Origin of the sequence: Klebsiella sp. 10982 (assembly GCF_048589245.1) — a bacterium.
GTDB classification, from domain to species: domain Bacteria; phylum Pseudomonadota; class Gammaproteobacteria; order Enterobacterales; family Enterobacteriaceae; genus Klebsiella; species Klebsiella quasivariicola.
In genome coordinates this window covers 1-55,210 of the sequence record NZ_JBMAXV010000035.1, presented here as the reverse complement: position 1 = coordinate 55,210, position 55,210 = coordinate 1, and the positions used below count along the sequence as shown (strand labels likewise).

Annotated in this window: 53 protein-coding genes and 2 pseudogenes; 34 read left to right on the top strand and 21 right to left on the bottom strand. The window is 59.2% G+C overall.

The window, feature by feature from the left end:
- Positions 1 to 28 precede the first annotated feature (28 nt).
- The 5 genes from ACKLKD_RS21580 to ACKLKD_RS21560 all read right to left on the bottom strand — a co-directional run bounded on the left by ACKLKD_RS21580 (position 29) and on the right by ACKLKD_RS21560 (position 6,189).
- Entirely contained in the window at positions 29 to 1,045 is a 1,017-nt protein-coding gene (locus ACKLKD_RS21580; protein WP_080898017.1) for an Ldh family oxidoreductase, read from the bottom strand.
- 11 nt (positions 1,046 to 1,056) lie between these two features.
- Positions 1,057 to 2,658 (bottom strand): APC family permease, encoded by a 1,602-nt coding sequence (locus tag ACKLKD_RS21575; protein ID WP_025713107.1) that lies wholly within the window; start codon positions 2,656 to 2,658, stop codon positions 1,057 to 1,059.
- 15 nt (positions 2,659 to 2,673) lie between these two features.
- Positions 2,674 to 4,278: an aldehyde dehydrogenase (NADP(+)) gene (locus ACKLKD_RS21570; protein WP_080898018.1), complete on the bottom strand. Its 1,605-nt coding sequence runs from the start codon at positions 4,276 to 4,278 to the stop codon at positions 2,674 to 2,676.
- 14 nt (positions 4,279 to 4,292) lie between these two features.
- Entirely contained in the window at positions 4,293 to 5,213 is a 921-nt protein-coding gene (locus ACKLKD_RS21565) for a dihydrodipicolinate synthase family protein (RefSeq protein ID WP_008807565.1), read from the bottom strand.
- A gap of 151 nt (positions 5,214 to 5,364) precedes the next feature.
- The gene (locus tag ACKLKD_RS21560; RefSeq protein ID WP_023288209.1) at positions 5,365 to 6,189 is read right to left on the bottom strand and encodes an AraC family transcriptional regulator; all 825 of its coding nucleotides are present in this window, start codon (positions 6,187 to 6,189) and stop codon (positions 5,365 to 5,367) included.
- A 310-nt stretch (positions 6,190 to 6,499) separates the two neighbouring features.
- Between ACKLKD_RS21560 and ACKLKD_RS21555 the strand changes: the two genes are divergently transcribed.
- Genes ACKLKD_RS21555 through ACKLKD_RS21540 form a run of 4 tightly spaced genes read left to right on the top strand, consistent with a single transcriptional unit; the run spans position 6,500 to position 10,056 of the window.
- Positions 6,500 to 7,447: a 4-hydroxyproline epimerase gene (locus tag ACKLKD_RS21555; RefSeq protein WP_087805821.1), complete on the top strand. Its 948-nt coding sequence runs from the start codon at positions 6,500 to 6,502 to the stop codon at positions 7,445 to 7,447.
- Entirely contained in the window at positions 7,444 to 8,553 is a 1,110-nt protein-coding gene (locus ACKLKD_RS21550; RefSeq protein WP_080898020.1) for an NAD(P)/FAD-dependent oxidoreductase, read from the top strand. Before ACKLKD_RS21555 ends, ACKLKD_RS21550 begins: the two co-directional genes overlap by 4 nt.
- Complete coding sequence (locus tag ACKLKD_RS21545; protein ID WP_045395487.1) at positions 8,550 to 8,813, top strand: (2Fe-2S)-binding protein; 264 nt, start codon at positions 8,550 to 8,552, stop codon at positions 8,811 to 8,813. The genes ACKLKD_RS21550 and ACKLKD_RS21545 overlap by 4 nt, the downstream gene beginning before the upstream one ends.
- Positions 8,794 to 10,056 (top strand): NAD(P)/FAD-dependent oxidoreductase, encoded by a 1,263-nt coding sequence (locus ACKLKD_RS21540; protein WP_087805819.1) that lies wholly within the window; start codon positions 8,794 to 8,796, stop codon positions 10,054 to 10,056. Before ACKLKD_RS21545 ends, ACKLKD_RS21540 begins: the two co-directional genes overlap by 20 nt.
- Before the next feature lie 3 nt (positions 10,057 to 10,059).
- Here the strand turns inward: ACKLKD_RS21540 and hpaR are convergent, their stop codons facing one another.
- Positions 10,060 to 10,500, bottom strand: coding sequence for a homoprotocatechuate degradation operon regulator HpaR (hpaR, locus tag ACKLKD_RS21535; RefSeq protein ID WP_080898022.1), 441 nt, complete (start codon positions 10,498 to 10,500; stop codon positions 10,060 to 10,062).
- Positions 10,501 to 10,564: 64 nt separating this feature from the next.
- On the opposite strand from hpaR, the pseudogene ACKLKD_RS21530 reads away from it, so the two are divergent.
- The 16 genes and pseudogenes from ACKLKD_RS21530 (at position 10,565) to ACKLKD_RS21455 (ending at position 26,001) form a co-directional block, all read left to right on the top strand.
- Positions 10,565 to 10,729, top strand: a pseudogene (locus tag ACKLKD_RS21530) (hypothetical protein).
- A 58-nt stretch (positions 10,730 to 10,787) separates the two neighbouring features.
- Complete coding sequence (locus tag ACKLKD_RS21525) at positions 10,788 to 11,420, top strand: fumarylacetoacetate hydrolase family protein (protein WP_025713114.1); 633 nt, start codon at positions 10,788 to 10,790, stop codon at positions 11,418 to 11,420.
- Complete coding sequence (locus tag ACKLKD_RS21520; RefSeq protein WP_080898023.1) at positions 11,417 to 12,181, top strand: fumarylacetoacetate hydrolase family protein; 765 nt, start codon at positions 11,417 to 11,419, stop codon at positions 12,179 to 12,181. The genes ACKLKD_RS21525 and ACKLKD_RS21520 overlap by 4 nt, the downstream gene beginning before the upstream one ends.
- Complete coding sequence (hpaE, locus tag ACKLKD_RS21515) at positions 12,178 to 13,644, top strand: 5-carboxymethyl-2-hydroxymuconate semialdehyde dehydrogenase (protein ID WP_008807572.1); 1,467 nt, start codon at positions 12,178 to 12,180, stop codon at positions 13,642 to 13,644. The genes ACKLKD_RS21520 and hpaE overlap by 4 nt, the downstream gene beginning before the upstream one ends.
- Position 13,645: 1 nt before the next feature.
- Positions 13,646 to 14,503, top strand: a complete 858-nt coding sequence (gene hpaD, locus ACKLKD_RS21510) for a 3,4-dihydroxyphenylacetate 2,3-dioxygenase (protein WP_002887492.1) — start codon at positions 13,646 to 13,648, stop codon at positions 14,501 to 14,503.
- Between the two features lie 9 nt (positions 14,504 to 14,512).
- On the top strand, positions 14,513 to 14,893 hold the full coding sequence (locus ACKLKD_RS21505; RefSeq protein ID WP_008807573.1) for a 5-carboxymethyl-2-hydroxymuconate Delta-isomerase: 381 nt from the start codon (positions 14,513 to 14,515) through the stop codon (positions 14,891 to 14,893).
- 108 nt (positions 14,894 to 15,001) lie between these two features.
- A complete protein-coding gene (gene hpaH, locus ACKLKD_RS21500) occupies positions 15,002 to 15,805 on the top strand; it encodes a 2-oxo-hept-4-ene-1,7-dioate hydratase (protein WP_023339540.1) in 804 nt (267 codons plus the stop codon).
- Positions 15,806 to 15,815: 10 nt separating this feature from the next.
- Positions 15,816 to 16,607, top strand: coding sequence for a 4-hydroxy-2-oxoheptanedioate aldolase (gene hpaI / locus ACKLKD_RS21495; protein ID WP_087805817.1), 792 nt, complete (start codon positions 15,816 to 15,818; stop codon positions 16,605 to 16,607).
- A gap of 118 nt (positions 16,608 to 16,725) precedes the next feature.
- Entirely contained in the window at positions 16,726 to 18,102 is a 1,377-nt protein-coding gene (gene hpaX / locus ACKLKD_RS21490) for a 4-hydroxyphenylacetate permease (protein WP_025713118.1), read from the top strand.
- Between the two features lie 9 nt (positions 18,103 to 18,111).
- The gene (hpaA, locus tag ACKLKD_RS21485; protein WP_025713119.1) at positions 18,112 to 19,002 is read left to right on the top strand and encodes a 4-hydroxyphenylacetate catabolism regulatory protein HpaA; all 891 of its coding nucleotides are present in this window, start codon (positions 18,112 to 18,114) and stop codon (positions 19,000 to 19,002) included.
- 224 nt (positions 19,003 to 19,226) lie between these two features.
- A complete protein-coding gene (gene hpaB, locus ACKLKD_RS21480) occupies positions 19,227 to 20,789 on the top strand; it encodes a 4-hydroxyphenylacetate 3-monooxygenase, oxygenase component (protein WP_002887473.1) in 1,563 nt (520 codons plus the stop codon).
- Between the two features lie 19 nt (positions 20,790 to 20,808).
- Complete coding sequence (locus tag ACKLKD_RS21475) at positions 20,809 to 21,321, top strand: 4-hydroxyphenylacetate 3-monooxygenase reductase subunit (RefSeq protein ID WP_002887467.1); 513 nt, start codon at positions 20,809 to 20,811, stop codon at positions 21,319 to 21,321.
- A 300-nt stretch (positions 21,322 to 21,621) separates the two neighbouring features.
- Complete coding sequence (locus ACKLKD_RS21470; protein ID WP_025713120.1) at positions 21,622 to 23,772, top strand: carbon starvation CstA family protein; 2,151 nt, start codon at positions 21,622 to 21,624, stop codon at positions 23,770 to 23,772.
- A gap of 109 nt (positions 23,773 to 23,881) precedes the next feature.
- Positions 23,882 to 24,085 (top strand): YbdD/YjiX family protein, encoded by a 204-nt coding sequence (locus ACKLKD_RS21465; RefSeq protein WP_002887451.1) that lies wholly within the window; start codon positions 23,882 to 23,884, stop codon positions 24,083 to 24,085.
- A gap of 11 nt (positions 24,086 to 24,096) precedes the next feature.
- Positions 24,097 to 25,053, top strand: a complete 957-nt coding sequence (gene yjiA / locus ACKLKD_RS21460) for a GTPase (RefSeq protein WP_025713121.1) — start codon at positions 24,097 to 24,099, stop codon at positions 25,051 to 25,053.
- 402 nt (positions 25,054 to 25,455) lie between these two features.
- Positions 25,456 to 26,001 carry a YfaZ family outer membrane protein gene (locus ACKLKD_RS21455; RefSeq protein ID WP_087805815.1) on the top strand — a complete coding sequence of 182 codons (546 nt, stop codon included), beginning with the start codon at positions 25,456 to 25,458 and terminating at the stop codon, positions 25,999 to 26,001.
- A 98-nt stretch (positions 26,002 to 26,099) separates the two neighbouring features.
- Here ACKLKD_RS21455 and ACKLKD_RS21450 read toward each other — a convergent pair whose 3' ends face one another.
- Positions 26,100 to 27,470, bottom strand: a complete 1,371-nt coding sequence (locus ACKLKD_RS21450; protein ID WP_087805813.1) for an NAD-dependent succinate-semialdehyde dehydrogenase — start codon at positions 27,468 to 27,470, stop codon at positions 26,100 to 26,102.
- Positions 27,471 to 27,628: 158 nt separating this feature from the next.
- Positions 27,629 to 28,543, bottom strand: coding sequence for an Rpn family recombination-promoting nuclease/putative transposase (locus tag ACKLKD_RS21445; RefSeq protein WP_080898024.1), 915 nt, complete (start codon positions 28,541 to 28,543; stop codon positions 27,629 to 27,631).
- 215 nt (positions 28,544 to 28,758) lie between these two features.
- On the opposite strand from ACKLKD_RS21445, the gene ACKLKD_RS21440 reads away from it, so the two are divergent.
- The 8 genes from ACKLKD_RS21440 (at position 28,759) to ACKLKD_RS21405 (ending at position 35,412) form a co-directional block, all read left to right on the top strand.
- The gene (locus tag ACKLKD_RS21440) at positions 28,759 to 29,574 is read left to right on the top strand and encodes a helix-turn-helix domain-containing protein (protein WP_080898025.1); all 816 of its coding nucleotides are present in this window, start codon (positions 28,759 to 28,761) and stop codon (positions 29,572 to 29,574) included.
- A gap of 47 nt (positions 29,575 to 29,621) precedes the next feature.
- Positions 29,622 to 30,284, top strand: coding sequence for a LysE family translocator (locus ACKLKD_RS21435; RefSeq protein WP_080898026.1), 663 nt, complete (start codon positions 29,622 to 29,624; stop codon positions 30,282 to 30,284).
- Positions 30,277 to 31,569: a DUF445 domain-containing protein gene (locus ACKLKD_RS21430; protein WP_087805811.1), complete on the top strand. Its 1,293-nt coding sequence runs from the start codon at positions 30,277 to 30,279 to the stop codon at positions 31,567 to 31,569. The genes ACKLKD_RS21435 and ACKLKD_RS21430 overlap by 8 nt, the downstream gene beginning before the upstream one ends.
- A gap of 53 nt (positions 31,570 to 31,622) precedes the next feature.
- Complete coding sequence (gene mdtM, locus ACKLKD_RS21425) at positions 31,623 to 32,870, top strand: multidrug efflux MFS transporter MdtM (RefSeq protein ID WP_087805809.1); 1,248 nt, start codon at positions 31,623 to 31,625, stop codon at positions 32,868 to 32,870.
- 25 nt (positions 32,871 to 32,895) lie between these two features.
- A complete protein-coding gene (locus ACKLKD_RS21420) occupies positions 32,896 to 33,135 on the top strand; it encodes a DUF2164 domain-containing protein (protein WP_008807589.1) in 240 nt (79 codons plus the stop codon).
- Between the two features lie 97 nt (positions 33,136 to 33,232).
- The gene (locus tag ACKLKD_RS21415; RefSeq protein WP_080924947.1) at positions 33,233 to 34,384 is read left to right on the top strand and encodes a double-cubane-cluster-containing anaerobic reductase; all 1,152 of its coding nucleotides are present in this window, start codon (positions 33,233 to 33,235) and stop codon (positions 34,382 to 34,384) included.
- Positions 34,385 to 34,393: 9 nt separating this feature from the next.
- Positions 34,394 to 35,161: a putative 2-hydroxyacyl-CoA dehydratase activator YjiL gene (yjiL, locus tag ACKLKD_RS21410; protein WP_087805807.1), complete on the top strand. Its 768-nt coding sequence runs from the start codon at positions 34,394 to 34,396 to the stop codon at positions 35,159 to 35,161.
- Positions 35,158 to 35,412: a DUF3343 domain-containing protein gene (locus tag ACKLKD_RS21405; protein WP_087805805.1), complete on the top strand. Its 255-nt coding sequence runs from the start codon at positions 35,158 to 35,160 to the stop codon at positions 35,410 to 35,412. Before yjiL ends, ACKLKD_RS21405 begins: the two co-directional genes overlap by 4 nt.
- On the opposite strand, the gene ACKLKD_RS21400 is transcribed toward ACKLKD_RS21405, so the two are convergent.
- From ACKLKD_RS21400 to ACKLKD_RS21385, 4 genes are all read right to left on the bottom strand, one after another.
- Positions 35,409 to 36,473 carry a DUF2955 domain-containing protein gene (locus tag ACKLKD_RS21400; protein ID WP_080898032.1) on the bottom strand — a complete coding sequence of 355 codons (1,065 nt, stop codon included), beginning with the start codon at positions 36,471 to 36,473 and terminating at the stop codon, positions 35,409 to 35,411. The genes ACKLKD_RS21405 and ACKLKD_RS21400 overlap by 4 nt on opposite strands.
- A complete protein-coding gene (locus ACKLKD_RS21395; RefSeq protein ID WP_025713134.1) occupies positions 36,463 to 37,530 on the bottom strand; it encodes an HlyD family secretion protein in 1,068 nt (355 codons plus the stop codon). Before ACKLKD_RS21395 ends, ACKLKD_RS21400 begins: the two co-directional genes overlap by 11 nt.
- 6 nt (positions 37,531 to 37,536) lie before the next feature.
- Positions 37,537 to 38,001, bottom strand: a complete 465-nt coding sequence (locus ACKLKD_RS21390) for a MarR family winged helix-turn-helix transcriptional regulator (protein ID WP_087805803.1) — start codon at positions 37,999 to 38,001, stop codon at positions 37,537 to 37,539.
- A gap of 162 nt (positions 38,002 to 38,163) precedes the next feature.
- A complete protein-coding gene (locus ACKLKD_RS21385) occupies positions 38,164 to 38,328 on the bottom strand; it encodes a DUF1127 domain-containing protein (protein ID WP_087805801.1) in 165 nt (54 codons plus the stop codon).
- Positions 38,329 to 38,505: 177 nt separating this feature from the next.
- Between ACKLKD_RS21385 and ACKLKD_RS21380 the strand changes: the two genes are divergently transcribed.
- Complete coding sequence (locus ACKLKD_RS21380; protein ID WP_025713136.1) at positions 38,506 to 39,918, top strand: PLP-dependent aminotransferase family protein; 1,413 nt, start codon at positions 38,506 to 38,508, stop codon at positions 39,916 to 39,918.
- A gap of 79 nt (positions 39,919 to 39,997) precedes the next feature.
- Here the strand turns inward: ACKLKD_RS21380 and ACKLKD_RS21375 are convergent, their stop codons facing one another.
- The 4 genes from ACKLKD_RS21375 to ACKLKD_RS21360 all read right to left on the bottom strand — a co-directional run bounded on the left by ACKLKD_RS21375 (position 39,998) and on the right by ACKLKD_RS21360 (position 42,068).
- The gene (locus tag ACKLKD_RS21375) at positions 39,998 to 40,300 is read right to left on the bottom strand and encodes a BrnA antitoxin family protein (RefSeq protein ID WP_025713137.1); all 303 of its coding nucleotides are present in this window, start codon (positions 40,298 to 40,300) and stop codon (positions 39,998 to 40,000) included.
- Positions 40,287 to 40,574 (bottom strand): BrnT family toxin, encoded by a 288-nt coding sequence (locus ACKLKD_RS21370; RefSeq protein WP_025713138.1) that lies wholly within the window; start codon positions 40,572 to 40,574, stop codon positions 40,287 to 40,289. Before ACKLKD_RS21370 ends, ACKLKD_RS21375 begins: the two co-directional genes overlap by 14 nt.
- Before the next feature lie 172 nt (positions 40,575 to 40,746).
- Positions 40,747 to 41,166, bottom strand: a complete 420-nt coding sequence (gene fosA, locus ACKLKD_RS21365) for a FosA5 family fosfomycin resistance glutathione transferase (protein ID WP_043522370.1) — start codon at positions 41,164 to 41,166, stop codon at positions 40,747 to 40,749.
- Positions 41,160 to 42,068, bottom strand: coding sequence for a LysR family transcriptional regulator (locus tag ACKLKD_RS21360; RefSeq protein WP_025713140.1), 909 nt, complete (start codon positions 42,066 to 42,068; stop codon positions 41,160 to 41,162). Before ACKLKD_RS21360 ends, fosA begins: the two co-directional genes overlap by 7 nt.
- Positions 42,069 to 42,154: 86 nt before the next feature.
- Here ACKLKD_RS21360 and ACKLKD_RS21355 point away from each other — a divergent pair, with 86 nt between their 5' ends.
- On the top strand, positions 42,155 to 42,937 hold the full coding sequence (locus ACKLKD_RS21355; RefSeq protein WP_087805799.1) for an NAD(P)H-dependent oxidoreductase: 783 nt from the start codon (positions 42,155 to 42,157) through the stop codon (positions 42,935 to 42,937).
- Between the two features lie 36 nt (positions 42,938 to 42,973).
- On the opposite strand, the gene ACKLKD_RS21350 is transcribed toward ACKLKD_RS21355, so the two are convergent.
- From ACKLKD_RS21350 to ACKLKD_RS21335, 4 genes and pseudogenes are all read right to left on the bottom strand, one after another.
- On the bottom strand, positions 42,974 to 43,930 hold the full coding sequence (locus ACKLKD_RS21350) for an ABC transporter permease (protein WP_025713142.1): 957 nt from the start codon (positions 43,928 to 43,930) through the stop codon (positions 42,974 to 42,976).
- The gene (locus ACKLKD_RS21345) at positions 43,927 to 44,898 is read right to left on the bottom strand and encodes an ABC transporter permease (protein WP_025713143.1); all 972 of its coding nucleotides are present in this window, start codon (positions 44,896 to 44,898) and stop codon (positions 43,927 to 43,929) included. The genes ACKLKD_RS21350 and ACKLKD_RS21345 overlap by 4 nt, the downstream gene beginning before the upstream one ends.
- The gene (locus ACKLKD_RS21340; RefSeq protein WP_025713144.1) at positions 44,891 to 46,375 is read right to left on the bottom strand and encodes a sugar ABC transporter ATP-binding protein; all 1,485 of its coding nucleotides are present in this window, start codon (positions 46,373 to 46,375) and stop codon (positions 44,891 to 44,893) included. Before ACKLKD_RS21340 ends, ACKLKD_RS21345 begins: the two co-directional genes overlap by 8 nt.
- A gap of 50 nt (positions 46,376 to 46,425) precedes the next feature.
- Positions 46,426 to 47,409 (bottom strand): annotated as a pseudogene (locus ACKLKD_RS21335) (autoinducer 2 ABC transporter substrate-binding protein).
- Between the two features lie 503 nt (positions 47,410 to 47,912).
- Here ACKLKD_RS21335 and trpS point away from each other — a divergent pair.
- The 4 genes from trpS to ACKLKD_RS21315 all read left to right on the top strand — a co-directional run bounded on the left by trpS (position 47,913) and on the right by ACKLKD_RS21315 (position 54,156).
- Positions 47,913 to 48,920, top strand: a complete 1,008-nt coding sequence (gene trpS / locus ACKLKD_RS21330) for a tryptophan--tRNA ligase (protein ID WP_025713145.1) — start codon at positions 47,913 to 47,915, stop codon at positions 48,918 to 48,920.
- A 306-nt stretch (positions 48,921 to 49,226) separates the two neighbouring features.
- On the top strand, positions 49,227 to 50,291 hold the full coding sequence (locus ACKLKD_RS21325) for an HlyD family secretion protein (RefSeq protein ID WP_025713146.1): 1,065 nt from the start codon (positions 49,227 to 49,229) through the stop codon (positions 50,289 to 50,291).
- Complete coding sequence (rbbA, locus tag ACKLKD_RS21320; protein WP_025713147.1) at positions 50,288 to 53,032, top strand: ribosome-associated ATPase/putative transporter RbbA; 2,745 nt, start codon at positions 50,288 to 50,290, stop codon at positions 53,030 to 53,032. Before ACKLKD_RS21325 ends, rbbA begins: the two co-directional genes overlap by 4 nt.
- Positions 53,032 to 54,156 carry an ABC transporter permease gene (locus ACKLKD_RS21315; RefSeq protein ID WP_025713148.1) on the top strand — a complete coding sequence of 375 codons (1,125 nt, stop codon included), beginning with the start codon at positions 53,032 to 53,034 and terminating at the stop codon, positions 54,154 to 54,156. Before rbbA ends, ACKLKD_RS21315 begins: the two co-directional genes overlap by 1 nt.
- Positions 54,157 to 54,198: 42 nt before the next feature.
- Here ACKLKD_RS21315 and ACKLKD_RS21310 read toward each other — a convergent pair whose 3' ends face one another.
- Positions 54,199 to 54,516 carry a hypothetical protein gene (locus tag ACKLKD_RS21310; protein WP_025713149.1) on the bottom strand — a complete coding sequence of 106 codons (318 nt, stop codon included), beginning with the start codon at positions 54,514 to 54,516 and terminating at the stop codon, positions 54,199 to 54,201.
- Positions 54,517 to 55,210: the final 694 nt, after the last annotated feature.

Below are 55,210 nucleotides of genomic sequence, written 5' to 3'. Positions count from 1 at the left end.
GATGTCCCGGGTAGCGGCGCTTCGCGCCTTACTCGCCCTGGCGCAAGGCGCAAATCTCATCATGCAATGAACGGCTGATGGTGACCCCCTGCCGCTCACTCTGCTGACGGCAGGCGAAACGCCGCTTGCCCGGCAGCCGCGCCCCTTGTTCCTGCATACCCATGAACAGCGTTTCGGCGCGCGCCAGCTGCTCTGGTGCCTGCGCGCCGAGAAAGCGTTGCGGATCCAGCGCCAGGATCAGCTCCCCGCCGTAGGGAAGACCGCCCGCGCCGTTATCCCACGCCAGCGATTCGGCGCTGGTCATATCGCCGATAAGCGGCCCGGCCAGCAGCTCAACCATAGCCGCCAGCGCCGAGCCCTTATGGCCGCCAAAGGTTAACATTGCGCCATTTAGCACCTCCGCGGCATCGGTCGTCGGCTGTCCCTGACTGTCGATTCCCCATCCTTGCGGTAGCGCTTTGCCGGCACGCTGATGCAGCTGGATCTCGCCGCGCGCCGCGGCGCTGGTCGCCATATCAACAATAAACGGCGGTTTGTCCCGTCGCGGCCAGCCAAAAGCGATAGGGTTGGTGCCGAACAGCGGACGCGTGCCGCCCGCTGGGGCGACCCAGGCGTGGCTTGGCGTACAGGCCAGCCCCACCAGCCCTGCCTCGGTCAACGGCTCAATATCGGCAAACAGTGCGGAAAAATGGACGCAGCGGTTAATCGCCAACGCCGCAATGCCGCTGTGCCGCGCCTTCTCCAGCAACAGCGGCAGCGCGCGCTCGTAGGCCAGCAGCGAAAAAGCGCCGCCGGCGTCCGCCCGCGCAATCGCCGGCGCCTGGTCGTGGATTTGCGGCTCGGCATCAGGCGATACCTTGCCTTTACGCAAGGTATCGACAATGCCCAACAGCCGCCACAGGCCGTGGGAAGCGCAGCCGTCGCGCTCCCCGGCGGCCACATTACGTGCAATGGCCGCCGCGTGGTCGGCGCTAAATCCATTGGCGCTGAGTACCTCTAACGCCAGGTCATAAGCTTCAGGTAACGATAGAGTTACCGACTCCATACTGTTCTCCTTTACTCTTCTTCGTCTCCGCTAAAGTTAGCCTGCGGCAGGCAGCTGCGCGCGCCCCAGTAGTAAATCCCCAACGACATCGCCGCCACCAGCACCGTATCCCAGGGGTGACCTATGACATTAAGCCCGCCGAAGCTGCCCAGCCAGGAAAAGAGGATAATCAACGCATAAAAAACGATCAGCCACAGCGACGATTTCACCTGCTGCGCCAGGCTCACGGTATGTTCCGGCACCTTACCTTTGCACATCACATAGACGACAAACATCACGATTTGCAGCCCCAACAGCCACGAGAGCGTATTCCAGCCGGACCAGTAGACAATCAGCGCCGAGATCATAAACGATACCGGGCCGATGATGCCGAAGGCGCGCACGCGGAACGGCCGCGGCAGATCCGGCGCGTTGCGGCGCAGCCCGGCGGCGGTTACCGGGGCGATGGCGTAGCTCAGCACCAGGGCAGCCGACACCACGCTAATCAGCTGTTCCCAGGAGGGGAACGGCAGCGTCCAGAAAATCGACAGTCCAAAAGTCAGCCATAGCGCCGGGCGCGGAATACCGGACGTTTTATCAATATGGGTAAAGGCTTTAAAGAAGGTACCCGCCTTCGCCCAGCCGTAGATCACCCGCGGCGTCGCGTTCATATAGATATTGCCGGTGCCGCTCGGGGAGATGATCGCATCGCTTATCACCATAAAGGCCAGCCAGCCCATGCCGAGGGTAATAGCGATATCGCGATACGGCAGCGAGAACTGTTTGCTCACCTCGGCCCAACCGCCGCTCAGCATCTCGGTAGGGATACTGCCAAGGAACGCCAGCTGCAGCAGCACGTAGATAATCGTCGACAGCACCACTGATAAAATCAACGCAATAGGGATAGTCCGCTGCGGCTTTTGCACTTCGCTGGCTACCGAGATAATCGGCGTCAATCCCAGATAAGCGAAGATAATTCCCCCCGCGCTGATGGCCGCTTCCACCCCGGACATGCCGAATGGCGCAATACCCTGAGCGTGCAGGTTCTCCGGTTTAAAGAAGGCGAATAGCGTCACCACCACCAGCAGCGGCACCAGAAACTTGAGCACGCTGATGAAGTTGTTCGACCGGGCGAAGGTCTTGACGCTGTAGTAGTTCAGCGCAAAGAAGAAACAGAGCAGCAGGAACTGCACCACCCACCCCAGCAGCGTCGGTGAACTGGAACCCGGCTGGGTCAACGCCGGAAACCAGGCCGCGGCATATTGCCGGGCGGCGACGATTTCAATCGAGATCAGGCTGGAGAACGCGATCAGGGTGATGAACCCCAGCAGATAGCCCATCAGCTCGCCGTGGGAAAAGACCGGGTAGCGAATAATGCCGCCGGCGCGCGGCAGCGCCGCCCCCAGCTCGCAGTAGACAATCCCCAGTAGCAATACCGCAAAGCCGCCGATCACCCACGACGCGATCCCGGCCGGACCGGCGATAGAGGCCACGTGGCTGGCGGCGAATAACCATCCGGAGCCGAAAATCGCGCCCAGGCCGATAAACGTGAGATCGGTCAGGGTCAGCTGTTTTTTAAACTTACCCGACTCAACAACGCGGGTTTGACTGTTATGCGTAGTGTGAATGGTCATGGTGATGCCCTTGCGTCAATGAGAGGAAGAAATCGCTTCCCGGGTCCACTGGCCGTTGACCAGGCGCAGCAGGTTCAAAGGGTTCGCATCCTGCAGCGCCGGCGGTAACAGGGCGGCGGGCGCATTCTGCAGACAGACCGGGCGCAGAAAGCGTTCAATCGCCCGGCTGCCAACCGAGGTCCCGCGCGCGTCGGTGGTCGCCGGCCACGGGCCGCCGTGGACCATCGCATCGCACACTTCCACGCCGGTGGGATAACCGTTAAACAGTACCCGTCCGGCTTTTTCGCAAAGCAGCGGTAGCAGGCTCGCCGCCAGCGGGCCATCATCCGCCTCGGCATGCAGCGTCGCGGTGAGCTGCCCCTGCAGCGCTTTCACCACCGCCTGCAGCTGGGCCATGTCGTCCACTTCCACCAGTAGCGATAACGGGCCGAAAACCTCAGTCTGCAGCAGCGTATCCTGCGCCAGTAGATCCTCGGCCTGAGCCTGCCACAGCAGGGTCTGCGCCTGCCCGGCGCCGGCAGCGATGCCGCTCGCCAGCTTCTCGATACGCGGGTGCACCGCCAGCGCCGCCACGCCCTGGCGGTAGTGCTGAAGGGTCGGCGCATTGAGCAACACCTGCGGCGAAGAGCCCGCTACCGTCGCGCACAGCGCCGACTTAAAGCGTTCCAGCCCGGCGCCGCGCAGCGCCAGAATCAACCCCGGACGGGTACAGAACTGGCCGCCGCCGAGGGTGAATGACGCCACCAGCTCGTTCGCCAGCGCCTCGGCCCGCGTCTGCAGCGCCTGCGGCAGAATAATCAATGGGTTAATCGCCGACATTTCAGCAAACAGCGGGATTGGCTGCGGGCGCTGCTGCGCCAGCTGATACAGCGCCTTACCACCGGCCAGCGAACCGGTAAAGCCAACGGCCTGAATCGCCGGATGGCGGACCAATTCGGCGCCAATATCGGTCCCGAAAATCATATTGAATACGCCGCCGGGTAAACCGCACCGCACTACCGCCCGGACGATCGCTTCAGCGGTCAGCTCGGCAGTGGCCATATGGCCCGGATGGGCCTTCACCACTACCGGGCAGCCAGCCGCCAGCGCCGAGGCGGTATCGCCGCCGGCGGTGGAAAAGGCCAACGGAAAGTTGCTGGCGCCAAACACCGCCACCGGCCCTAACGCCTGCTGATACTGGCGCAGGTCCGGGCGCGGCAGCGGCTGACGGTCGGCTAAGGCGGTATCAATACGGGCGGCGAAGGTATCGCCGCGCTGAATCACGCCAGCAAACATTCTCAGCTGGCCGCTGGTGCGCGCCCGTTCACCCTGCAGCCGCGCCAGCGGCAGCGCGGTCTCCTGTCCGGCGAGTGCAAAAAACGCCTCGCCCAGCGTATCCAGTTCATCTGCAATGGCGTTGAGAAAGCGCGCCCGCTGCTGCGGCGTGGTTTGTGAATAGACGGCAAAGGCCTGCTGCGCGGCTTCTGCGGCCTGAGCGGCTTCCTCGCGTGAAGCCGGATAAAAGCGGTGGCCGGTGGCTTCGCCGTCCACCGCCCGTAGGCTCAATAGCGTCGCCTCACCGCTGGCAATGCGGCGTCCGGCAATAAACTGCCGTCCCGCCGTGGTCTGAGATGCATTCATATTGACTCCTGTGCTCAGAGGCCGACATCCGGCAGCGTCGGACGCGTCGCCAGCGCCTGTTCAACGATCGCCACCACCTGCTGGCGCGTTTCGCCTTCCAGCGCCAGACGCGGCGGACGGGTAATGGCGCTACCGCGGCCCAGCAACTCTTCACACAGCTTGATGCACTGCACCAGATCCGGACGCGCATCGAGATGCAGCAGCGGCATGAACCAGCGGTACAGCGCCATCGCCTCTTCGTAACGCTGCTGACGGGCGAGACGGAATAACGTTTCCCCTTCGCGCGGGAAGGCGTTGGACATCCCGGAGATCCAGCCTTCCGCGCCGACGGCGATGCTTTCCACCACCACGTCATCCAGCCCGGCAAACAGCACGAAGCGGTCGCCAACGGTGTTACGCAGGTCGATAAAGCGGCGGGTATCGCCGGAGGAGTCTTTAAAGCAGACGATGTTGTCGCAGTCGGTCAGGGTGGCGAGAATGTCCGGCGTCACGTCGTTTTTGTAAATCGGCGGGTTGTTGTAGACCATAATCGGCAGGTCGGTAGCGCTCGCCACGCTGCGGAAGTGGGCCGCGGTTTCATGCGGTTTTGAGGAGTAGACCAGCGCCGGCATCACCATGATCCCGTCGACGCCGACGCGCTCCGCCTCTTTCGCCATTTTCTGGGCAAAGGCGGTGGTGAACTCGGCCACCCCGGCGATGACCGGAATTTTGCCGCCGGCGGCATCCTTCGCCACCTCGATAATCTGCAGTTTTTCATCGGTGCTCAGCGAGGTGTTTTCACCGACGCTGCCGCACACCACCAGCCCGGAAACGCCATCTTTCACCAGGTTTTTCATCACCGCGTGAGTGGCGTCTAAATCGAGGGAGTAGTCGCTACGAAACTGCGTGCTGACCGCCGGGAATACGCCGCTCCAGTGAATCGCTTTTTTGCTCATGCTCGGTTCCTTGTCGTCATTTTGTTAAGTCGAAGTGAATGAATGGTGAATATTCACTGACAGATTGACGTGTCGCGGAACCGGCGGCTTGTCGGTTTTCCCTCAATACGATGACGAAATTAGCACAGTCGGCAAAAGTGTGAGCCAGCGTTTATCCGAGCAGCGTGAGGCGAAAATCGCGCGGCGTCGAGCCGGTCATCGCCTTGAACTGGCGGCTAAAAGCGCTGTGATCGGTATAGCCGCACTGCAGGGCGATATCGGTAATCGGCGTATCGCCGGCCAGCAGTTCGGTGGCTTTTTCCAGCCGCACTTTGTGGATCATCTGCCGCGGGGTGAGATGAAAGATCCGCTTGCAGTAGCGTTCGATCTGCGCAATCGACATCCCGCTTAAGGCGGTTAACTCTTCCATGGCGATCGGCCGGTGATAGTGGCGGCGGATATGATCGTCGACGATCGCCAGCCGCTGCCATGCCGGATGGCGGGCGTGGGCCTCCTGCAGATCGTGCGAGATCCCGGCCATGCCGATCACCTGGCCGCTGATATCGCGTAGCGCCAGTTTCTGCGTCAGGCACCAGCCGCGCTCGCGGCCGTTGTAGAGATGCATTTCCAGCTGATCGCGCAGGGTCACGCCTTCCCGTAGTACCCGAAGATCCTGCTCGGTGTAACCCTGGCCCAGCGCGGAAGGAAAGACATCGGCGGAGGTTTTGCCCAGCAGCGAGGAGACGCTTTTAAAACCACAGCGGCGGGCCAGCGTCAGGTTCGCCAACAAATAACGCGCCTGGCGATCTTTGATAAAAAAGACCACATTAGGAATGGCATTGAGCAGGGGCGCAATCAGCGCCAGCGCATTCAGCAGCGCCGGCATATTTTCCGGCCGCTGGCGCGCCAGCCCTTCGCAGATCTGGCTCAGCTCATCGACGGCCAGCTCAGGTTGGTTAACCGCGCGCGGCGGCGCCGCATCAGAAACACCGATCATAAGGCCTCCTCATGGTAAGTGACCGAAGGATATTTATTCACTTTCCGTTAACACCACAAGCAGCAAGCGCTGGATTTGCGATCCTGGATCCGCTTTACGCCTTCCCCTAATTTAGCCACTGGCGCAATGGTCACTTTCGGTTTACCACAGCATTAAGCAAATGATTAATAAGAAATAACTATGTGAAATAGAAATATACTGCGCTCAGTACTATGCAGATTTCGTCATTTTCTCTGACGAAAGCGCTCAAGCAGGCCGGGAAAGGTTGCGCCAGCATGATGAAACATGTTGTTAACTTCCGGAGAGTCTGATGACCGCGCCACGCCCCCCTGTTACGCTGAGAGCTATCGATTCACATACCGGCGGCGAACCGACCCGCCTGATCGTTGACGGCTTCCCTGACCTCGGCGACGGCAGCATGGCGGAGCGCCGCGACCGCTTCGCCCGCGACTTCGACCATTGGCGTCAGGCGGCCATTCTTGAACCGCGCGGCAATGACGTACTGGTCGGCGCGCTGCTGTGCAAACCGGTCTCGGCGGCGGCTACCGCTGGGGTGATTTTCTTCAACAACGCCGGTTTTCTGAATATGTGCGGCCACGGCACCATCGGGCTTATCGCCTCGCTGGCCTGGCTTGGGCGTATCAAGCCTGGCGTACATCTGATTGAAACGCCGGTCGGCGACGTAAGCGCCACGTTGCACGACGATGGCAGCGTATCGGTGCAAAACGTCCCGGCCCGTCGCTGGAAAAAACAGATCCGCGTTGAAACCGCGCTGGGTCCCGTCATCGGCGATATTGCCTGGGGCGGTAACTGGTTTTTCCTGATTAACGACCACCCGTTCGCCATTACCCCCGAACAAATTCCACAGCTCACCGACTACGCCTGGGCAGTGCGCGAGGGGCTGGAAGCCGCGGGGATCTGCGGCGACGACGGCGGCGTTATCGACCATATCGAACTCTTCGCCGATGACGATACCGCCGACAGCCGCAGCTTCGTACTCTGCCCGGGAAAGGCCTGGGATCGCTCGCCGTGCGGTACCGGCACCAGCGCCAAGCTGGCCTGTCTGGCGCAGGATGGCAAGCTGCAGCCGGGGGAAATATGGCGTCAGGCCAGCATCATCGGCAGCCAGTTTACCGCCAGCTACCAGCGCACCGCGGAAGGCATCATCCCCACGATCCGCGGCGAAGCCTGGATCTGCGGCGATAACCAATTGATCCTCAACCCTGACGATCCCTTCTGCTGGGGGATCGCGCCGTGAAGCAGTGCGACGTCATCGTGATCGGCGCCGGGATCATCGGCGCCGCCTGCGCGTGGCAGCTGGCGAAGCGGGGGCAAAGCGTGACGCTTATCGATAACGGTCAGCCCGGCGCCACGGCGGCCGGTATGGGTCATCTGGTGTGCATGGATGATGACCCCGCCGAGCTTGCCTTGTCGGCGTGGTCGCTGGAACGCTGGCGCGCTATCACGCCGCGGATGCCCGACAATTGCGCCTGGCGCGGCTGCGGCACGCTGTGGCTGGCGGAAAGCGAAGAAGAGATGACCGTCGCCGACGACAAACAGCGGCGGATGGCCGGCCATCAGGTGCACAGCGAACTCCAGACTCCGCAGCAGATCGCCGGGCGCGAGCCGCTGCTGCGCGGCGGGCTGGCCGGCGGGCTGTGGGTGCCGGGCGATGGCATCGTCTACGCGCCGAACGTCGCCCGCTGGTTGATTACCGATGCCGGAGACCATCTTACCTGCCTGCGCGATAGCGTACAGACGATTGACGAGCCGCAGGTGCTGCTCGCCAGCGGCCAACGGCTACAGGCGCGAGCGATCGTGGTGGCCTGCGGCCTTGAAGCCAATGTGCTGTTAGCGGAAAACTGGCTGCGACCGAAAAAAGGCCAACTGGCGATTACCGATCGCTATCGGCCGCTAGTGCAGCACCAGCTGGTTGAACTGGGCTACGGCGCCAGCGCCCACGGCGGCGGCACCTCAGTGGCGTTTAACCTTCAGCCGCGGCCCACCGGCCAGCTGCTGATTGGCTCTTCGCGTCAGTTTGATAACCGCGAGCGCGAGTTGGATCTGCCCCTGCTGGCGCAGATGCTCGATCGCGCCCGCCATTTCGTGCCGGCGCTGGCGACGTTGAATATCATCCGCTGCTGGAGCGGCCTGCGCGCCGCCTCGCAGGATGGCAACCCGCTGATCGGCCCGCACCCCGCTCGCCGTGGCGTATGGTTAGCGCTGGGCCATGAAGGGCTGGGCGTCACCACCGCGCCGGCCACGGCCGAACTGCTGGCGGCGCAGATCCTCGATGAACGCAGCTCACTGGCGCCCGACGCCTGGCTCCCGGTACGTTTGTGTCAACAGGAGGCGATTGCATGAAGGCCACTCTCAACATCACCGTCGATGGCCAGCCTCTGACGGTGCCGGAAGGGATCAGCGTGGCGGCGGCGCTGGCGTTGACCGGCGACCCCACCACCCGCCAGGCGGTTAACGGCGAGCTCCGCGCGCCGTTTTGCGGCATGGGCGTCTGCCAGGAGTGCCGGATCGCCGTCGATGGCCTACGGGTGCTGGCCTGCCAGACCCTGTGCCGGGCCGGTATGCAAATAGAAAGGAGCCGCGATGAACACGCTGCGCTGTGACATTTTAATCCTCGGCGCCGGCCCCGCCGGCATGGCGGCCGCACTCTCCGCCGCCGCCTGCGATAAACAGGTCATCATCCTCGACGATAACCCCGCCCCTGGCGGACAAATCTGGCGCGCGGGTCCGCAGGCGACGCTGCCCGCCCTGGCCCGGCGCTATCGCGACGCCGTCGCCGCGTCTGCCGCCATCCGGGTAGTGAACGGCGCGCGGCTGATTGCCCGCCCTTCCGCGCACAGCGTGCTGTTTGAAACCGCCGACGGCGGCGGCGTGGTTTACTGGCAGAAACTGATCCTCTGCTGCGGCGCGCGCGAGCTGTCGCTGCCCTTTCCCGGCTGGACCTTACCCGGCGTGACCGGCGCGGGCGGCCTGCAGGCGCAAATCAAACAGGGCCTGACGCTGAAAGGTGAAAAGGTGGTGATTGCCGGCAGCGGTCCGCTACTGCTGGCGGTGGCGGAGACGGTGAACAAGGCCGGAGGCGACGTGACGAATATCATTGAGCAAGCGCCGCTCCCGGCGCTGCTGCGCTTCGCCAGCGGTCTGTGGCGCTGGCCGCAGAAGCTGCGCCAGTTAGCGACGCTGGCCCCGAAAGGCTATCTGAGCGGCGCGCAGGCGATCCGCGCTCACGGTACAACGCGGCTGGAAGCCGTTACGCTTCGCCAGCGCGGCGTCGAGCGGACTATCGCCTGCGATCGGCTGGCTATCGGCTACGGGCTGATACCCAATATCGAGACGGCGCTGCTGTTCGGCTGCGCCACGGCGCAGGAGGCGATACAGGTTAACCGCTGGCAGCAGACCAGCATCGCGGATATCTACGCCGCCGGCGAGTGCACCGGTTTCGGCGGTAGCGAACTGGCGTTGGCGGAGGGCGAAATCGCCGGTTTTGCCGCCGCCGGGGCCAGCCATCAAGCGCAGGCGTTATTTGCCCGTCGCGCCCGCTGGCAGCGTTTCGCCGCAGCAATCAACCGTACCTTCCGGCTGAGGGAGTCCTTGAAAAACGCCGCAACGCCGGAGAGCCTGCTGTGCCGCTGCGAAGATGTGCGCTGCGGCGACGTTGACGCCGCCGGGGGCTGGCCGCAGGCCAAACTCACCCAGCGCTGCGGAATGGGCGCCTGTCAGGGGCGCACCTGCGCCGCCAGCGCCCGCTGGTTGTACGGCTGGCCGCTGCCGCAGCCGAGAGAACCGCTGGCCCCCGCCCGCGCGGAAACGCTTATTGCCCTCGCCCCGCCGAGCGCCGAGCCGTAACCGCTACTCTTCTTCATCACCGCGCGCGGCAGGGACGCCAAGCGCAATAAACTCCTCCAACAGCGTGGTCAGCTGGCGCATCTTTTCCGTGGTGAACTGGGCCTCCAGCAGGCGATAGGTTTCTTCCACCTCCGCCTGAGCGCTTTCGTACAGCGCGGTACCGGCAGGCGTCAGCGAAACGTACAGTTTGCGCTGATCGTTAACCGGCTTTAAGCGCAGCACCAGCCCATCCCGCTCCATGCGGGTCAAAATCCCGGTCAGGCTGGGGCGCAGGATACAGGCGCGAAAGGCCAGATCGTGAAAATCCATCGACGGGTGTTCGGCAAGAATACGTACGATCCGCCACTGCTGCTCGGTGAGATTGTGCCGTTTGACGATCGGCCGAAAGTAGGCCATCGCCGCCTCACGCGCCTGCAACAAGGCAATGGTTAATGAATCATGCATAGTATCCCCTCTACAGCCTCATCCAAAACTTATTAACAACTTAATAATTAGCTTTAATCCTGCCATGTACAACCGGTTTCTGCACCTGAAAAGTACCAGCCTCTTCCTGAAAAACAGTCAACTCATTGATTAAAAACCAATAAGTTATTGATGTGTAAATATTGTGTTAATCAGATCACAAAACATTCACTTCCAGTTGCTAAACCTCGACGCAAAGCATAAAAGATGATCATTAACATATTAATGAAATCCCTTCGAATCCGAAATCAGTACCAGAGGAGTGGTGAATGAAAGGTACCATCTTCGCCGTTGCGCTCAATCATCGCAGCCAGCTCGACGCCTGGCGCGAAGCGTTTCAACAGGCCCCCTACAAGACGCCGCCGAAAACCGCGGTCTGGTTCATCAAACCCCGTAATACCGTGATTGGCGACGGCGAAGCCATTCCCCATCCGCAGGGCGAGACCGTACAAAGCGGCGCGACGGTGGCGCTGATTGTCGGCAAAACCGCGCGTAAAGTGGCGGCAGAAGAGGCGGCGAACTATATCGCCGGCTACGCGCTGGCTAACGACGTTAGCCTGCCGGAAGAGAGTTTTTATCGCCCGGCGATCAAGGCCAAATGCCGCGATGGCTTCTGCCCCATCGGCGCGCTGTCGGCGGTGCGCAACGTCGATAACCTGACCATCATCACCGAAATCAACGGCCGCGAGGCGGATAGCTGGCATACCGGCGATCTGCAGCGTAACGCCGCGCAGCTGCTTAGCGCCTTAAGCGAGTTCGCTACCCTCAATCCCGGCGACGCGATCCTTATCGGCACGCCCCACTCCCGCGTCACGCTGCGCCCCGGCGACCGCGTACGTATTCTCGCCGACGGTTTCCCGGCGCTCGAAAACCCGGTTGTCGCAGAAGGAGAGCTGGCATGAAACAGGCACGCATTGAATGGCAAGGACAGGTACGCGACGTGCTGGTCGATGAACGCGACCAGGTGCGCCTGCCCGATGGCACGGTATTGAAAGAAGGTGAATTCCGCTGGCTGCCGCCCGCCGACGGCACGCTGTTCGCGCTGGGGCTCAACTACGCCGACCACGCCAGCGAGCTGGAGTTTAAACCGCCAACCGAGCCATTGGTGTTCATCAAAGCGCCGAACACCTTTATTGGCCACCAGCAGCAGTCGGTACGCCCGGATAACGTCGAATACATGCACTACGAAGCCGAACTGGTGGTGGTGATCGGGAAAACCGCGCGCCGCGTCAGCGAAGCCGAGGCCATGTACTATGTCGCTGGCTATACCCTGTGCAACGACTACGCGATCCGCGACTATCTGGAAAACTACTACCGCCCGAACCTGCGGGTAAAAAGCCGCGACACCCTGACGCCGATCGGCCCGTGGATCGTCGCCAAAGAGGCGATCCCGGATCCGCATAATCTGGCCCTGCGTACCTGGGTCAACGGCGAACTGCGCCAGCAGGGCACCACCGCCGATCTGATCTTCAGCATCCCGTTCCTCATCGCTTATTTAAGCGAATTTATGACCCTGCAACCGGGCGACATGATCGCCACCGGCACGCCGAAAGGGCTATCCGATGTGGTGCCGGGCGATGAGGTGATCGTTGAAGTCGAGGGCGTGGGCCGCCTGGTCAACCATATCATCAGCCAGCAAGCGTATGAGGAGACACTGTCATGAAAAAGATTAACCATTGGATCAACGGTAAAAACGTTGCCGGCGCAGACTATTTTCATACCACCAACCCGGCCACCGGCGAGGTACTGGCTGAAGTCGCCTCCGGCGGCGAAGCCGAAATCAACCAGGCGGTAGCGGCGGCGAAAGAGGCCTTCCCGAAGTGGGCTAACCTGCCGATGAAAGAGCGCGCGCGCCTGATGCGCCGCCTGGGCGATCTGATCGATCAGAACGTCCCGGAGATCGCGGCGATGGAAACTGCCGATACCGGCCTGCCTATCCACCAGACCAAAAACGTGCTGATCCCGCGCGCCTCACACAATTTCGAATTTTTCGCCGAAGTATGCCAGCAGATGAACGGCAAGACCTATCCGGTCGACGACAAGATGCTCAACTACACCCTCGTGCAGCCGGTTGGCGTCTGCGCGCTGGTGTCGCCGTGGAACGTGCCGTTTATGACCGCCACCTGGAAGGTGGCGCCGTGCCTGGCGCTGGGCAATACCGCGGTGCTGAAAATGTCCGAGCTGTCGCCGCTGACCGCCGATCGTCTGGGCGAACTGGCGCTGGAAGCCGGGATCCCGGCTGGCGTGCTCAACGTGGTGCAGGGCTATGGCGCCACCGCTGGCGACGCGCTGGTACGCCATCATGATGTGCGCGCCGTCTCCTTCACCGGCGGCACCGCCACCGGCCGCAACATTATGAAAAACGCCGGCCTGAAAAAGTACTCCATGGAGCTGGGCGGAAAATCGCCGGTGCTGATTTTTGAAGACGCCGATATTGAGCGGGCGCTCGACGCCGCGCTGTTCACCATTTTCTCGATCAACGGCGAACGCTGCACCGCCGGTTCACGCATTTTCATTCAGCAGAGTATTTATCCGGAGTTCGTCAAGCGCTTCGCCGAGCGCGCCAACCGCCTGCGCGTAGGCGATCCGACCGATCCGAATACCCAGGTCGGCGCGCTGATTAGCAAGCAGCACTGGGAGAAAGTGTCCGGCTACATTCGCCTCGGTATCGAAGAGGGCGCCACCCTGCTGGCCGGCGGCGCGGATAAACCGTCCGACCTGCCGGCGCATCTGAAAGCCGGCAACTTCCTGCGCCCGACGGTACTGGCGGATGTCGACAACCGCATGCGCGTCGCCCAGGAAGAGATTTTTGGCCCGGTCGCCTGCCTGCTGCCGTTCAAAGACGAAGCGGAAGGGCTGCGCCTGGCGAACGATGTGGAATACGGCCTGGCGTCGTATATCTGGACCCAGGACGTCAGCAAAGTGCTGCGTCTGGCGCGCGGTATTGAAGCCGGGATGGTGTTCGTCAACACCCAGAACGTGCGCGACCTGCGTCAGCCGTTCGGCGGCGTGAAGGCCTCCGGCACCGGCCGCGAAGGCGGCGAGTACAGCTTTGAAGTGTTCGCCGAAATGAAAAACGTCTGCATCTCGATGGGCGACCATCCGATCCCGAAATGGGGAGTCTGATATGGGTAAGTTAGCGTTAGCAGCAAAAATCACTCACGTGCCGTCGATGTATCTGTCTGAGCTGCCGGGGAAAAACCACGGCTGCCGCCAGGGCGCGATCGACGGGCATAAAGAAATTGGCAAGCGCTGCCGTGAAATGGGCGTCGATACCATCATCGTGTTCGACACCCACTGGCTGGTCAACAGCGCCTATCACATCAACTGCGCCGACCATTTTCAGGGCGTCTACACCAGTAACGAACTGCCGCATTTTATTCGCGACATGACCTACGACTACGACGGCAACCCGGAGCTGGGCCAGCTTATCGCCGACGAGGCCGTAAAGCTCGGCGTACGCGCCAAAGCACACAATATTCCGAGCCTGAAGCTGGAGTACGGCACCCTGGTGCCGATGCGCTACATGAACAGCGATAAGCACTTCAAGGTGGTGTCCATTTCCGCGTTTTGTACCGTTCACGACTTTGCCGACAGCCGCAGGCTGGGCGAGGCCATCCTCAAAGCCATTGAGAAATATGACGGCACCGTAGCGGTGCTGGCCAGCGGTTCGCTGTCGCACCGCTTTATCGATGACCAGCGCGCCGAAGAGGGCATGAACAGCTACACCCGCGAGTTTGATCATCAGATGGATGAGCGCGTGGTGAAACTGTGGCGGGAGGGCAAATTCAAAGAGTTCTGCACCATGCTGCCGGAGTACGCCGACTACTGCTACGGCGAAGGCAACATGCACGACACGGTGATGCTGCTCGGTCTGCTGGGTTGGGATAAATACGACGGCAAGGTGGAGTTTATCACCGAGCTATTCGCCAGCTCCGGTACCGGCCAGGTTAACGCCGTGTTCCCGCTGCCGGCGCAGGCGTAAGGAGGCCCCATGCCGCATTTTATCGCCGAGTGTACCGACAATATCCGTGAACAGGCCGATCTGCCAGGGCTGTTCGCCAAAGTCAACGAGGCGCTGGCCGCCACCGGCATCTTTCCGATTGGCGGCATTCGTAGCCGCGCCCACTGGCTCGATACCTGGCAGATGGCCGACGGCAAGCAGGATTACGCCTTCGTGCATATGACCCTGAAAATCGGCGCCGGGCGCAGTCTGGAGAGCCGTCAGGACGTGGGAGATATGCTGTTCGCGCTGATCAAAGCCCATTTTGCCGCGCTAATGGAGAGCCGCTATCTGGCGCTGTCGTTCGCCATGGAAGAGCTCGACCCGACGCTGAACTACAAACAGAACAACGTGCACGCGTTATTTAAATAATGTGCAAATTGCCCGGTGGCGCTGCGCTTACCGGGCCTACAACGGCCATGAATTTGTAGGCCGGATAAGCGAAGCGCCATCCGGCAATGCAATGCCATAGGAATCACTATGCTCGATAAACAGACCCGCACCCTGATTGCCCAGCGGCTGAACCAGGCCGAAAAACAGCGTGAACAGATCCGCGCGATCTCGCTGGATTATCCGTCGATCACCATTGAGGACGCCTACGCCGTCCAGCGCGAGTGGGTCGAAATGAAGATCGCCGAAGGCCGCGCGCTCAAAGGCCACAAGATCGGCCTGACCTCTAAAGCGATGCAGGCCAGCTCGCAGATCAGCGAGCCGGACTACGGCGCGCTGCTCGACGATATGTTCTTCCACGACGGCAGCGATATTCCCACCGACCGCTTTATCGTGCCGCGCATCGAAGTCGAGCTGGCCTTCGTGCTGGCCAAACCGCTGCGCGGCCCGAACTGTACGCTGTTTGATGTCTACAACGCCACCGACTACGTTATCCCGGCGCTGGAGCTCATCGATGCGCGTTGCCACAACATCGACCCGGAAACCCAGCGTCCGCGCAAAGTGTTCGACACTATCTCCGACAACGCCGCCAACGCCGGGGTGATCCTCGGCGGCCGGCCGATTAAACCGGACGAGCTCGACCTGCGCTGGATCTCCGCCCTGCTGTATCGCAACGGCGTGATTGAAGAGACCGGCGTCGCCGCGGGCGTACTCAATCATCCGGCCAACGGCGTGGCGTGGCTGGCCAACAAACTGGCGCCGTACGATGTCCAGCTCGAAGCCGGGCAAATTATCCTCGGCGGCTCCTTCACCCGCCCGGTCCCGGCGCGCAAGGGCGATACCTTCCACGTCGACTACGGCAACATGGGCGCCATCAGCTGCCGCTTTGTTTGAGGAGAGCAACATGAACAACGCATTTAAAGAGGCGCTCAAGGCCGGCCGTCCGCAAATCGGCCTGTGGCTTGGGCTGTGCAGCAGCTACAGCGCCGAACTGCTGGCCGGCGCGGGCTTCGACTGGCTGCTGATCGACGGCGAACACGCGCCCAACAACGTACAAACGGTGCTGACCCAGTTGCAGGCCATTGCGCCCTACCCCAGCCAGCCGGTAGTGCGTCCGTCGTGGAACGATCCCGTACAAATTAAACAACTGCTGGATGTCGGCGCGCAAACTATGCTGGTGCCGATGGTGCAGAATGCCGAAGAAGCGCGGCTGGCGGTAAGCGCCACCCGCTACCCGCCTGCCGGCATCCGCGGAGTCGGCAGCGCGCTGGCCCGCGCCTCACGCTGGAATCGCATTCCGGATTATATCCACCGGGCCAATGACGCCATGTGCGTACTGGTACAGATTGAGACCCGCGAAGCGCTGAAAAATTTGCCGCAGATCCTCGATGTCGACGGGGTGGACGGCGTGTTTATCGGCCCGGCGGATCTCAGCGCCGATATGGGCCACGGCGGCAACCCACAACACCCGGAAGTGCAGGCCGCCATTGAAGATGCCATCCAGCAAATCCGCCAGGCCGGAAAGGCGCCGGGGATCCTGATGGCCAATGAACAGCTGGCGAAACGCTATCTCGAACTGGGCGCGCTGTTCGTCGCCGTCGGCGTCGATACCACCCTGCTGGCCCGCGGCGCAGAAGCGCTGGCGGCACGGTTTGGCGCAGAGAGAACCTCTCTCGGTTCGTCCGGCGTGTATTAATGCCGGATAGCGCTACGCTCACCCGGCCTGGAGCAGCAGCGAATCGCAAACCCGGTAAACGCAGCGCCACCGGGCAACCCGCAGTACCCGACAAAATTCCCATTAGAGGAAAATAATAATGAGCGATACATCACCTGCCATCCCGGAAAAGTTCGATCCGGCGAACCAGCACAAACAGCTGACGGCACAGCAGCAGTCGGTTATCAACAAGCTCTTCCGCCGTCTGATCGTATTTTTATTCGTCCTGTTTATCTTTTCGTTTTTAGACCGGATCAATATCGGCTTTGCCGGATTAACCATGGGGCAGGATCTGGGCCTCAACGCCACCATGTTTGGCCTGGCCACCACCCTGTTTTACGCCACCTACGTCATTTTTGGCATTCCCAGCAACGTAATGCTCAGCATCGTCGGCGCACGACGCTGGATCGCCACCATCATGGTGCTGTGGGGCATCGCCTCTACCGCCACCATGTTCGCCACCGGGCCGAAAAGTCTCTATGTCCTGCGCATGCTGGTGGGGATCACCGAGGCCGGTTTCCTGCCGGGTATCCTGCTGTACCTGACCTACTGGTTCCCGGCCTTTTTCCGCGCCCGCGCTAACGCGTTGTTTATGATTGCGATGCCGGTAACCACCGCGCTGGGATCGATCGTCTCCGGCTATATCTTGTCCCTCGATGGTCTGCTGAACCTGCACGGCTGGCAGTGGCTGTTCCTGCTGGAAGGCTTCCCGTCGGTGCTGCTCGGCATTATGGTCTGGTTCTGGCTGGATGATTCGCCGTCGAAGGCCAGGTGGCTGACGGCGGAGGACAAAAAATGTCTGCAGGAGATGATGGATAACGATCGCCTGACCCTGGTGCAGCCGGAAGGGGCGATCAGCCATCACGCCATGCAGCAGCGCAGCCTGTGGCGCGAAGTCTTTACTCCGATCGTGCTGATGTACACCCTCGCCTACTTCTGCCTGACCAATACGCTCAGCGCGATCAGCATCTGGACGCCGCAGATCCTCAAAAGCTTTAACGAAAGCAGCAGCAATATCACCATCGGCCTGCTGGCGGCGATCCCGCAGATTTGTACCATTCTCGGGATGATCTACTGGAGCCGCCACTCCGATAAGCACCAGGAGCGGAAGCATCATACCGCCCTGCCGTTCCTGTTCGCCGCCGCGGGCTGGCTGCTGGCATCAGCTACCGATCATAACCTGATCCAGTTGCTCGGGATCGTAATGGCCTCCACCGGATCGTTTAGCGCTATGGCTATTTTCTGGACCACGCCGGATCAGTCCATCAGCCTGCGTGCCCGGGCGATCGGTATCGCGGTGATCAACGCCACCGGCAATATCGGATCGGCGCTCAGTCCCTTTATGATCGGCTGGCTGAAGGATATTACCGGCAGCTTCAGCAGCGGGCTGTGGTTCGTCGCCGCACTGCTGGTGATTGGCGCGGTGATCATCTGGGCGATTCCGATGAAGGGCTCGCGCCCTCGCGCGACGCCATAAGGAGCCACTATGTGCCAAAGCCCAATCGCCAATATCGATATCAATAAAGAGTACGACGAGAGTCTGGGCACCGAAGAGGTGCACTATCAGTCGTTCTCCCGCATGGCGGCCTTTTTTGGCCGTGACATGCAGGCGCATCGCCACGACCGCTATTTCCAGATGCACTACCTTGATACCGGGCAGATTGAGCTGCAGCTCGATGATCATCGCTATTCGGTGCAGGCGCCGCTGTTTGTGATAACGCCGCCCTCGGTGCCGCATGCCTTTATTACAGAGTCCGATAGCGATGGTCACGTGTTGACGGTGCACGAAGAACTTATCTGGCCGCTGCTGGAGGTGCTTTATCCCGGCACGCGGGAGACCTTCGGCCTGCCGGGGATCTGCCTGTCGCTGGCGGATAAACCCGACGAGCTGGCGGCGCTGGCGCACTACTGGCAGCTGATTCGTCGGGAGTCCACCGCCCAGCTGCCGGGGCGGGAGCATACCCTGGCGCTGCTGGCGCAGGCGGTCTTTACCCTGCTGCTGCGTAATGCCAGGCTCGACGATCACGCCGCCAGCGGGATGCGCGGCGAGCTGAAATTATTCCAGCGCTTTAACCAGATGATCGATAGCCACTTTCATCAACACTGGACGGTACCGGATTACGCCAGGGAGCTGCATCTGACCGAATCGCGGTTGACCGATATCTGTCGCCGCTTCGCTAACCGTTCGCCGAAGCGGCTGATATTCGACCGCCAGCTGCGCGAGGCAAAGCGGCTGCTGCTGTTCTCCGATAGCGCGGTCAATGAGATAGCCTGGCAACTGGGGTTTAAAGATCCCGCCTATTTCGCGCGCTTTTTTAGCCGCCAGGTCGGCTGCTCGCCCAGCAGCTACCGGGCGCAAAAAGTACCGGTGTCGTAATCCCCCGGCGGCGCGGCGCTTACGGGGCTGCGGTCCACAGGGCGGCTCAGCGCCGCGTTGCCCGCCAAACGCTGCCGAGATCACAAAATTCACTCCCACCTGAAAAGTACCCGTCGTTGTCGCAAACGTCCCTTCACGGCAAGCGCAATAACCGCTTCAATTGAACAACAAAAACAAAACATAAATTTAACATCGCATTCCGATTAATACTGAAGAGGTCACCTATGAAACCTGAAGATTTCCGCGCCGACGCGAAACGCCCGTTAACCGGTGAAGAGTATTTAAAAAGCCTGCAGGATGGCCGCGAAATTTATATTTACGGCGAGCGCGTGAAGGATGTCACCACCCACCCGGCTTTCCGTAATGCCGCGGCTTCTGTCGCTCAGCTGTACGATGCGCTGCACAAACCAGAAATGCAGGATTCCCTGTGCTGGGGCACCGATACCGGCAGCGGCGGCTACACCCATAAATTCTTCCGCGTGGCGAAAAGCGCCGACGATCTGCGCCAGCAGCGCGACGCCATCGCCGAGTGGTCGCGCTTAAGCTACGGCTGGATGGGCCGCACCCCGGACTACAAAGCCGCCTTCGGCTGCGCGCTGGGCGCCAACCCGGCGTTTTACGGCCAGTTCGAGCAGAACGCCCGCAACTGGTACACCCGCATTCAGGAAACCGGTCTGTACTTTAACCACGCGATCGTCAACCCGCCGATCGACCGCCACAAGCCGGCCGATGAAGTGAAGGACGTCTACATCAAGCTGGAAAAAGAGACCGATGCCGGGATCATCGTTAGCGGCGCGAAAGTGGTCGCCACCAACTCGGCGCTGACCCACTACAACATGATCGGCTTCGGCTCAGCGCAGGTGATGGGCGAGAACCCGGACTTCGCGCTGATGTTCGTCGCGCCGATGGATGCCGAAGGCGTCAAGCTTATCTCCCGCGCCTCCTATGAGATGGTCGCCGGTGCGACCGGCTCGCCGTACGACTATCCGCTTTCCAGCCGTTTCGACGAGAACGATGCGATTCTGGTGATGGATAAGGTGCTGATCCCCTGGGAGAACGTGCTGATTTATCGCGACTTTGACCGCTGCCGCCGCTGGACCATGGAAGGCGGTTTCGCCCGCATGTACCCGCTGCAGGCCTGCGTGCGCCTGGCGGTCAAACTGGACTTTATCACCGCCCTGCTGAAGCGCTCTCTGGAATGTACCGGCACCCTCGAATTCCGCGGCGTGCAGGCCGACCTTGGCGAAGTGGTGGCGTGGCGCAACATGTTCTGGGCGTTAAGCGATTCTATGTGCTCGGAAGCGACGCCGTGGGTCAACGGCGCATGGCTGCCGGATCACGCCGCGCTGCAGACCTATCGCGTGATGGCGCCGATGGCCTACGCCAAGATCAAGAACATCATCGAGCGTAACGTCACCAGCGGCCTGATTTATCTGCCGTCCAGCGCCCGCGATCTGAACAACCCGCAGATCGACCAGTATCTGGCGAAGTACGTGCGCGGCTCCAACGGTATGGATCACGTTGAACGTATCAAGATCCTCAAACTGATGTGGGACGCGATCGGCAGCGAATTCGGCGGCCGTCATGAACTGTATGAAATCAACTACTCCGGTAGCCAGGATGAAATTCGCCTGCAGTGTCTGCGCCAGGCGCAGAGCTCCGGCAATATGGACAAAATGATGGCGATGGTTGACCGCTGCCTGTCCGAGTACGACCAGAACGGCTGGACGGTGCCGCATCTGCACAATAACGCTGATATCAACATGTTGGATAAGCTGCTGAAGTAATTCACAGCGGGAGGTCAGAATGCAATTAGATGAACAACGCCTGCGTTTTCGCGATGCCATGGCCAGCCTGTCGGCGGCGGTTAACGTTGTCACCACCGCAGGCGAAGCCGGCCGCTGCGGCATTACCGCCACGGCGGTTTGCTCGGTGACGGATACGCCGCCATCGGTAATGGTTTGTATCAACGCCAACAGCGCGATGAACCCAGTCTTTCAGGGCAACGGCAAGTTGTGCATCAACGTGCTGAACCACGAGCAGGAAATCATGGCCCGTCATTTCGCCGGGATGACCGGGGTGACGATGGAAGAGCGGTTTGCCCTCAGCGGCTGGCAGCAGGGCGCGCTCGGGCAGCCGGTGCTGAAAGGCTCGCTGGCCAGCCTCGAAGGCGAGATAAGCCAGGTGCAAACCATTGGTACCCACCTGGTGTATCTGGTGGAGATCCGCAATATTACCCTGAGCCCGCAAGGGCACGGCCTGATTTACTTTAAACGCCGTTTCCACCCGGTGATGATGGAAATGGAAGTCGCGGTGTAATGGCCTCGTCTGCTCCTCTCCGCCCGGGGAGGAGCCTTATTTTTCATGACCCTCTTCCCGGCCATAATACCCTGTGATCTCAATCACATAATCTCGAGCTGCTCACTTTGCCATCCACCGCTTACCCCTTCCAGTAACCGCTTAACCCCCTATACAACCACTCACCCATTTACCCAACTTTACGCGCGCGCTGTTCTGGCAAGATCGAAGGCAGCCTAGCTAATCAATACCTCCATCAACCCTAACTTAAAACCAGACGGCTTCGGCCAATTATTCATCTAATTAACGCCAGGTTTTACTATGGATACCAAAAAACTATTCAAGCACATACCCTGGGTGATTCTGGGAATCATCGGGGCATTTTGCCTCTCAGTCGTCGCCCTGCGCCGCGGTGAGCACGTCAGTGCCCTGTGGATCGTGGTGGCGTCAGTTTCCGTGTACCTTGTCGCCTATCGTTATTACAGCCTGTACATCGCGCAGAAGGTGATGAAGCTTGACCCAACGCGCTCCACGCCGGCGGTCATTAATAACGATGGCCTGAACTACGTGCCAACCAACCGCTACGTGCTGTTTGGCCACCACTTCGCCGCTATCGCCGGCGCCGGCCCGCTGGTTGGCCCGGTACTGGCCGCGCAGATGGGCTATCTGCCGGGCACCCTGTGGCTGCTGGCCGGCGTGGTGCTGGCGGGCGCGGTACAGGACTTCATGGTGCTGTTTATCTCCTCGCGGCGCAACGGCGCCTCGCTGGGCGAGATGATTAAACAGGAAATGGGGCCGGTTCCGGGCTCTATCGCCCTGTTCGGCTGCTTCCTGATTATGATCATCATCCTCGCGGTGCTGGCGCTCATCGTGGTGAAAGCGCTGGCGGAAAGTCCGTGGGGCGTGTTTACCGTCTGCTCGACGGTGCCTATCGCGCTGTTTATGGGGATCTACATGCGCTTCCTGCGCCCTGGCCGCGTCGGTGAAGTGTCGGTTATCGGTATCGTGCTGCTGGTGGCCTCTATCTGGTTCGGCGGCGTGATTGCCCATGACCCGTACTGGGGCCCGGCGCTGACCTTTAAAGACACCACCATCACCTTTACCCTGATTGGCTACGCGTTTATCTCCGCGCTGCTGCCGGTATGGCTGATTCTGGCGCCGCGTGACTATCTGGCCACCTTCCTGAAAATCGGCGTAATCGTCGGCCTGGCGCTGGGGATCGTTATCCTCAACCCGGACCTGAAAATGCCGGCAGTGACCCAGTACATTGATGGTACCGGCCCGCTGTGGAAAGGCGCGCTGTTCCCGTTCCTGTTTATCACCATCGCCTGCGGCGCGGTCTCCGGCTTCCACGCGCTGATCGCCTCCGGCACCACGCCGAAGCTGCTGGCCAACGAAACCGACGCCCGCTTTATCGGCTATGGCGCGATGCTGATGGAGTCGTTCGTCGCCATCATGGCGCTGGTCGCGGCCTCGATTATCGAACCGGGTCTCTACTTCGCGATGAATACCCCGCCGGCGGGCCTTGGCATCGTCATGCCGAACCTGCACGAAATGGGCGGTGAAAACGCGGCGATGATCGCTGCGCAGCTGAAAGAAGTGACCGTCCACGCGGCGGCGACCGTCAGCTCCTGGGGCTTCGTGATTTCACCTGAGCAGATCCTGCAGACGGCGAAAGATATCGGCGAACCTTCCGTACTGAACCGCGCCGGCGGCGCGCCGACGCTGGCCGTCGGTATCGCTCACGTGTTCCACAAAATCATCCCGATGGCAGATATGGGCTTCTGGTACCACTTCGGTATCCTGTTTGAAGCGCTGTTTATCCTCACCGCGCTGGATGCCGGTACCCGCGCAGGCCGCTTTATGCTGCAGGATCTGTTGGGTAACTTCGTGCCGTTCCTCAAAAAAACCGACTCGCTGGTCGCCGGTATTATCGGTACCGCCGGCTGCGTCGGCCTGTGGGGCTACCTGCTGTATCAGGGCGTGGTCGACCCGCTGGGCGGCGTGAAGAGCCTGTGGCCGCTGTTCGGTATTTCTAACCAGATGCTGGCCGCGGTGGCGCTGGTGCTCGGCACGGTGGTACTGATCAAAATGCAGCGCACCAAATATATCTGGGTTACCGTTATTCCAGCTGCGTGGCTGCTGCTGTGCACCACCTGGGCGCTGGGTCTGAAACTGTTCAGCACCAACCCGCAGATGGAAGGCTTCTTCTTTATGGCTCAGCAGTATAAAGAGAAGATTGCCGCCGGCGGCGAGCTGACCGCGCAGCAGGTCGCCAACATGAACCATATCGTGGTTAACAACTACACCAACGCCGGCCTGAGCATCCTGTTCCTGGTGGTGGTGTACAGCATCATCTTCTACGGCATCAAAACCTGGCTCAATGTCCGCAACAATAAGGTGCGCACCGACAAAGAGACTCCGTACGTGCCGGTACCAGAAGGCGGCGTGAAAACCTCGTCACATCATTAACCCTGATGCCGGATAGCGCTACGCTTATCCGGCCTACCAAAAGCGCATTAACGTAGGCCGGATATGGCGCTAGCCGCCATCCGGCTTTATTCGTTATCTGGAACTCACAATGTTTGGTAACTTAGGTCAGGCAAAAAAATATCTCGGTCAGGCGGCGAAAATGCTGATCGGCATTCCGGATTACGACAACTACGTCACCCATATGCAAACCAACCATCCGGATCAGCCGTACATGACTTATGAAGAATTCTTCCGCGAACGCCAGCAGGCCCGCTACGGCGGTGACGGCAAAGGCGGCGTACGCTGCTGTTAATGGAGGCAATAATGGCACCGATTGCAGTCACCCTACTCACCGGTTTTCTTGGCGCGGGAAAAACCACCCTGCTGCGCCATATCCTGAATGAGCAGCACGGTTTCAAAATTGCCGTGATTGAAAACGAATTTGGCGAAGTGTCCGTTGACGATCAGCTGATCGGCGACCGCGCCACGCAGATTAAAACCCTGACCAACGGCTGCATCTGCTGTACGCGCTCCAACGAACTGGAAGACGCCCTGCTCGATCTCCTCGATAGCCGCGATCGCGGCGAAATCGAGTTTGACCGGCTGGTGATTGAATGCACCGGCATGGCCGACCCGGGGCCGATTATTCAAACCTTTTTCTCCCACGAGGTGCTTTGTGAACGCTATCTGCTGGATGGCGTGATCGCCCTGGTCGACGCCGTCCATGCCGACCAGCAGATGGATCAGTTCACCATCGCCCAGTCGCAGGTCGGCTATGCGGACCGCATTCTGCTTACCAAAACCGATGTTGCCGGCGACACCGAAACGCTGCGCGAACGGCTGGCGCGCATCAACGCGCGAGCGCCAATTTATACCGTCATCCACGGCGATATCGATTTAAGCCAGCTCTTTAATACCAGCGGTTTTATGCTGGAAGAGAAGGTTGTCAGCGCAACACCGCGTTTTCATTTTGTGGCAGAAAAGCAGAACGACGTCTCGTCGATTGTGGTCGAGCTCGACTATCCGGTGGATATCAGTGAAGTGTCACGGGTGATGGAAAACCTGCTGCTCTCCTTCGCCGAGCAACTGATGCGCTATAAAGGCATGCTGTGGATCGATGGCGAGCCGAATCGCCTGCTGTTCCAGGGCGTGCAGCGCCTCTACAGCGCCGACTGGGACCGCCCGTGGGGCGATGAAACACCGCACAGCACGCTGGTGTTTATCGGCATTCAGCTACCTGAGGAAGAAATCCGTGCGGCGTTTGCCGGGTTACGACGCTAACCTGCTCGCCTGTTCGCCTGCGCGCTACAGCGCAGGCACCGTTCTCTCCCCTGCTCGTCGTCAAAGACAGGGGACAAAACATCGGCAACGCGTCGAGAAATGTAAATCAACGTTTTTATAAGTAACAGCCGAAATACTTTTGGAAATAATAAGAAACCAAATGAATAGGATCCTTAATAATTAATGCCCGCCCTGTTCAGTTTCTGTTTAACCCACCCATTAAACCTCGGCTAAACAGGCCAAAGTTGATGATTGACCTCGCCGTAACCCAACGTCTTTACAACATTTTCAAAACACCTTCTCGACAAAAACAGCATATAAAATCGACGTGAGTCACATTTGCAGAGGTAAACATCGCTTGTTAAGGTGCCCTCAGACAAACTTATTGACGAGGAGTAAACCATGAAAAAGCGTAATATCCTTATTCTTGCAGCCCTGACCGCGGTCTCTGGTTCCGCCATGGCAGTGGGTTTTACCGTTGAACAGGGTAAAAACTTCACCAACCTGAATATGGAAATGGGTAAATCCTCATCCGGCCTGTATGCCGAAAGCCACTGGCTGAAAAATACCGATGATGGTAGCCAGACCGGCGGCGTTGGCGCAGGCTACAACCTGGAAGTCGGCCCGGTGATGCTCAATGCCGGTGCGAAAGCCATCTACCTGGGGCCGAAAAAAGGTGATAACGGCGTTGCATTCCCGGTCGGCGGCGGAGTGAACGTGGCCCTGACCGACAGCATCCACGTGTTTGGCGAAGGGTATGTCGCGCCGGATGGCCTGAACAACAGCGTGAAAAACTATGTTGAAGCGAACGGCGGCGTGAGCTGGTCTCCGATTGGTCCTGTGACGTTGAAAGTGGGTTACCGCCATGTGAGCGTTGACGGTAAAGAGGGTCGCCCGAACCACACCCTGATTGATGGCGCCTATGTGGGCGGCGGAGTCACCTTCTGATTATGGTCAACGCCCCCGCGATAAGGTTAAGGTGCGCTGAGCATTAGCCATAAAAAAACCTGCCGAATGGCAGGTTTTTTTATGGCCGGATCATAGGCTTAGCGGCGCACCACCACCAGCTTCTGGTTCACAAACTCTTTGATGCCGAGATCGGAGAGCTCCCGTCCGTAACCGGAACGCTTGACGCCGCCAAACGGCAGCTCTGGCGCGGTATCGGTGAGCCAGTTGATATAGACCATTCCGGTTTCAATGGCGGAGGCCATCCGTTTGGCGCGTTCGATATCCTGACTGAAGACCGCGCCGCCCAGACCATAGTGGGAATCATTGGCCAGCTGGATTGCCTCCTCGTCATTTTTCACCACGTAAATCTGCGCTACCGGGCCAAAGAACTCCTCGAAGTACGCCGGGTTGTCACGGGTGATACCGGTCAGGATGGTGGGTTCAAAGAAGTTACCGTCCCGGGCCACCGCTTTGCCGCCCAGATGCAGCTTAGCGCCATTTTTCACCGCCTCGTCCACCTGTTTGCTTAAGGTGTCCAGCGCATCTTTGGAAGAGAGTGGCCCCAGCGTGGTGCTTTCATCCAGCGGATCGCCAATTTTCACCTGGCGAAACGCCTCGCTAAATTTCGCCAGGAACGACTCAGCGATATTTTCGTGCAGGATAAAACGCTTGGCGGCGGTACATACCTGGCCGGCGTTATTCAGCCGCGCCTGGACGCCGATTTTCACCGCGCGCTCCAGGTCGGCATCGTCCAGCACCACAAACACATCGTTGCCACCCAGTTCCAGGGTCGATTTCTTAATATGCTTCGCCGCCTGCGCCGCCACTACGCTGCCGGCTTTCTCCGACCCGGTTAGCGCCGCACCCTGCACGCGATCGTCGGCGATAATGTTCGCCACCTGATCCTGAGAAATAAACAGGTTGGTCCACGCCCCTTCCGGTGCGCCGGCCTCACGCACCAGATGGGCAAAGGTTTCCGCGCAGTGCGGCACAATGCTGGCGTGTTTGGCGATAACCGGGTTACCGGCCGCCAGGTTTGGCGCCAGGACGCGCATCAGCTGGTAATAGGGGAAGTTCCACGGCTCCACCGCCAGTAAGACGCCAATGGGATGGTGCTCAACCCAGGCTTCACCCAGTTCGGAGGGGTATTTTACCGGCGCCAGGAATGATTTGGCGTTATCGGCGTAATAGCGGGCGATCTGCGCGCAAAGTTTCACTTCGCCGCGGCTCTGCTTAATGAGTTTCCCCATCTCCTGGCTGGCGATTTTTGCCAGCTCCTCCGCCCGGCTGTCGATCAGATCAGCCAGCTTATGCAGTACCGCCAGCCGCGGTTCAATATCGCCTTTTGCCCAGGCAGAATGATAGAGCGCATCCGCCTGCTGCAGCGCCGCCTCCACGTCCGCGTCGCTGTGCGCCGGGTACGTTTTAATAAGCTGATTGTTCGCAGGATTCACCGTCTGATAGGCCATATCGCATGTCTCCTTGTTATCGCTATTAAGGCAGTCAAAAATGCCGCTAAGGATATTAAGGGTAGTCGAGATGGCTGGCGATGCGGGTAAAGTTAGGTATATCCGGAATATTCCATAAAGAGGCTAACCGGGACTACCGTCAGGCCATCCCGGCGTTATTAATGCGCCAGCGCGGCGATCTCATCGGCGGCCAGGCCGGTGATTTTCGCTACCGTCTCGCGGGGGATACCGTCGTCCAGCATCCTCTGTGCAATACGCAGCGCCTCGGCATGCTGTCCTTCTTGCCGGCCTTCCCGTTTGCCTTTTCTGCGGCCCACTTCCTGTAATCTTTCGGCGATGGTCATTAAGCTCTCCCTGTGCTGAGGAACCCGCTGCGCCACTTCGCGGATAAACCGGCCAAAGCGGCGCGCGTTGCCAGTCTGCAGCAGATAATTAAACAGCGTTTTTAGCTGTCTGTCATTAGCGTCCCCGTTAAGTAAAATCGTCGTCAGTTGCTCAACAATGTTCATTAAATCGCGCTGGCGAATATGCTTCTGTATCAGCTCAAGTAACGCCACGCGCCGATGGCTAACAATCTCCTCGTCAGGGATCACCGTGATATCCACCAGCGGAAAGGGCGATGCATAAAGCTCCCGCGCCAGCGGCGGATCGGTAAAGCAGTCCAGCCAGTTGAGCGACCACGGATAGGGCGTGGTCGCTCCATGGTAAAACAGCATCGGCACCACCAGCGGTAGTTTTGTATGACCGCCATCCAGATGACGCTGCATCGCGGCGATGGCGTAGCGCATCAGGCGAAAGGCCATCTGCGCGTCCGGCGAGCTTTGATGTTCGATAACCACATAAACGTAGCCTTCGCCCGATGCGGTTTTAAGTGACCACAGCACATCGGAGTACCAGGCGCGCAGGCTCTCCTCGATAAAGCTTGCCGATTCCAGCTGTAAGGTATCGAGGTCGCAGCGCTGACGCAGCGCAGGCGGTAAATGGATCGCCAGGAAATCACGCGCGGTGTCGGCCTGGGTAAGAAACTGTTTAAACACCGCATCATGCGGCGTCGAGGTGGTGCCCTTTGCCATCGGCTCGTCCCTGCCTGCTTATCCTGCAGGGACTCTACGCCCTCAGAATGGCTCTGACACCCGGGCAATACAACCTTTACGCGCCGCCGCGAAAATAGATTTACCCGGACTGCAAGCGCATTATCTTTTTTCGAGGCTATACGCAAATCCAGGCGGGCGACAGCCTCTGCGCAGCATGCTATAAACGACGTATCCCTTCAGCAAAGGCCGAAGCAGTGAACCATACACGAGATATTCCCCAAACCTTCTGGCGAGACGATCGTCTGCCGTGGCTGGAGCTGCGCAGCACCTGGCGCAGCCGCCAGGCCTACAAGCGCCACAGCCATCCCCAGCTTTCCGTAGGGGCGATCGTCGACGGCGAAACGCGCTGCCTGTGCAATGGTGAAGAATATCTCCTGCAGCCCGGGGATCTGATCGTGATCCCGCCGCAGGCGCCCCATAGCTGTAATCCGCTGCACGGCAGGCCGCGGAGCTATCATATGCTGTACCTGGAGACGGCGTGGTGCCATGCGCAGCGCCCGGATATTCTCCACAACGCCACTCTCGCGACATCGCAGCCGCTGCAGCGAGATGAGGAACTCTTTACCCGCTATCAGCATATCGTGGCCTTGATGGCACAGGGCGAGATTGCGCAACTCCCCGCTCTGGTGGCGCAATTGTTGCAATCTTTGCCGCTATACGCCGCTGCACCACCAACACGCCATCCCGCCAGCGCCCTGCTGTTTCAGCGCCTGGCAAACACGCTGCCGACACCGCCGTCGCTGGATAAGCTGGCCTACGACAGCGCGCTTCGCAAAGAGACCGTTATCCGCGCCGTAAAACAGGATACCGGCCTGACGCCTGCCAGTTTGATCAACATGGCGCGCATCGAATATGCGAAAACGCGCTTACGCGCCGGGGACCCTATTGCCGACGTCGGCTATCAGGCCGGATTTGCCGACCAGAGCCATTTTCATAAAACCTTTGTCAGCTATACCGCCGCCACGCCGCGGCAGTATGCGCAACGCAGATCAATATCCGACAATAAGTAATTTTTCACCAGGCGTAAGGTGGCCTCAGCACCATTATCGAGGCCACTATGCATACCTTATCGACGCTCTTTCCCTCTGCCTTCCCGGCGTTAGCCCTGTCCCACTTTGTCGCCCTGCTCAGCCCGGGCCCCGATTTTTTCCTGCTGGTCGGCTACGCCGTGCGCTACCGGATCCGCGGCAGCATCGGACTGTGTCTCGGCATCGCCGCCGGCAATGCGCTGTACATTGTGCTCGCCATCGTCGGCTGGGGGCTTTTGCGGCAGGCACCGCTGCTGTTTTTACTCATCGAACTGTTGGGGGCGGGCTATCTATTGTGGATTGGCAGCCTGCTGATACGCAGCCGCCCCGCGGCGCTGGCGGTGGAAAGCGTGCGCGCATCGCGACCAGGGATCGGCAAGCAACTGCTGCTTGGACTGGGGTCATCGCTGCTCAACCCGAAGAACGCGCTGTTTTATCTGGCGCTGATGACCTCCCTGCTCGGGCCGGCGGTCACGCTGCTTCAGCAAACGGTGAGCGGGCTGTGGATGGTCAGCGTGGTATTCCTCTGGGATTTCCTGCTGGTCAGCGCAATTGCGCTGCCGCAGGTACAGCGCCGCCTGAGCGCCATCGTCTGGCGGGTCGAGCGGGCGGCAGGGGCGATCCTGATGCTCTTCGGTCTGTGGATTATCTGGCGATTTTTGCACGACCTCGCCGTCAGGCTATATGCTTAAGCTTATGGAAAAACTCGCTGAACTGAAACGCGCCAAACTGCTGGCGCTGTCGCTGCTGCTGATTGCAGCCGCCATTTTTATCACTACCCTCGTGCTACCACCGTCGCCCTGGGTCGGTGCGCTAAAAGCTATTTCCGAAGCGGCGATGGTCGGGGCGCTGGCCGACTGGTTTGCGGTAGTGGCTCTGTTTCGTCGTATTCCGTTGCCGTTTGTCGCCCGTCATACGGCAATTATTCCGCGCAATAAGGATCGTATTGCCGATAATCTCGGTCATTTCGTACAGGAAAAATTCCTCGATACCCCGTCGCTGGTCGCGCTGATCCGCCGCTACCAACCGGCGCTGATGCTCGGCAACTGGTTCAGCCAGCCGGAGAACGCCCGGCGTGTTGGCCAGCACCTGCTGCAGGTGATGAGCGGTTTTCTCGAACTGACCGATGACGCGCGCATTCAACGTCTGCTGCGTCGGGCGGTGCATAAGGCAATCGATAAGGTCGACCTGACGCAGACCAGCGCCATGATGCTGGAGGGACTGACCCGCGACAATCGCCATCAAAAGCTGCTGGATTCGTTGATAAACCAGCTGATCGCTCTACTGCAGCGCGACAACTCCCGCGCCTTTATCGCCCGCGGCATCGTGCACTGGCTGGAGACCGAACACCCGCTGAAGGCCAAACTGCTACCCACCGAGTGGCTCGGCGAGCACAGCGCCGAGATGGTCACCGACGCGGTAAATACCCTGCTGGACGAGGTGACTCACGACCGCACGCATCAGATTCGTCAGGCCTTCGACCGCGCGACGCAAAAACTTATCGATAACCTGAAATCCGACCCGGAGATGGCGCAGAAGGCCGAGAATATTAAAGCCTGGTTGAAAAACGATGAAACCTTTAACCACTACCTTGGCGAGGTATGGGGCGACCTGCGCAGTTGGGTAAAAAACGATATCAGCAGCGACGATTCGCGCATCAAGCAACGCATCGCCGAGGCCGGGCAGTGGTTCGGCGAAACCTTACTCCGCGACGACGCCCTGCGCGAATCGCTCAACGAACACCTGGAACAGGCGGCGCACCGGGTGGCGCCGGAGTTCGCCGCCTTCCTCACCCGCCATATCAGCGACACGGTGAAGAGCTGGGACGCCCGCGATATGTCGCGGCAGATCGAACTCAATATTGGTAAAGATCTGCAGTTTATTCGCATCAATGGCACCCTGGTAGGGGGAACCATCGGCCTGTTGTTGTGGCTGTTCTCGCAGATCCCTTCGCTGCTGCAACTGCATATTGGTTAGCAATGATACTATCCGAACAATAGCGCTGATAAATATTCCACAGGGAGGGCGAAATGATGCACCGGATTTCCCACTGGCTGACCCGCCACGCCGCCGCGCTGTTCTTCCCGGCAGCGCTAATCCTGTATGATTTTTCCGCCTATCTCACCACCGACCTGATCCAGCCGGGGATCCTGCACGTGGTGCGCGATTTCAATGCTGATGTGGCGCTGGCTCCGGCCTCGGTAAGCCTGTATATGGCCGGCGGCATGGCGCTGCAGTGGCTGCTGGGGCCGCTCTCTGACCGGATAGGACGGCGTCCGGTGCTGCTCACCGGCGCGCTGATTTTCACCCTCGCATGCCTGGCGACCCTGTTCACCACCTCCATGACCCAGTTTCTGATTGCCCGCTTCGTGCAGGGCACCAGCATCTGCTTTATCGCCACCGTCGGCTACGTCACCGTGCAGGAGGCCTTTGAGGAAAAAAGGTCGATCAGGCTGATGGCGGTGATCACCTCCGTCGTGCTGGTGGCGCCGATCGTCGGCCCGCTCTCCGGCGCGGCGCTGATGCATTTCATCCACTGGAAAGCGCTGTTCGGTATTATCGCCGCCATGGGGCTGGTGGCCTGGCTTGGCCTGCTGTTGACCATGCCGGAGACGGTGCGCCGCGGCGATGTACCGTTCAGCCCGCTCGGCGTGCTACGCGATTTTCGCAACGTCTTCCGTAACCGCATCTTTTTGCTCGGCGCCGCCACGCTGTCGCTGAGCTATATTCCGCTGATGAGCTGGGTGGCGGTCTCGCCGGTGATTTTAATGGACGCCGGCGGACTGACCACCAGCGAGTTCGCCTGGAGCCAGGTGCCGGTCTTCAGCGCCGTCATCATCGCCAACCTGTCGGTGGCGCGCTGGGTAAAAGACCCTACCCGTCCGCGCTTTGTCCTCAGCGCGGTCCCGGTGCAGATGCTCGGCCTGGCCATCCTGATCGTTGGCAATCTGGTGTGGCCGCATGTCTGGTTGTGGTCGGTGCTCGGCACCTGCTTCTACGCCTTCGGCATTGGGCTGATTTTCCCGACGCTGTTTCGCTTTACCCTCTTTTCCAACGACCTGCCGAAAGGCACAGTCTCCGCCTCGCTGAATATCGTGATCCTCAGCGTCAGCGCCTTATCGATTGAAGGCGCGCGCTGGCTGTGGTTCCATGGCGGCAGACTCCCCTTCCACCTGCTGGCGGTAGCCGCCGGGATTATCGCCGCCTGCAGCCTGGCCGGGCTGTTACGCCACCAGCGCCAGCGTGGGCAAGGGGTCATCGAAGCCCGGCAGTCGTGAGACCTTTTACGGAGAAAGCCCTATCATGAACGATATTGAACTCAGCCCGGCGCAGCGCGACCTGCTGCGCGACAAGCTCAGCAAGTACTGCGAAGAGACCTTCAACCTCGAGCTGGAGCAGTTTGACGCCGAATTTTTCGTCGACTTTATCGCCAAAGAGCTGGGTCCACTGTTTTACAACGCCGGCATCGAAGAGGCCATCCGCACCCATCTGGCATGGAGCGAACGTATCCAGGAAGAGATGGATTTGAAAAAGGTCTATTAACACCGCGCACAGACGCAGGAGATCAATAAAACCCTGCAAACACCATGGCTATAATGGCGACTCTTTCAGCATCTCCCGTGTACGGGGAAGGAAAATCATGTCGCTTATCACCGATCTACCCGCCATTTTCGACCAGTTCTCGGCAGCTCGCCAGAAGGGCTTTCTCACCGTCATGGATCTTAAAGAGCAGAACGTGCCGCTGGTGGGCACTTACTGCACCTTTATGCCCCAGGAGATCGCCATGGCGGCGGGCGCCGTTGTCGTCTCGCTGTGCTCCACCTCCGATGAAACCATTGAGGAAGCGGAAAAAGATCTCCCGCGCAACCTTTGCCCGCTCATCAAAAGCAGCTACGGCTTCGGCAAAACCGATAAATGCCCCTACTTTTATTTCTCTGACCTGGTGGTCGGGGAAACCACCTGCGACGGCAAAAAGAAGATGTACGAGTACATGGCCGAGTTCAAGGCGGTCCACGTCATGCAGTTGCCGAACAGCGCCCACGATGCCGCCTCGCGCGCACTGTGGAAAGCGGAGATCCTGCGCCTGCAGCAGGTAATTGAAGCCCGGTTTGGCGCGCCGATTAGCGAGGCGGCGCTGCGTGAAGCCATCGTGCTGAAAAATCGCGAGCGCCGGGCGCTGGCCCACTTCTATCGTCTCGGTCAGCTCAATCCGCCAGCGCTCAGCGGCAGCGACATCCTGAAAGTGGTGTACGGCGCCACCTTCCGTTTCGACAAAACCGCTCTGATTGATGAACTTCATGCCATGGCGGAGCGCGTCCATCAGGAGTGGCAGCAGGGTAAACGGCTGGAATCACGTCCACGGATCCTGATCACCGGCTGCCCGATCGGCGGCGCGGCGGAGAAAGTGGTTCGCGCCATCGAGGAAAATGGCGGCTGGGTGGTCGGCTATGAGAACTGCACCGGCGCGAAAGCGACCGAGCGCTGCGTGGCGGAAGAGGGCGACGTCTACGACGCCTTAACCGATAAATATCTTGCCATCGGCTGCTCCTGTATTTCCCCCAACGACCAGCGTCTGCAGTTGTTGAGCCAGATGGTGGAGGAGTATCAAGCCGACGGCGTGATCGACGTCATTCTGCAGGCCTGTCATACCTATGCCGTGGAATCGCTGGCGATTAAACGCCATCTGCGCCAGCAGCACGATCTTCCTTACATGGCGATTGAAACTGACTATTCGACAGCAGACCTCGGCCAGCTCAGCACCCGCGTCGCCGCCTTTATCGAAATGCTGTAAGGAGCTCGCGTGAACTATACGGTTGGCATTGATTCTGGCTCTACCGCCACGAAAGGCATCCTGCTGGCGGACGGCGTCATCGTCCGCCGTTTCCTCTGCCCCACCCCCTTTCGCCCCGCCGACGCCATCCATGAGGCCTGGGAGACACTGCGCGCTGGTCTCACGGAGACGCCCTTTTTAACCCTCACCGGCTATGGCCGCCAGCTGGTGGATTTCGCCGATAAGCAGGTGACGGAGATTTCCTGCCACGGCCTCGGCGCTCGCCTGCTGGCGCCGGAAACCCGCACGGTGATTGACATCGGCGGCCAGGACAGCAAAGTCATCCAGCTGGACGCCGGGGGCAACCTCAGCGACTTTCTGATGAATGACAAATGCGCCGCCGGCACCGGGCGCTTTCTGGAGGTGATTTCCCGAACCCTCGGCGCCAGCGTCGAACAACTGGACGCCATCACCGACGGCGTCGCGCCGCATGCGATTACCAGCATGTGCACGGTGTTTGCCGAATCGGAGGTCATCAGCCTGCGATCGGCGGGGGTCGCGCCGGAGGCGATTCTGGCGGGGGTGATTAACGCCATGGCCCGGCGCAGCGCGAACTTTATTGGCCGCTTAGCGGCGCAGGGGCCGCTGCTGTTTACCGGCGGCGTCAGCCACTGCGCCACCTTTGCCCGCATGCTGGAAAGCCATGTCGGCATGGCGGTGACGACCCATCCCGACGCTCAGTTCGCCGGGGCGATCGGCGCGGCGCTGATCGGCCAGCGCCAGCGGAGGCGCGGATGACAACCTTCCTGTTTTTATTTCATTCCACGGTGGGGGTGGTGCGAATGCGCAAAGCCCTGCAGGCGGCGGGAATGTCCTTCGAGGTGAAGGATATTCCCCGCCAGCTGCGCAGCGGCTGCGGGCTGTGCATTCTGCTGGAGGGGACGGAAGACGCAGCGCGAAGCTGGATCCTGCCGAAGCTGACGGCGGCGCTGTATCAGCAGGACGGGGAAGCATGGCGCTGTGTGGCTACCTTCCCGCAGGCGGATTAATCGGTTATGACAAAGCGCGTCGCCGCAAAGCAGTTCAGCAGACGATGCATGAGAAAGACCAGGGTTAGCGTCACCACCAGCGAGACCGTCACCGAGGTGATACGGTACAGGTCGCTGAATACCAGATCCTGATACGGATGCAGGTTCTGGCCGAACATAATGCCGATGGTGGTGATGCTGGCGAAGCCGACCCCGGCGCCCACTTTTTCCATCACGTGCAGGCGGGCGCTGAAGGCCAGTCCGAGACCAATCAGCGGCATCATCAGGATCATGTGGTTGCTGAAATCATAGATAATCAGCTGCACCACCAGTATATAGAGACAGGCCAGCACCACCCCTACAACGCGCCAGATCGAGCTGATCACCGCCCCGCGATAATGCATCGGAAACAGGATCAGGATCCCGGCCATCAGCGCCGACAGCGAGTCGCTAAGATCGCAGACCTGAAACACCACGAAAATCATCGTCGCCACCGTGCCGGAAAGCAGCGACTCGTGGCGAATGCGGGCGGCATCTTTTTCAATCCGTGGCGGCGGCTTGCGCGGCTCGACGTCCGGAATGAGATAGTGGAGCAGCGCGCTCAGCGCTACCGCCAGCACGCAGGCTTCCATGTTAGAGAACATCAGGGTGTGCCAGTTGCTGGTGGGATAGCTCATAAAGTTGAGCATCGTGCTCTGGCACACTACCCCCATCGACCCCAGCAGGAACAGCGGCCCCTGGCTCATAAAGCGGAAACGCATCACGTACAGGGCAAACACCACCAGGGTCATGATCACCGGCCATTGCGACAGATAGCCGACAATAAGCACCATTTCGACGCAATTCACCGCCGCGCTGAACACAAACTGGCGGGCGACGTGGCGGTTAAACATCGGCACTAGCGACATCAGCATCAGCGGGTAAACCACGAAAAACACACCGTACTGGACGTCGTAGAAAGTGGAGATGCTGAGCGCAATAGTTCCGGCCACGGCGACACGCACCGTCTGGCGAAAATCATTCGCCGTGTAGACGATATTGCCGTGCGGCGTAAAGACATGCGCCAGGGTATTAATAGACATAGTGCAACCAGCTCACCAGGTGGATCTGCAGGCCGGCAAAGGTACGGGCGAAAGGTCCTTCGCTATTGTACAACTGCACCGTGGCGCGGGCGCCGGTCGGCAGTGGTTTCTCCAGCGGCTGATCCAGCGCGACGTGAATGCGCATCCGCTGAGCGTCGCGCACCCAGCGGGTGGACTGTTCCGGCTGCGACAGCTGGCCGTTCACCGCCTCCTGCCCCGCCAGGATCCCGGCGTCGCTGCTGGTCACGTGCGCCGGGAAGACTTGACCCGGCAGGGCATCGAAGACCACCGCCGCATCGGTATTCACCGCGGTGTGGCGCAGACTCTTTTCACGGAAGTCGGCGACGATGTCAGTATTGTTGTTGACCAGCGCCAGCACAGCCGTCGCCGCGGTGGCGTAGATCCCCGGGTTCAGCTGCAGGTTGCTGACCATACCGTCAGTTTCTGCACGCACCTGGGTCCAGGCCAGGTTTAGCTGCGCCTCCTCCAGCGCGTTGCGGTATTTCTGCAGGGTGACATTGCGCTTATCGTCGCGCTCGCCGCGCTGGATCAGCAGGTTCTGGATCTGCGCATTCAGCGCCGAGACCGACTGCTCGCTGGTCTGCCAGGTGGTACGCACCTTATCGAGGTCGGACTGCGAGACGTTCTGCATGGTACTCAGGCGCTGGTAGCGATCGAGCGTGACCTTATCGTTACGCGCGGTGTACTGTGCGGTGCGCAGGTTGGCGCGGGCGGCGGCGATTTGCGCGTCCAGTTGCTGGTTGCTCAGTTTCGCCTGCTCAAGGGCGATTTGCGCCGCTTCAACTTTATTAATGAATGGCGTTGGGTCGAGTTCATACAACAGGTCGCCCTTTTTCACCTGGCTGTTATTGTGCACGTAAACGTGCGAGACATAGCCGGAGACCCGTGACGATACCGGTGTGACCACGCGCATGACGGTGGAATCCGGCGTCAGCGGGATCCAGATATCGGCAACGATAAACCAGGCGAATATTCCCAGAAAAGCGGCAATACTCACCCGTACCCAGCGGGCAAATTTTTGTTCAGGCGTCATCATAGTGTGTTAGATCTTGTTATCTTCTTCGCGGATATTCCGCAAACGGCAGGCGATTTGATTTAACGTGGCGCTGAAGGTGGCGAGGTCGGCTTCCGGGATAGTCTGAGTGACGCGCTCCTGATAGGTCTCGATCACGCAGCTCAGTTTTTCCAGAATTGCCCGACCCTCGGCGGTCAGCGCCAGCAGGCGAATGCGTTTGTCATATGGCGATGTGGAACGCACCAGATAGCCCTGCTTTTCCAGTAATGAGAGGGTGCGCATTAGCGGCGGCAGTTCAATGCCCTGCACCTCCGCCAGTTCGCTGACTGAGACATTGTCTCCCAGCTGATGCAGTTGCATCAGCACCGTCCAGCTGGACTGGGTGAGTCCGGTATCGGTGATAGCGGAGTCAATAATGGCGCGCCACTGGCGCACCACCATGGCCATTCTCATCCCCAACGGGCGGCGGGCAAACAGGTCGTCTTCAGTCACAGCTTTTCCTCTCATTGTTGAGAAGAAAATAATACTTATCAGGGTAAGTATCAAGAAACGGAAGGTCGTGCCGCATCAATTGATAAATTTCGTGAATGTATCCCGGCGGCGCCTGGCGATCACCGGGATAATGAAAAAAGGTTGTCTTGAAAACCGCACGTTTTAATTGATCTGATCCCGACGCAGACCGATGTCTTTCAGCTGATCGTCACTCATTCGCTGCAAAATTCTGCGCGTTTTCTCCTGAAGCCACCATTTTTTGACAAACCTCGCCAGCAGTACGAAACCGATAAACGGCTGTTTTGCCCTGTTCTCGTGAAATTCCATCCTCTACCTCCTCACCTTGCCAGAGGCTTTATCTTCACGGATCCAGGGGTAAATAATACAGATTCAAAAAATACTTTTCTTTAACATACAGATTAGCTAAAACGTACACCAGACCTCATTTTTCATGGCCATCTGTACTGGTTACTCCATCTGTATGGCGGAAATTAAGGATACAGTATGACCCGCTACCAACATCTCGCTACCCTGCTGGCTGAACGTATTGAACAGGGCCTGTATCGCCACGGCGAAAAACTACCCTCAGTGCGCAGCCTGAGCCAGGAACATGGCGTCAGCATCAGTACGGTCCAGCAGGCCTATCAGCTGCTTGAGCAGCAGCAGCTGATTGTGCCCCAGCCTCGGTCGGGCTATTTCGTCGCCCCCCGCAAGGCCCAGCCGCCGGTACCGCCGATGTCGCGCCCGGTGCAGCGGCCGGTGGAGATCACCCAGTGGGACCAGGTGCTGACCATGCTCGACGCCCGCTACGATAAAACGATCATCCCCTTCGGCGGCGGCTCACCGGACGTGACGCAGCCAAGCCTGAAGCCCATCTGGCGCGAACTGAGCCGGGCTATCCAGCATAACCTCAGCGAGGTGCTGAACTATGACGAGCTGGCCGGGCGCCGCGAGCTGCGCGAACAGATTGCCCGCCTGATGCTTGACGGTGGCTCGGTGGTAACAGCCGACGATCTGGTGCTTACCAGCGGCTGCCATAGCGCGCTGTCGCTGGCCCTGCTGTCGGTGTGCCAGCCAGGGGACATCATCGCCGTAGAATCCCCCTGCTACTACGGCACCATGCAGATGCTGCGCGGGCTGGGATTAAAAACCATTGAGATCCCCACCGATCCGGAAACCGGGATCAGCATTGAGGCCCTGGAGCTGGCGCTGGATCAGTGGCCGATCAAAGGGGTGATCCTGGTACCCAACTGCAATAACCCACTGGGCTTTATCATGCCGGACGCCCGTAAGCGCGCGGTGCTGAACCTGGCCCAGCGCTACGATATCGTGATTTTCGAGGATGATATTTACGGCGAGCTGGCTACCGAGTACCCGCGCCCGCGCACCATTCACTCCTGGGATATCGACGGCCGGGTGATGCTCTGCAGCTCTTTTACCAAAACCATCGCCCCCGGACTGCGTATCGGCTGGATAGCCCCCGGGCGCTACTACGACAAACTGCTACAAATGAAGTACGCCGCCAGCGGGACCAACGTCCCCTCCACCCAGCTGGCGGCCTGCAATTTTATTCGCGAAGGCCACTACCACCGCCACGTGCGGCGAATGCGACAGATCTATCAGCGCAATATCGAGATCTACACCTGCTGGCTGCGGGAATTTTTCCCGTGCGGGATCTGCGTCACCCGGCCGAAGGGCGGTTTCATGCTGTGGGTCGAACTCCCGGAGCAGGTAGATATGGTCTGCGTCGCCAAGCAGTTGTGCCGGCTGAAAATCCAGGTCGCGCCGGGCTCGCTGTTTTCCGCAGCGGGCAAGTATCGCAACTGCGTCAGAATCAACTGCGCCTTGCCGCCAACCGAAAAACATAAAGCGGTGATGGTGAAGCTGGGAGAAGCGGTGAAGGTGGCGATGGAGTGAAGTTTAACCTGTTCTCCCCGGTGGCGCTGCGCTTACCGGGGCTACGGGCTCCGAAAATACGCAGCGCCGCTACCAGGAACTATTTCTTATTTAGATCGCGAATCATCGCTTCTCTTAAAATCGCATTCAGTCGAGTTTGATAGCCTTTTCCTGGACGTTTGAGCCACTCCATGACATCGGCATCAATGCGCACCGAAGCCTGAGTTTTTAGCGGTCGGAAAAATTTACCGCGTACGGCATCTGACCATTGCGCATCGTCTGTCGCAGGGATATCGCTGTAATCGATGTCTTCGTCGGCTTTGCTCGCCAGCGCTTGGAGTTCGGCATCACGCTTAACGGTAAGCGCCGCCGTGTTGTCGCGTTTATGCTTAACCATGCTCATAACGATTCCTCTCTTTTCTGTCCGCCTTCCGGGCGCTGATAATACGAATAACCTCAGTTCCGCTTTCAAAACGAACCGAATGCGCCACCAGGATAACAAGGATCCCATATACAAGACCGATGGTTTGCCAGCGATATTCACCATTCTCAAACCGATCCTGGCGGGAAAGGTGCCTGGGATCGTCAAAGACTAACACCGCTTCTTCAAACCGGATTCCATGTTTTCGTAGATTACTTAATGCCTTGTTTGCATCCCATTCAAACTCCATTGGCATACTATTCATCCTTTTGTATATACAAAAAAGTATATACGATTATCCGGTGATAATAGTGACAGCGTTGGAAAAAACCTCACATTTTTAATAGGTAATTTGTAAAGGCATCGCATCGCCCCCGTGCCGCTACGCTAACCGGGGCTACGGGTGATCTAGCGTCTGCGAAGCACCTTCACTCATCAAAAAACACCATTCCCTTATACGGCTGTTCGCGGCAGGCGGCCAGCCGCTGGGCGAGACTACCGACGTGCAGCTCCAGCTTGTGGCCGTCAGGGTCGAGGAAGTAGTGCGAGGCGCCTTCGCTACGATTTAGCTTCCATACCGCCACGCCGACAACCTCCAGGCGGGCGGCAAAGCGGGCGAAATCCGCCTCGCTGATGCTAAACGCATAATGGGTGTAGTCGCTCTCCTCCGGCGGGGTAACGCGCCGCTGCGGATCCAGCGACAGGCACAGCCACAGATCGCCACAGGAAAGATAGGCGCCGCTGTCCCAGCGGGCGTGCAGCGTCATGCCCAGCAGCTGCTGATAAAACGCCACGCTCGGCGCCAGCTGGCTGACCGCCAGGGTCAGGTGATTGAGTCCACTCAGCATGTCTCTTCCTCCAGTGAATTCACAATGAACTGACGCAGCCACTGATGCGCCGGATCGCGGTGCCAGCGCTCGTGCCATAACATCAGCATCTCAAAGCCGGCAACCGCCAGCGGCGGCTCGACCACCACAAGCCCGCTCTGCCCGCGCACCAGCCGCTCCGGCAGCACCGCCACCAGATCGCTATTGCGCAGGGTCTCCAGCATAAACAGAAAATGTGGCACAGAAAGGACAACTCGCCGCGTCAGTCCGAGGGTCGCCAGCGCGCTATCGGTCGCCGCGCTGAATCCGCCCTCGTCCGGGGAGACAACGACTTGCTCCAGCTGACAAAACGTCTTCAGACTCAGGCCGTGCCGCAGCGCCGGATGCCCCGCCCTGCCCGCCAGCACATAGCGCTCGCGAAACAGCAGGCGCTGATGCAGCCCAGGAGGCGCCCCCTCGCGGGTATGGAAGAAGAGATCCACTTTATCGCTGGCCGCCTGCTGCTCCAGCCGCGCCGGCTGCAGTTCGAATACCGCCAGCCGACTGCCGGGAGAGGCCTGGCGTAACCCGCTCAGCATCGGCAGAAAGATCGCCGAAGCCATATAGTCCGTCGCCGCCACCCGCCAGGTCTCCGCCGCCGTTGCCGGCTCAAAGGGTGCCTGCGGTGCCACCGCCTGCTCCAGAGCCGTCAGCGCAGCGCGCAGCGGCTGGCGTATTTCATCGGCGCGGGCGGTGGGCTGCATGCCGCGCGGGCCCGGCATCAGCAGCGGGTCGGCAAAAATCTCCCGCAGCCTGGCGAGCTGAATACTCACCGAGGGCTGCGACAAATTCAGCCGCTGCGCCGCCCGGGTGACATTATTTTCACTGAGCAGCACATCCAGCGTGCGCAACAGATTGAGATCCAGACGATGTAAATTAATCACGACTATACCTGTGATTTAAGTAATTCATTTCTACTATAGCGCCAGCGTACTTACTCTGCAGCTCTCCATACGCCAGAGGTGATGTTATGAAAGTACTGCTGATTTACGCCCATCCGGAACCGCGCTCGCTCAATGGCGCGCTGAAAAATTTTGCCGTCCGCCATCTGCAGCAGGCCGGCCATGAAGTGCAGGTCTCCGATCTCTACGCTATGCGCTGGAAGGCCGGATATGACGCCGACGACAGCGGCGCCCCACCGGTCGGCGAGTTCTGGCGTCCGACCCTCGATTCAAAACAGGCCTTTGAACAAGGAACCCAAAGTGCGGATATCGCTGCCGAGCAGGCGAAGCTGCTGTGGGCCGATACGGTGATTTTCCAGTTTCCGCTGTGGTGGTTCTCGATGCCCGCCATCATGAAGGGCTGGATTGACCGGGTGTACGCCTGGGGCTTTGCCTATGGCGTCGGCGAGCACAGCGACCGCCACTGGGGCGATCGCTACGGGGAAGGCACCTTCGTCGGCAAACGGGCGATGCTGATCGTCACCGCCGGCGGCTGGGCGGAACACTATTCACCGCGTGGGATCAACGGCCCCATCGACGACATCCTGTTCCCCATTCAGCACGGCATGCTGTTCTATCCCGGCTTCGAGGTGCTCCCGCCGCTGGTGTTCTACCGCACGGACAAAACCGACGTCACGCAGTTCGCCGACCAATGCGCCGCCCTGGCCGAGCGGCTGGACAGGCTGTGGCAAACCGAGCCCATTCCATTCCGCCGGCAGAATCATGGCGATTATCTGATCCCGTCGCTGACGCTACGCCCGGAGCTGGCGCCGGGGCAAAGCGGTCTGGCGGTGCATTTGCGTAGCGAATAGCTGACTACCCCGTCTTCGCCCCCGAGGACGGGTCATTTACCCGGCTCTCTCCAGGCCCAGCATGCCTCGCGCCTGGATAAAGCACAGCAGCAGCGCGCCCCACAGCGCCATCGTCAGATAGGGGCTGATGCCGAGGATATTGAACCCACTCTCAATGATCTGCAGCAGGAACAGCGCGAGCACCATCCCGACGATGCGCCCGCTACCGCCATCCGGATTCACGCCGCCGAGCACCGCCGCGAGGATCGACACCAGCAAATACGATTCTCCATAAGACGCTTTGGCTGAATTCAGCTTCGATATCATCAGAAACGCCGCCACCGCACAGAGCAGGGCCGAGATGACATAGACCCACATTAACACCCGTCGGGTATTGATCCCGGAATAATGGGTCGCCCGCTCGTTGGATCCGATCAACATGATCGCCCGACCCAGCGGGCTTTTCTCCAGCAGCACCCACAGCCCAACCGCCACCACCGCAAAAAGCCACATTGGCAGCGGAATACCGAACCACTGAGCGTGATTCAGCCACAGCACCCACTGCGGATAGTTAGCGATAGCGCTGCCGCCGGTGATCAGAATATTGATCCCCTTGAGCAGGGTCATCATGCCAAGGGTAGCCAGGATCGGCGAAACGCGGATCCCGGCAATCAGTATCCCGTTGCACAGACCAATGATCATCGCCGCCCCTCCGCCGGCCAGCAGCGTCGCCAGCGCGGTGGCGCCCCCCGGCGGATAGCTCGTCGCCACCCAGGCCATCACCAGCGAACAGGCGTTGGCCGTCGCGATAATTGACAGATTAATGCCGCCGCAAAGCATGGTCATGGCCATTGCCAGCGCCAGGATCCCCAGCACCGGCATTTGCGAGGCAATCGACTGGAAATTGCTGACAGACCAGAAGATGTTTGGCATGGCGATGCTAAAGGCGATAACCGTCAGCAGCAGCAGGCCGATCAGGTAAAACTCAACGTTGTTGCGCCACGATTTTTTCATAACAAGCTCCGGTTCTGATGCTGGCTCCATGCCGTTACGCTGATGCTGACGACGATGATCGCCCCGGTGATCAGGGTCTGCCAGTAGGAGGAAACCCCCAGCAGATTCAGGCCGTTCTGCATCACCGCCAGTAAAATCACCCCCAGCAGCGTACCGGTGAGGGTTCCGCGCCCGCCAATCAGGCTGGTGCCGCCCAACACCACCGCCGCCAGTACCGTCAGCTCATAGCCCAGCAGTGAATCCGGCGCGACGGTCATCACCGTCCACGCCTGCACAACACCCGCGGCACCTGACATCAGCCCCATATAGCCATATACGAACAGCTGCAGGCCGAGCACACTGAAGCCGACGCGGCTGGCGGATTCCCGGTTCCCCCCCATGGCGTAGATCTTGCGGCCAACGGTGGTGAAATTCATGATAAACGCGGTCAACAGCACCACCGCGATCATCGTCAGCAGCGGCAGCCCCAGACCGTAGTCGTAACCATCGGCATCGGTGTATTTGAACAGCATGATTCCCTTTTCAAACCACGGAGGGAAATCGTAGAGCCAGACGCCTTTGCTTAACCACAGCAGCAAACCGTAGAAAATGTTGAGCGTAGAAATGGTGATAATGATCGAGGGCACCCGCAGACGATTAACCAACAGCGCGTTCACCAGCCCCAGCAGCACGCCGATGCCGCCGGCAAGCACAAAAGCCACCGCGAAGTTGCCGCTTACTTTTTGCAGCATCACCACCATGCCGTACTGGGCGATAATGGTCATGGCCGGGAAGGAGATATCAATCCCGCCGGCGATCAGCACCACGAACAGACCACAGGCGAGAATGGTCAGCATCGCGTAGTTATTAGCGAGGTCGTAAAGATTGCCGAAAGTGAAAAATTCCTCACTGCGCCAGCCCAGCAGCAGGCACAACGCAATAATAAACATACCTAACCAGAATTCATGTTGTTTCAACAGATTAGCCATTGACCACCTCCGCTATCTGCTGCTGGGTACTGCTGTCCGGCAGGAAGTTATGGGTTAGCTCGCCCTGCTTCATCACCAGGATGCGATGACTCTGGTACCACGCCTCTTCGATCTCGTCGCAAATCATCAGCACAGCGATACCATGGGCAGCCAAATCGCTGATGATATGATAGATCCCGGCTTTGTTTGCGATATCCACCCCCACGGTTGGGCTATCGAGGATCAGCAGCTTAGGCGAGATCGCCAGCCATTTGGCGATAGAGACGCGCTGCGCATTGCCGCCGGAGAGGGTATTCACCGGCAGATGCGTATCCGGCGCCTTAATGGTCAACGCGTTGACCATTCTTGCGACCAGTTGCTGAGCTTTACTGTCACTCAATAGCCCACAAGCGCCTTTCACTTTATGAAACACCGTGCTGATGATGTTGTTTTCAATCGACTGAGTCATCACCAGGCCACGTGACATACGGTCTTCAGAGACATAGCCAATGCCGTGACGAATAGCGTCCTGGTTGCTGCGCAACCGCACCGGTTGGCCGTTAACCAGGATCTCGCCGCTGTCGGGCCGGGTCATGCCGAAAAGGCTCAGGCACAGCTCTGTTCGCCCGGCGCCCAGCAGGCCGACTATCGACACCACTTCTCCGGCTTCGACCTTCAGGGAGACGTTATGATATTCCCCCTTGCGGCTGAGATTGCGCACCTCCAGCACCGGCGTGCTGCCCTTCCCCTGCCACAGGTCGCGCACCTGATAGTCAAACTCCTGGCCCGTCATCAGAAAACCGAGCCGACGGGTGGTCACCTCAGCCGCCGGCAAGGTACCAACCAGATCGCCATCCTTCAGCACGCTGATGCGGTCCGATACGGCCATGACCTCTTCCAGACGGTGGCTCACGAAGACGACGCAGATCCCCCTCTCGCGCAGTTGGCGTACCACATGCAGTAGCCCTTCCACTTCCTGATGCGTCAATGAGGCCGTGGGTTCATCCATAATGATAAGCCGGGCATCCTGCGCCAGTGCACGACAAATCGCCACCAGTTGGCAGCGGGCGATGGAGAGCGACTCCACGGCGGCATCCAGCGGCAGCGAAACGTTAATACTGCGCATCGCCTGCTCCGCACTGCGCCGCAGTTCGCTGCGCCTCACCAGCACGCCGCGATGATAGTGGTTAATAGCAATGTTCTCCCACACGCTGAGATTGGGAAACAGCGACAGATCCTGATAAATCACCTGGATCCCATGGGCGACTGAAGCCGCCGGCGTCAGCCTGGGCCACGTCTTGCCGCCCAGCATTATCGCCGCGCCCTCATCCGGGCGATAGACGCCGGAGATAATTTTGATCAACGTCGACTTCCCACAACCGTTCTGCCCGGCCAGGCAGTGCACTTCCCCGGGCATAAAGTCGAGGCTGATATCATTGAGCGCGCGGTTGGCGTGGAAGGTTTTGCTGACGTGACGAAGGGAAAGGAAAGGTTCCATAGCATCCCCTGGCAGGTTAAACCGGGGCGCCAGGCGCCCCGGAAGATGGATTAGTAGAGCGAATCAATATTGTCTTTATTCACCAGCAGCACTTTATGGAAGCGGATAATATGCTTGTCGCTATCGACCTCCGCTTTACCGAGTTCTTTCAGTTCGAAGCCCGGCTCAATGGTTTTGCCGTTCAGCAGGGTGCTGGCGACGGCCGCGAGGGCATAGCCGGCTGTCGCCGGATCGTAGGTGATCCCTTCGGTAATATCGCCGCTCTTAATGAGAGAGGCCGCCTGCGAGGGGATCATCATCCCGTAGACCGCGACTTTGTTTTTCGCACGCTTCTCTTTCACCGCGCGCCCCGCGCCAATCGGGCCATTCGAACCAAAGGAGACCACCGCTTTCAGATCCGGGTACGTTTTCATTAGATCAAGCGTGGTACGGCGGGAATCATCGACACTTTCCGCCACCGGCATTCGGCGGGTGACTTCATGCATGTCCGGGTAATGTTCTTTTTGGTATTTCACCAGCAGGTCAGCCCACAGGTTGTGCTGCGGTACCGTAAGGCTACCGACATAGATAACGTAGCCGCCTTTGCCACCCATCCGCTTGGCCATATGCTCCACGTATTCAGCGGCGAACTTCTCGTTATCGATGATCTCCACATCCCAGTTGGCGCTCGGCTGCCCGGGCGATTCGTTGGTCAGGACCACGATGCCGGCGTCACGGGCTTTTTTGAATACCGGCTCCAGCACGTTGGCATCGTTAGGCACGATAGTGATGGCATCCACTTTACGTGCAATCAGGTCCTAAATAATTTTTACCTGCTGCGGCGCATCGGTGCTGGACGGCCCAACCTGGGAGGCGTTGAGGTTAAACTCTTTCCCGGCCTGGACAACCCCTTCTCCCATCCGGTTGAACCACGGCATGCCGTCCACTTTTGAAATATTGACTACGGTTTTTTCCGCCGCATATACCGGCGCGGAAATAAGCGCAGCCCCCAACAGCAAGGATGAAAAAATATTAACGACCAGACGTTTATGCATAATAATTAGCCTCAATACGTTGTAGTCAGACAGGGGTATGACGCAAAGCGGAAAAAGAGATATAAATTGTAATAATGTTAATAATTTAGAAGAGAATAAACACAAGCTGTAACAGCAGACAGGTAATATCCAGCTATAAATATGGATAATAATACTATAATCCTGTGACGTGAGCTTTTTCACAAAAAACATGCAACATAGTTTGTTGTTCCAGAATAATGATCGGGTCGCAGAGAAAATATATTTTTCCCGCTTCGTTATTTACCGAAAAACAATCCCATAAATAACATCAGGAAAAGTATGTGATTTTTGATTGCGCCTCCAGCCCCTTCCGTGGCAGGATAATCCCTATGAACAGAAACGCGATCGTAACCAGTCCCCGCCGTTGGTGGCTGCCTGCATAACAGGCGGCACGATACACGTTTCCATTTTAAAGCCGCCGGAAGGCGGCTTTGGTGTTTTCAGGACGTCTTTCGGCTGAACAGTCTGATAAGGAGTCTCTGATGAACCATCCGCAAACCATTCTCACCGGTGACCGCCCGACCGGCCAGCTGCATCTGGGCCACTACGTTGGCTCGCTGCGCCAGCGCGTCGTGCTGCAGCATAACCACCAGCAGTTTATCCTGATCGCCGACCTGCAAGGACTCACAGACAACGGCAGCAACCCGCAAAAAATCAGCCACCATATCCTCGAAGTCATGGCCGATTATCTGGCGGTCGGCATCGACCCCGGGCTAACGACGATCTGCCTGCAGTCCGCCCTGCCGGCGCTGGCGGAGCTCAGCGCGCTGTATATGAACATCGTCACCGTCGCCCGCGTGGAGCGTAACCCGACGGTCAAAAATGAGATTGCCCAGAAAGGATTCGCCCGCTCGCTGCCGGTGGGTTTTCTCGCCTATCCAATTAGCCAGGCCGCCGATATCACCGCCTTCAAAGCCGAGCTGGTACCGGTAGGCGACGATCAGCTACCGATGATTGAGCAGACCAATGAGATCGTCCACAAAATGAATAGCCTGACCGGCGAACCGGTGCTGCGCCACTGCAAGGCGCTACTCAGCGAAGTGAGTCGCCTGCCGGGCATCGACGGTAACGCCAAAATGTCGAAATCGCTGGGCAATACGCTGACCTTGTCGGCCAGTGAAGAGGAGATCCACCGCGCGGTCAGCGCGATGTATACCGACCCGACGCACCTGAGAGTCAGCGATCCGGGTCATGTCGAGGGCAACGTGGTGTTCACATACCTTGATGCTTTCCATAACGATAAAGCGCGAGTGGCAGAGATGAAAGCCCACTATCAGCGCGGCGGGCTGGGCGATCGACAGTGTAAGAATGAGCTGGAGACCTGCTTGCAGGCGCTACTGGCGCCGATCCGCGAACGCAGGGCCACCTTTATTCAGGATAAAGGGATGCTGCTGGAACTATTGCGTCAGGGCAGCGAGCGCGCCCACCACCTCACGCAGCAGACGCTGCATGAGGTGAAGCGCGGGCTGGGGCTGCCGGTGCTGTTCTGAGATGATGAAATATCCTCTGTGTGGGTATTTTTGTTAACACACCGACAAGACCCCGCCTTTCGTATGGACAATATTACCCCGGCTGTTACTATCGCGTTAACGGTAGCTCTCACTATGCGTGTTTCATTAAGGCCAGGATCGCTGATGATGACCACATAAGTAGCCCAGCGTTCGGCTGCGCATCGGCGCGGCAGAGCGCGGCGTCAGCGGCCCTCCCTCCACTTTTTCGTCCTTCGCAAGAAGGACGCTCCGCCCGCCGGAGGAGACACGCGTATCACTCAGCACAGGGAATCAAGCGAGTCGCGTATGGACAAAATAAAGAAACGTTGGGCAGGGTATTTTGTCGGCTTACTGGTGGTGCTCGCCGCCGCATGGTGGCTGCTCCGCCCGCCGGGACTTCCGGCGGGTTTTGCCAGCAGCAACGGTCGAATCGAAGCCACCGAAGTCGATATTGCCAGTAAAATCGCCGGGCGTATCGACACGATTCTGGTCAAAGAGGGCCAGTTCGTACGTCGGGGAGACGTCCTCGCAAGGATGGATACTCGCGTACTGAACGAGCAGCGTCTGGAAGCCGCCGCACAAATCAAGGAGGCGGAAAGCGCGGTCTTAGCCGCCAGAGCTTTGCTCGATCAGCGACAAAGTGAAATGCGTGCCAGCGAAGCGGTAGTGAAGCAGCGTCAGGCGGAGCTGGACTCCACGGCGAAACGCCATGTCCGCTCAAACACTCTCTCCCAGCGCGGCGCCGTCTCCGCCCAGCAGCTGGATGACGACCGTGCGGCCGCAGAGAGCGCCCGCGCGGCGCTGGAATCGGCGAAAGCGCAGGTCTCCGCCGCCCGCGCCGCCATCGAAGCCGCTCGCACCAGCATTATTCAGGCGCAAACCCGCGTCGAAGCCGCCCAGGCGACCGAACGGCGGATCCTCGCCGATATTGACGATAGCGAGCTGAAAGCCCCCCGTGATGGCCGCATTCAGTATCGTGTCGCTGAGCCAGGCGAAGTACTGGCCGCCGGTGGTCGGGTGCTGAACATGGTCGATCTCGCCGATGTCTATATGACCTTCTTTCTGCCCACCGAACAGGCAGGTCTGCTGGCAATCGGCAGCGAAGCACGCTTGATCCTTGATGCCGCGCCGGATCTGGTGATCCCGGCCAATATCAGCTTTGTCGCCAGCGTCGCCCAGTTCACGCCGAAAACGGTAGAAACCAGCGACGAGCGCCTTAAGCTAATGTTCCGCGTCAAAGCGCGTATCCCACCGGAGCTGCTGGCGCAGCACCTGGAGTATGTCAAAACCGGCCTGCCCGGTATGGCTTACGTACGGCTGGATAAACAACAACCCTGGCCTGAAGCCCTGGTGGTGAGGTTGCCGCAATGAAACTGACGCCGCAGGATACCTCGCCCCCCGTCGCCCTGCTGGAACACGTTGGTCAGCAGTTTGGCGCCACCATCGCACTGCGCGATATCAGTCTGGCGATCCCGGCACGGCGTATGGTTGGCCTGATTGGCCCGGACGGCGTCGGCAAATCGAGCCTGCTCTCGCTGATCGCCGGGGCGCGGGCCATCGAGCAGGGGAACGTGATGGTGCTTGGCGGCGATATGCGCGATGTGCATCACCGCCGCGAGGTGTGCCCGAAAATCGCGTGGATGCCGCAGGGGCTGGGGAAAAACCTCTATCACACCCTCTCGGTGTATGAAAATGTCGACTTCTTCGCCCGCCTGTTCGGCCACGATAAAGCCGAGCGCGACCTGCGTATCAACGAGCTGCTGCAGAGTACCGGGCTGGCGCCGTTTCGCGATCGCCCGGCGGGTAAGCTCTCCGGTGGGATGAAGCAAAAGCTCGGCCTGTGCTGCGCGCTGATCCACGACCCGCAGTTGCTAATCCTCGATGAACCCACCACCGGCGTCGACCCGCTCTCCCGGGCGCAGTTCTGGGAGCTTATCGACAATATTCGTCAGCGCCAGCCGGAGATGAGCGTGCTGGTGGCCACCGCCTACATGGAAGAGGCCGAGCGCTTCGACTGGCTGGTGGCGATGAATGCCGGCGAGGTGCTGGCAACCGGTAGCGCCGAGGAGCTCAAAGCTCAGACCGGCAGCCAGACCCTGGAGCAGGCGTTTATCGCCCTGCTGCCGGAAGCGCAGCGCCAGGCGCATAAGGCTGTAGTCATCCCGCCGCGCGACAGCCGCGAAGAAGAGATCGCCATCGAAGCCCGGGGCCTGACCATGCGCTTCGGCAACTTTGTTGCCGTCGACCACGTTAATTTCCGCATCGCCCGCGGCGAAATCTTTGGCTTCCTCGGCTCTAACGGCTGCGGCAAATCCACCACCATGAAGATGCTCACCGGCCTGTTGCCCGCCAGCGAAGGGGAAGCCTGGCTGTTCGGCCAGCCGGTCGACCCGAAGGATATCGCCACCCGCCAGCGGGTGGGCTATATGTCGCAGGCCTTCTCGCTTTACAGCGAACTGAGCGTGCGGCAAAACCTCGAACTGCACGCCCGCCTGTTCCATATTCCGGACGGCGACATCCCCGGCCGGGTGGCGGAAATGAGCGAGCGCTTTATGCTGACCGACGTTGAAGACGCGCTTCCCGCCGATCTACCGCTGGGGATCCGTCAGCGCCTGTCGTTAGCGGTAGCGGTCATCCATCGCCCGGAGATGCTAATCCTCGATGAGCCGACCTCTGGCGTCGATCCGGTGGCGCGCGATATGTTCTGGCAGCTGATGGTCGACCTCGCGCGACAGGATCGCGTCACTATATTTATCTCCACCCACTTTATGAATGAGGCGGAACGCTGCGATCGCATCTCGCTGATGCACGCCGGCAAGGTGCTGGCCAGCGATACACCGCAGGCGCTGGTCGAGCAGCGCGGTGCCGCCAGTCTGGAAGAGGCGTTTATCGCCTGGCTCAAAGAGGCTCAGCCGACTGCCGCGGTGCCTGAGGAACCCGCACCTGCCGCCGTATCTCATCCCGAAGGCACGACGCCACGCCAGGCCTTCAGTCTGCAGCGCCTGTTTAGCTACAGCCGCCGTGAGGCGCTGGAGCTGCGCCGCGATCCGGTGCGATCGACGCTGGCGCTGCTGGGAACGGTGATCCTGATGTTTATCATGGGCTATGGGATCAGCATGGACGTCGAGGATCTGCGCTTTGCCGTCCTCGACCGCGATCAAACTCTCAGCAGCCAGGGCTGGTCGCAGAATCTCGCTGGCTCACGCTACTTTATCGAACAGGCGCCGCTGCACAGCTATGATGAACTCGACCGACGAATGCGCGACGGTGAGCTGGCGGTAGCGATAGAAATTCCGCCGAACTTTGGTCGCGATATCGCCCGCGGCACGCCGGTGCAAATCGGCGTGTGGGTGGACGGCGCAATGCCAAACCGCGCGGAAACTGTGCGCGGCTACGTGCAGGCGATGCATCTGGCCTGGCTGCAGGAGATGGCCGGCCGGCAGAGCAGCCCGCAGCGGGATACCTCGCTCATCTCCATCGAAACCCGCTATCGCTATAACCCGGATGTGAAGAGCCTGCCGGCCATCGTTCCGGCGGTGATCCCCCTGCTGTTGATGATGATCCCGGCGATGCTCAGCGCGCTGAGCGTAGTGCGTGAAAAAGAGCTCGGGTCAATCATCAACCTGTACGTAACGCCGACCACCCGCAGCGAATTTCTGCTCGGCAAGCAGGTGCCTTACATCGTACTGGGGATGTTTAACTTCTTTCTGCTGTGCGCGCTGTCGGTCTTTGTCTTTGGCGTATCGCATAAGGGCAGCTTCCTGACGCTGACCCTGGCGGCGCTGCTGTATGTCACCATCGCCACCGGTCTGGGGTTGCTGATCTCAACCTTTATGAAGAGCCAAATCGCCGCCATCTTCGGTACCGCGATTATTACGCTGATCCCGGCAACCCAGTTCTCCGGGATGATCGATCCGGTAGCGTCACTGGAAGGCCCCGGGCGCTGGATTGGGCAAATCTACCCAACCAGCCACTTCCTGACTATCGCCCGCGGCACTTTCTCTAAAGCGCTTAACCTCAGCGATTTGTGGGCTTCCTTTATCCCGTTGTTGATTGCAGTGCCGCTGGTGCTCGGGTTGAGCGTGTTGTTGCTGAAGAAGCAGGAGGGATGATGCGCGGATTACGCAATATTTATAACCTCGGCGTCAAAGAGCTGCGCAGCCTGCTCGGTGATAAAGCGATGCTGGCGCTGATCGTGTTTGCGTTTACCGTATCGGTATACTCTTCGGCCACGGTGATGCCTGGTTCGCTGCACCTGGCGCCGATCGCGGTTGCTGATATGGATAAATCGCAGCTCTCTTCACGCATCATTAACGCTTTCTATCGTCCCTGGTTTCTCGAACCGGAGTTGATCAGCGCCGATGAGATGGACGCCGGGCTGGATGCCGGGCGCTACACCTTTGCCATCAATATTCCACCTAACTTCCAGCGCGATGTGCTGGCTGGCCGCCAGCCGGAAGTGCAGGTTAACGTCGACGCCACGCGCATGAGCCAGGCCTTTACCGGCAACGGCTATATCCAGAATATTATCACCGGTGAAGTGAACAGTTTTGTCGCCCGCTATCGGGATAACAGCGTGCTACCGGTAGAGCTGGCAGTAAGGATGCGCTTTAACCCTAACCTTGAACAGGAGCGCTTTGGCGCAGTGATGGCGATCATCAACAACATCACCATGCTCGCCATTGTTCTCACCGGTTCGGCGCTGATCCGCGAGCGGGAGCATGGCACTATAGAGCACCTGTTGGTAATGCCGGTCACGCCGTTTGAAATCATGATGGCCAAGATCTGGTCGATGGGGCTGGTGGTGCTGGTGGTGTCCGGGCTGTCGCTGGTGCTGATGGTGCAGGGGATTTTACAGGTACCTATCGAAGGCTCGATCCCCCTGTTTATGCTGGGGGTGGCGCTCAGCCTGTTCGCCACCACCTCCATTGGCATTTTTATGGGTACCCTCGCCCGCTCAATGCCGCAGCTGGGGCTGTTAATGATTCTGGTGCTGCTGCCACTACAGATGCTCTCCGGCGGCTCCACGCCGCGGGAAAGTATGCCGCAGCTGGTACAGGATATTATGTTGACCATGCCGACCACCCACTTCGTCAGCCTGGCGCAGGCGATTTTGTACCGCGGCGCCAGCTTCGCCATCGTCTGGCCGCAGTTCTTAACCTTGCTGGCTATCGGCGGAGTGTTCTTTACTATCGCACTGCTGCGTTTTCGTAAGACTATTGGTGAGATGGCGTAAAGGTCTGCGCGGGGCCGTCGATCAGCGGCGGCCCCCGAAGCGCTATTTGTGACGATTCATAAAGCGACGTAAACCCCAGGTGAAGGCCATCGCCATACTGAAGAGAATGAACAGCAACACCACCCAGCTGATGGAGATGCGCAGCAGCGTGCCGGGGGTCATAAAAGGCTGCAGGTAGACGGTGAAGGAGTGTGCGGGTGATTTCCCCAACAGCTCATACAGGTTATCAGTGAGCCACACGCCAACCCGGCAGAACAGCCAGATAATCGCTGGCCAGCAGAGCAGCACCAAAAAGGTAAAGCGCTCCTGGATGTAAGTAAAGACCCGGCGCAATGGCGACCAGTTAAGCAGGATTTTCATTTCTATTCTCATATTGCCAGCCGATGACCTGCATATGTCTCGCAAGGTATTTCGGGCAGCATCCATACAGGCAATCGTCCCTCTTTGTATAACAAATTTTCCGACTTATAAACCAGATCAAGTTAACAAAGTGTTAATGATATAGCTCATTAAGACAAAAAATAGGCTGAATGTTTACCGATCGTCGCAATAAATGGGGAGAGAAGTATACAGCGCAGGAGTAATTTTTCACGTTACCTAACGCGTTATTTTACTGGTGGGAAAAGCTGCACCACTATTTTGCAGAAAAACAAAATAATAGCGCTAAAATAGAAATAGAAATAGAAATAGAAATAGAAATTTAATCGTAGCTGCTAATAATTTTTTTCGACTCGTATCATTAGATAAATTCACCACCCGGGTCACCACCCATGTGTATTAGTCACGTTATTTTGCGAAGCAATAAGATAGCTATTCTTTCCGCAGCGCTGTTAAGGCTGTTTATTGACACTATCGGTGCTGCAGATATCTGAAACAACCCGCCCGGATAGCATTATTGACCTCGGCAATTTGCTGCATTGATGACTTCTCGATCAGAAAGCGGCTAAGGATCCGTAGCCCCGGTAAGCGCAGCGCCACCGGGGAGATATACCGGCACGCTGGCCGGATGACACAAACGCAAAAAGCCCATCCGTCAGGATGGGCTCTTCACTTG

What these genes read in the sequence shown, in the direction of transcription:
- ACKLKD_RS21380 (WP_025713136.1), top strand. Translation starts at nt 38,506, where the DNA reads ATGACCCGCTACCAACATCTCGCTACCCTGCTGGCTGAACGTATTGAA.
- ACKLKD_RS21555 (WP_087805821.1), top strand. Translation starts at nt 6,500, where the DNA reads ATGACCGCGCCACGCCCCCCTGTTACGCTGAGAGCTATCGATTCACAT.
- ACKLKD_RS21545 (WP_045395487.1), top strand. Translation starts at nt 8,550, where the DNA reads ATGAAGGCCACTCTCAACATCACCGTCGATGGCCAGCCTCTGACGGTG.
- ACKLKD_RS21455 (WP_087805815.1), top strand. Translation starts at nt 25,456, where the DNA reads ATGAAAAAGCGTAATATCCTTATTCTTGCAGCCCTGACCGCGGTCTCT.
- ACKLKD_RS21445 (WP_080898024.1), bottom strand. Translation starts at nt 28,543, where the DNA reads ATGGCAAAGGGCACCACCTCGACGCCGCATGATGCGGTGTTTAAACAG.
- hpaX (WP_025713118.1), top strand. Translation starts at nt 16,726, where the DNA reads ATGAGCGATACATCACCTGCCATCCCGGAAAAGTTCGATCCGGCGAAC.
- ACKLKD_RS21570 (WP_080898018.1), bottom strand. Translation starts at nt 4,278, where the DNA reads ATGAATGCATCTCAGACCACGGCGGGACGGCAGTTTATTGCCGGACGC.
- ACKLKD_RS21375 (WP_025713137.1), bottom strand. Translation starts at nt 40,300, where the DNA reads ATGAGCATGGTTAAGCATAAACGCGACAACACGGCGGCGCTTACCGTT.
- ACKLKD_RS21415 (WP_080924947.1), top strand. Translation starts at nt 33,233, where the DNA reads ATGTCGCTTATCACCGATCTACCCGCCATTTTCGACCAGTTCTCGGCA.
- ACKLKD_RS21310 (WP_025713149.1), bottom strand. Translation starts at nt 54,516, where the DNA reads ATGAAAATCCTGCTTAACTGGTCGCCATTGCGCCGGGTCTTTACTTAC.
- ACKLKD_RS21340 (WP_025713144.1), bottom strand. Translation starts at nt 46,375, where the DNA reads ATGGAACCTTTCCTTTCCCTTCGTCACGTCAGCAAAACCTTCCACGCC.
- ACKLKD_RS21345 (WP_025713143.1), bottom strand. Translation starts at nt 44,898, where the DNA reads ATGGCTAATCTGTTGAAACAACATGAATTCTGGTTAGGTATGTTTATT.
- hpaH (WP_023339540.1), top strand. Translation starts at nt 15,002, where the DNA reads ATGCTCGATAAACAGACCCGCACCCTGATTGCCCAGCGGCTGAACCAG.
- ACKLKD_RS21450 (WP_087805813.1), bottom strand. Translation starts at nt 27,470, where the DNA reads ATGGCCTATCAGACGGTGAATCCTGCGAACAATCAGCTTATTAAAACG.
- ACKLKD_RS21395 (WP_025713134.1), bottom strand. Translation starts at nt 37,530, where the DNA reads ATGATGACGCCTGAACAAAAATTTGCCCGCTGGGTACGGGTGAGTATT.
- trpS (WP_025713145.1), top strand. Translation starts at nt 47,913, where the DNA reads ATGAACCATCCGCAAACCATTCTCACCGGTGACCGCCCGACCGGCCAG.
- rbbA (WP_025713147.1), top strand. Translation starts at nt 50,288, where the DNA reads ATGAAACTGACGCCGCAGGATACCTCGCCCCCCGTCGCCCTGCTGGAA.
- hpaE (WP_008807572.1), top strand. Translation starts at nt 12,178, where the DNA reads ATGAAAAAGATTAACCATTGGATCAACGGTAAAAACGTTGCCGGCGCA.
- ACKLKD_RS21465 (WP_002887451.1), top strand. Translation starts at nt 23,882, where the DNA reads ATGTTTGGTAACTTAGGTCAGGCAAAAAAATATCTCGGTCAGGCGGCG.
- ACKLKD_RS21525 (WP_025713114.1), top strand. Translation starts at nt 10,788, where the DNA reads ATGAAAGGTACCATCTTCGCCGTTGCGCTCAATCATCGCAGCCAGCTC.
- ACKLKD_RS21315 (WP_025713148.1), top strand. Translation starts at nt 53,032, where the DNA reads ATGCGCGGATTACGCAATATTTATAACCTCGGCGTCAAAGAGCTGCGC.
- ACKLKD_RS21385 (WP_087805801.1), bottom strand. Translation starts at nt 38,328, where the DNA reads ATGGAATTTCACGAGAACAGGGCAAAACAGCCGTTTATCGGTTTCGTA.
- ACKLKD_RS21475 (WP_002887467.1), top strand. Translation starts at nt 20,809, where the DNA reads ATGCAATTAGATGAACAACGCCTGCGTTTTCGCGATGCCATGGCCAGC.
- ACKLKD_RS21505 (WP_008807573.1), top strand. Translation starts at nt 14,513, where the DNA reads ATGCCGCATTTTATCGCCGAGTGTACCGACAATATCCGTGAACAGGCC.
- hpaB (WP_002887473.1), top strand. Translation starts at nt 19,227, where the DNA reads ATGAAACCTGAAGATTTCCGCGCCGACGCGAAACGCCCGTTAACCGGT.
- ACKLKD_RS21435 (WP_080898026.1), top strand. Translation starts at nt 29,622, where the DNA reads ATGCATACCTTATCGACGCTCTTTCCCTCTGCCTTCCCGGCGTTAGCC.
- yjiA (WP_025713121.1), top strand. Translation starts at nt 24,097, where the DNA reads ATGGCACCGATTGCAGTCACCCTACTCACCGGTTTTCTTGGCGCGGGA.
- ACKLKD_RS21470 (WP_025713120.1), top strand. Translation starts at nt 21,622, where the DNA reads ATGGATACCAAAAAACTATTCAAGCACATACCCTGGGTGATTCTGGGA.
- ACKLKD_RS21565 (WP_008807565.1), bottom strand. Translation starts at nt 5,213, where the DNA reads ATGAGCAAAAAAGCGATTCACTGGAGCGGCGTATTCCCGGCGGTCAGC.
- ACKLKD_RS21560 (WP_023288209.1), bottom strand. Translation starts at nt 6,189, where the DNA reads ATGATCGGTGTTTCTGATGCGGCGCCGCCGCGCGCGGTTAACCAACCT.
- ACKLKD_RS21430 (WP_087805811.1), top strand. Translation starts at nt 30,277, where the DNA reads ATGCTTAAGCTTATGGAAAAACTCGCTGAACTGAAACGCGCCAAACTG.
- ACKLKD_RS21540 (WP_087805819.1), top strand. Translation starts at nt 8,794, where the DNA reads ATGAACACGCTGCGCTGTGACATTTTAATCCTCGGCGCCGGCCCCGCC.
- ACKLKD_RS21405 (WP_087805805.1), top strand. Translation starts at nt 35,158, where the DNA reads ATGACAACCTTCCTGTTTTTATTTCATTCCACGGTGGGGGTGGTGCGA.
- fosA (WP_043522370.1), bottom strand. Translation starts at nt 41,166, where the DNA reads ATGCTGAGTGGACTCAATCACCTGACCCTGGCGGTCAGCCAGCTGGCG.
- ACKLKD_RS21575 (WP_025713107.1), bottom strand. Translation starts at nt 2,658, where the DNA reads ATGACCATTCACACTACGCATAACAGTCAAACCCGCGTTGTTGAGTCG.
- ACKLKD_RS21350 (WP_025713142.1), bottom strand. Translation starts at nt 43,930, where the DNA reads ATGAAAAAATCGTGGCGCAACAACGTTGAGTTTTACCTGATCGGCCTG.
- ACKLKD_RS21520 (WP_080898023.1), top strand. Translation starts at nt 11,417, where the DNA reads ATGAAACAGGCACGCATTGAATGGCAAGGACAGGTACGCGACGTGCTG.
- hpaI (WP_087805817.1), top strand. Translation starts at nt 15,816, where the DNA reads ATGAACAACGCATTTAAAGAGGCGCTCAAGGCCGGCCGTCCGCAAATC.
- ACKLKD_RS21420 (WP_008807589.1), top strand. Translation starts at nt 32,896, where the DNA reads ATGAACGATATTGAACTCAGCCCGGCGCAGCGCGACCTGCTGCGCGAC.
- ACKLKD_RS21355 (WP_087805799.1), top strand. Translation starts at nt 42,155, where the DNA reads ATGAAAGTACTGCTGATTTACGCCCATCCGGAACCGCGCTCGCTCAAT.
- ACKLKD_RS21400 (WP_080898032.1), bottom strand. Translation starts at nt 36,473, where the DNA reads ATGTCTATTAATACCCTGGCGCATGTCTTTACGCCGCACGGCAATATC.
- hpaD (WP_002887492.1), top strand. Translation starts at nt 13,646, where the DNA reads ATGGGTAAGTTAGCGTTAGCAGCAAAAATCACTCACGTGCCGTCGATG.
- hpaR (WP_080898022.1), bottom strand. Translation starts at nt 10,500, where the DNA reads ATGCATGATTCATTAACCATTGCCTTGTTGCAGGCGCGTGAGGCGGCG.
- ACKLKD_RS21580 (WP_080898017.1), bottom strand. Translation starts at nt 1,045, where the DNA reads ATGGAGTCGGTAACTCTATCGTTACCTGAAGCTTATGACCTGGCGTTA.
- hpaA (WP_025713119.1), top strand. Translation starts at nt 18,112, where the DNA reads ATGTGCCAAAGCCCAATCGCCAATATCGATATCAATAAAGAGTACGAC.
- ACKLKD_RS21325 (WP_025713146.1), top strand. Translation starts at nt 49,227, where the DNA reads ATGGACAAAATAAAGAAACGTTGGGCAGGGTATTTTGTCGGCTTACTG.
- mdtM (WP_087805809.1), top strand. Translation starts at nt 31,623, where the DNA reads ATGATGCACCGGATTTCCCACTGGCTGACCCGCCACGCCGCCGCGCTG.
- ACKLKD_RS21370 (WP_025713138.1), bottom strand. Translation starts at nt 40,574, where the DNA reads ATGCCAATGGAGTTTGAATGGGATGCAAACAAGGCATTAAGTAATCTA.